Below are 57671 nucleotides of genomic sequence, written 5' to 3' on the forward strand. Positions count from 1 at the left end.
TCCTCGATGCTGTTCGGCGACCCCGACAAGATCGACCAGGTCATGCTCGATGCCCACGCCAAGGGCTATGCCGCAATCAAGGCGGCGCGCCCCGACCTGCCGGTCGGCGTGACGCTGTCGATGCAGGAGATACAAGGCGTCGGCGAGGGCAATCTCGCGGCGCAGGCCGAACAAACCATGTATGGCGGCTGGATCGATGCGGCGCGCCAGTCCGATTTCATCGGCGTCCAGACCTATTCGCGGCTGCGCATCGGGGCGAAAGGGCTGTTGCCGCCGACGCCCGGCGCGCCGCTCACCGACATGGGTTATGAAAATTATCCGCCCGCGGTCGGCCACACGATCCGCTATGCCGCCAAACATATCGGCAAGCCGCTCTACCTGACCGAAACCGGGATCGGCACCACCGACGACGCCGCGCGCGTCGCCTTCATCAAGGCGACGCTGGATGAAGTCAGCAAGTGCATCGACGAGGGGATCGATGTGAAGGGCTATCTCTATTGGTCGCTGCTCGACAATTTCGAATGGACGTCGGGCTATGCCAAGAAATTCGGGCTGGTCGAGGTCGACCGCAAGACCTTCAAACGGACGCTGAAACCGAGCGCGCGTTATCTGGGCATGCGCGCCAAGGCCAACCGGATATGATGGATATCCTCCGCATCGGCGCCGTGCGGTGCGGGGCTTTGGGGGCGGCCGCATTACTGTCGCTCGTTGCCACGGGGGCGAGCGCCGAAGAGGTGGCCGAGCCGCCGGTGGGTATCGTCGAAAACCCCTGCATCGGTGCGCCCGTGCTGCCCGTGGTGGTTCGCGATTATTTCAGGGGCATCATGGATCCCGCGCTGTCGACGGGCGCGGCGATGCCCGCCGCCGAATATGCTGGCTACCGCACCGCCGCCGACGAGCACAAGAAGCGCGACTGGGCCGCCCTCTGCTATTACCGCGCCGACAATGCGCGCGTCGCGGCGTTGCCGCAGGACGAGCGCCGCGTCGTCTATATCGGCGATTCGATCACCGAATTATGGGGCGTCGCGGCCGGGGATTTCTTCCGCGATGGACGGATCAATCGCGGCATCAGCGGTCAGACTGGGGAGGGGATGGTTGTCCGGTTCGTGGCCGACGTTGTCGCATTGAAGCCGCGCATGGTGCATATTCTGGCGGGGACGAACGACATCGCGGGCAATGACGGGGCGCGTTCGGAGCAGGATTTGCGCAATAATATCATAGCGATGGCGAGCATCGCGCGCGCCAATGGCATCGCCGTCGTGCTCGCGTCGCTGCCCCCGGCGGCAGCATTCCCGTGGCGGCCGGGAATCAAGCCGGCGGCGCAGATTCGCGCTCATAATCGCTGGCTTGCCGATTATGCGCGGCAAACGGGCGCCGTTTTCGTCGATTATTACAGCCTGCTCGCGACCGAAGAGGGCGCGATGCAGCCGGCGCTGACCTTTGACGGCGTCCATCTGAACGCCGCCGGCTATCGCAAGATCGAGGCGCTCAGCCGCGCGGCGACGCGCTGAGGCCCGCCGCTAGGGTCAGGACCCATTAATGGCGCGATCGAGGTTTGAAGCGATTTTGCTCAGGGCTAGGAGGCAAGGCGCAGGCATATGTCGATATGTCCAGACTTGCCGACGATGCCATGGGCAAAATCGGTCAAATCCCGCAGGGACGTGCCATTAATGGGTCCTGACCCTAGGCGGGCCGCGTGAGTTCGTCGTAGAGGAAGGTCAGTTCCTCGATATCGCGCTGGATCAGCAGTTCGCTCGTCATCTGGTTGTGACCGGCGCCGTGGCGAACGCGCAGCCGCACGCGCCGCCCCGATGTGCTCGCACCCTCGACCGCGGCGACCATCTTGCGGCTGTGCCACGGCGGGCAGAGATTGTCGTCGGCCCCCGCATCGCAAAGCAGCGCCGGATAGGCGGTGCCGGGCCTGACGTTATGATAGGGCGAATAGGCGTGCATCACCGGCGCGTCGGCGGGATCGTCCGGATTGCCGTAGTCGGCCATGGCGATGCCGAGCGTGGCGGGATCCTTGCGCATCTGCATCAGGTCGAGAATGGGCACCTGCGCGACCGCGGCGCCGAGCAGGTCGGGGCGCTGCGACACCGCGGCGCCGACGAGCAGGCCGCCGTTCGACGTTCCCCAGGCCCCGGTGCGTCCGGGAACCGCGAAGCCGCGTGCGTGCAGATCCTCGATCACCGCATAGAGATCGTCGAACGTCCCCTGTTTGCGGTGCATGCGCCCGGCCTCCCAAAAAGCCTTGTCGCGGTCGCCGCCGCCGCGCAGCTGGGTGTGGACCCAGATGCCGCCCAGTTCGGTCCACGCCGCCGCCATCGCGGTGTAATGCGGGATTTCGGGGACGTTGAACCCGCCATAGCCCATCGCGATCACCGGCGCCGACCCGTCGAGCGGGGTCGAAGCCTTGCGCATCAGCCAATAGGATACCGATCCGTTCGGTCCTGCGGCGTCGAAACGCCGTACGTCGCGGTCGGCCAGCACATGCGCCGGGGCCTCGATCTCTTCGATCGACAGCGTCGCGAGGTCGGCGCGATAGACCGCGGGCCCCTGGTCGAGCCGGCTGTGGACGAAAGTGCAGCCATTGCCGTCGGGCGCGACGATCGGCGCCAGCAGCGCGAGAATATAGCCAAGGCCGAACAGTCCGAAGGCGCCGTCGCCGGGCAGCGGGACATTGCCGACGTCGCGACCCGTGAGGTCGAGCGAACGGAGCCGCATGACGCCATATTCGATCGTCGAGAGCGCAATATAGTCGCCGCACTGGGTGATCGACAGCAGTTTATGGTCTTCGCGTGCGGGAACAAGCTCGCGCCAGCTCGCTTCGTCGGCGAAGCTGTCCAGCGGGATCGCGACAAGCCGGCACCAGCCCGACACATCGTCGGTGATCGCCCAATATTCGTCGCCGACGAAGATGCCCCGGTACATCGCCGTGGCGTCGGGGAGGAAACGGATCCATTCACCGCCGTCCACCCGCCGGATCCAGCGCGGCCGCACCGCGACCTGGCTTGCGTTGATCGCCGCCCAGCGCCCGTCGGCCGACACCACGGGGATGACCATGGGATGATCGAATTCGAGGTTTTGCTGTTCGGCATCGCCCGCCAGCGGTTGCCACCAGATCTGGTTCTGGCCGATGACCTGGCCATCGGCATTTTGGGTGACCGCCATCGTCATGAAATAGAAGCCGCTGTTGTCGGGCATCCAGGCGGCGAAGGGCATGTTGGTGAAGGGGGCGAAATCGTCGCGGACGGTCATGCCGTCGGCGACATTGACGATGCGGTAACTGTGCTCGCCATCCTTGACGATGCCGGCAAAGACCAGCGTGCCATCGGGCGAGGGGTAGGTGCCGGTGATGGTGGCATTGGCGCCGACACCGGCCGGATCGACGATCACGCGGCCCTTGCCGGCCGGACTGTCCGAAACGGTGAGCACGACGCCGGTGCCGCCGGGGGGCAGGATCTTGCGGAACCAGTTGTTGCCGAAGCGTTCGGGCGCGGTGCTCATCATGATGTCTTCGAAGGTCGCGCGCACCGCCGCCGCGACGGCGCCGGCATGGGGCGACGCGGCAAGTTCCTCGACGGTCTGCGCGTTCGCCCGGTTCTGCCACTCGGCGACCTTCGGATCGGCATCGTCCTCGAGCCAGCGGAACGGGTCCCGAACGGGTACGCCGCCAATCACTTCGGTCACGGTCATGACATCATTCTCCTTGCGGGCGAACGGGCCCGGTCAATCAAAACTTGCAAGATCAGCCGCGGATCGCGGCGATCGTGGCGAGGAAGGGGCGGCGCGCCATCGACATCAGGATCGCCGCCAGAATCCATGCCGGCAGGCCGACGATGACCATCGCGGTCAACAATCCGCGCTGCGGGTCGAGCAGCCCCGACATCGCGCCGACCATCATCGGCGCCAGTCCGCCGGCGATGGCGCCGGCGATGCCGAGCAGCGACAACAGGCGCGAGCGCAGATGCGGCGGCGACAATTGCTGCAACACGCCCGGCATCAGCGCGCCGGTGGCGAGCAACAGGGCGACCTGCACGCCGACCGCGGCATAGATCTGCCACGGCTGCCACGCGAACAGCATGACCATCACCGGCAAGGCGGCAATGGACAGCGAGAAGCGTGCCAGGCGCAAGGGTTTGAGGTCGGCATCGCCGCGCAGGACCTTCATGCCGACCGGCGCCATGATCAGGCCGGTGATCGAACCGATTCCCATCGCGATCCCAAGCTGGACCCCGACCGACGAGACGTCGACGCCTGCAAAAGCCCGCGGCATGGCGACGGGAAGCCACGCGCTCACCGCACCGAGCGGGAGGCTGTAGGCAAATATGGCGCCATAGATGCATGCGATCGCCCGCCAATGTTCGCGCAGGAACGGCACGATCTTGTCGAAATCGGCGGCGCGTTCGGACGTGCCGGTGCCGGCCGGATGCCCGCTGTTGCCGGTCATGCGGATCGTCGTGAGCAGGATGACGAACAGGGGGCCGGGTGCTGCGACAAGGATCAGCGCGACGCGCCAGCTGTCCATCCGGGAAAAGATTGCGGGCAGGGCGTCATGATTGCTGGCGAGCAGGTCCAGTGTGAAACCGCCCAGCGCCAGGCCCAGCGCGGCGCCGAGCAGCGCGACCGCGAAAAAGATGAAGTTTGCGGTGTTGCGCTGGCGTTCGGGAAACAGGTCGGGCAGCATCGAGAAAATAACCGGCGTGAGCGCCGCCTCGCCGATCGCGATCCCCGCAGCCGCCGCGAAGATGCCCGAAAAGCTGGTCTGGAAGGCGCAGGCTGCGGTGGAAATCGACCAGACCATGATGCAGCAGCCGAGCACGAGGCGGCGGCCGAAGCGATCCGAAAGCCAGCCGATCGGATAGGCGGCGAGGCTGGCGAACAAGGCGAAGCCAAGCCCCTGCAACAGGCCGAGCTGCAGATCGCTGATGCCAAGGTCGCGTTGCAGCGACGGCGCGATCAGGTTGATGATCTGCCGGTCGACAAAGGCGAACAGGGTGGTGCCGATGAGGATCGCCAGCGCATACCAGGCCGACGCGGGAGCCTTTTCGATGGCGCCCGCGTCCATTTGGTTCGTGCCTGCCGGTAATTCGATGTCGGCGAGGCCCGTCATGACCGGGAGCTCCATATTGCCATTGTCATGCCTTGGCCTTCCTCAAACATCGCCTGTCGTCATCGCTTTAGCAGTTGCAGCGGCCCCGAGGGACCGGGAACAGCTGCAATGCGCCGTGCTGTTGTTCAGGTTGTACCGACATTCAGCCCATGGCGGCCTGCAATGGCGATTTTCCGTGCTTCCGGTGCTCACGTACTGAAGTACGCTGCGCTCCGGGTCGCGAAAAATCACCATTTTCGGCTCACCCTGAACGGACTGTCGATACAAGCTAGAACCGACCGCTGGCGCTGATCCCGATCACGCGCGGGCGCTGTTCGATATCATCGGGAAAGAGCGAAAAGGGCCCAATGATGACCGGCGCATCCTCGTCGAACAGGTTGTTCGCGAACAGCGCGACTTCGACCGGCCCCACACCCACGCCGACGCGCAGGTTGACGAGATCGCGTTTCGGGCGCTCGATGACCTGGACGGGCTGGTTGCGCAGGGTGAACTGCCCCTTGCCCGCGTGCTGATAATCGATGCGGAAGATGCCGGTGACGCTGTCCGAAAGCTGCGGACGATAGTCGAACGAGGCAGACCAGCTGTTGCGCACCGCGGCATCGACCGGATCGCCCACCGCCTTGTCGGCGGACGCTTCGTCGAACTTCAGATTATTCCAGCCATAGGTCGCGGTCAGCGTCAGGTCGCGGACCGGACGCATCGTCGCCGACAGGTCGACGCCCCAGCCCGAGACATGGCCCGAATTATTGATAATCGTGACCACGCCGCCGGGCGCGAAATTGTTCGACTGAACGTCCGACCACTCGCTGCGATAGACGCTGGCGTCGAGGATCAGCTTGTTGCCGAACAGCTGATGCTTGGTCCCCAGTTCATAGGTCCAGATCTTGTCGGGATCATAGGTCAGGGGGACATCGATGATGCCGCCGCCGGCCGAGGTCTGGTTGAAGCCGCCGCTGCGGAAGCCCTTGGCGACATTGGCATAGACCATGGAATCGGGCGTGAATTCATAGCTCAGATTGACCCGCGGGTTGACCGTCTCGAACGTCGCATCGCCGGTATCGGGCGAGGTGAGGCCGAAGTTGGTGCTGAGCACATCGCGCCTTTTCCGCTCGCGATAATAGCGCACGCCGACGATCGCCCTGAGCTGGGGGGTGAAGGCATAATTGGCCTCGCCATAGAGGGTGAAGGCTTTATTCTTGCGAACGTCATCGCTGGCGATGATCGCAAAGGGGAGGGTGCCCGGCGCGGTGAATGTTCCGCCATATTGGTGGATGTTCAGACTATTATAGGACGCGCCGACCTGCCAGCCGAACGGACCCTCGCTTTGCGATGCCAGCCGGATTTCGCTGTTGAATATTTCATAGTCGGTCGTCGCGACGATTCCGATCCGGTCGATGAAGCCGGCGGGGAAGCCGAAACCGTCCACGAGGACCGGCACAAAGGCATCCGACAGGTCGAATTGCGTCACATTGCGGCGATCGATCCAGCTGGCCGACGTGCTGAGTTCGGCGAAATCAAGGTCATAGCCGATCTTTCCCTGAACCAGCGTATAGCGATCCCGGAGCGGGGAAGGGAGGATGGAATTCGTCTGACGATGGGTGCCGCTGTCCTGATTGGCCTGGTCGGTTTTCTGGTAGAGGCCGAGGAGCGACAGCGAAAAACGGTCGGTCGGCTGTAACAGGAAGCTGCCGCGCACCGTATAGATGTCGGCCGAGTTGATATTGTTTTCGCCGGTCGTGACATTGTCGATGAAGCCGCCGACGCGTTCATAGCCGGCGACAAGGCGGATGCCCGCGACGCCGGTGGTCAGCGGCAGGTTCAGAACGCCCACCGCCTTGTAATTGCTCGCGCCATATCGCGTGGTCGAATATTCGCCGTCGAACGACCCGCTCACGTCGTCGAGCCGGGGCGCGGCGGGAATATAGCGGATGGTGCCGCCCATCGATCCCTGCCCATAAAGCGTTGCCTGCGGCCCGCGCAGGACCTCGACCCGTTCGAGGTCGAGCAGGCGAACGTTGAAACCCTCGGTCGAGGCGTCGAGCGAGAGCGGGGTTTCGTCGAAATAGACACCCACCGTCGACGAGCCGATGGTGGTCGAGATGCCGCGCAGCTGGACGGTCGATCGGCCGACGCCGGTTTCATACATGGAAAAGCCCGGGACCGAATATTGCAGATCCTTCAGGTCTGTCGCGCCGCGTGAGGCGAGTTCGTCGCCGCTCACCGCGCTGACCGACAAGGGAACGTCCTGCAGCCGCTGCTTGTAACGTTGTGCGGTGACGATGATGTCACCGCTCTGGCTTTCCGCACCTTCGCCGGCGCCGGCGCGCGCCGCATCCTGCGCATAGGCCGCCGCCGGAAGCATTGCCGTGCCGGCCATCAATGCCACGATCCATCTGTTCATACTGCAACTCCCACCCTGTTTCGTATAAAAATACATATATGTATAAATCACTTGCCTGCGGCCAACCGTTCGGCGGCCCATTGGTCGAGGCTTTGTTCGAGCACCGTTATCGGCAGCGCGCCCTGATCGAGAATCGCTTCATGGAAGTCGGCGAGGTCGAACTTCGGCCCCAGCGCGGCTTCGGCCCTGGCGCGCAATTCGCGGAATTTCAGGCAGCCCCAGCGATAGCAGAGCGCCTGCCCGGGAAGGTCGGTCGCATAGCGCAAGATGTCGCTGGTCACCTGTTCGGGCTTTTCGAGCGTGTTGGCGCTCATATAGGCGTGGGCTTCCTCCAGCGTCCAGCCGAGCGCATTGAGCCCGGTGTCGACCACCAGCCGCTGCGCGACGAAGCGCTGGTGCGACAGGAAGCCGTAATAATCATACGGATCGTCGAACAGCCCGGCCTCTTCGCCCAGCCCCGACGCATATTCGGCCCAGCCTTCGTTGAAGGCGGTCGAAATGGGGAGGTTGCGGCGAATTTCGGGAAGCGCCGCATTTTCCTGCTGGCGCGAAAGATGGACATGATGGCCCGGGACCAGCTCATGGAAAATCAGCGCGGCGGCGTTCATCTGCATCCGGTCGGGAATGCCGTTGCCGCTGTAATAATAGATGCCGTCGGCGCCATCCTCGGGCGGCGCGGCATAATAGCCGAACGTCATTCCGGCTTCGAGTTCGAGCGGCAGGCGCTTCACGACCCCTCTGGCGCGCGGCGCCTTGCGGAACATCCGCGCAAAGACCGGTTTCATGCGGTCGAGGTGGCGGTTGTAGGTCGCCTCGAGCGCCTCGGGGCTCGATGCCATCGCCTTGGGATCGTGCCGCAATTGCTCGTGGAACGCGGCTTCGTCGCCGTCATGGCCGAACCGCTCGCTCCGGACGCGCGCCATCTCGGCCGCGAGCATCGCGACCTCGTTAAGACCGGTCCGGTGAATATCGGCGGGATCGCCGTCGAAGCCGAGGTGATAGCGCAGCCACAGCCGGTAGGCGTCCGCCCCGCCGGGCTGGTGCATCAGGCCGGCGGCTTCGGGCGCCGCCGCCTCATAATCGGGGCCGATCGCGGCGAGCAGGCGGCCGAAGGCGGGTTTCAGCCGCTCCTCGACGATCGCCGTCACCGCCGCCCGCGTTTCGCCGCCGGCGGTCCGGTCGTCGGCCAGCAGCACCGCCGCAACCGCCATCGATGCATTGCCTTCGAGCGCCCGGCGGGCGCCGGGCAGCGCCGGCCTGGGCAGCCGCCAGCCGCGCCCCGCCTGCGCCTCGACCCGCTCGCGCAGCGCGTCGACCGAAGCGCTGAAACCGGCGGCGAGCCGCAGATAGCGCGCGGCCTCGTCCGGATCTGCAAGGTCGATGGGCGGGAACAGCATTTTCGGGATCATCGACAGGAAAAGACCCGAATAGGGCGCGATGCCGAAACTGGTCCACCAGCGCTGCGGCGCGTCGATTTCGGTGTCGAGCAGATTGCCCAGAAACGCGGCGGTCATCCGGTCGGTGCGGTCCAGCCCCGACACGTCGATGGCGTCGAGCCGATCGCGCCGGGCGCGGGCATCGGCCGCCGCCGCCTCCGCTTCGGCCAGGTCGCCGCATCCGAATGCCGCGACCTTCCGGCCCGCAGCGAGGGCGATATAGGGGTCGCGATCGAGAAGCGCTTCCCAGCTTTCGTCGACGAGCGCGTCGAGCGCCCTTTTTTGCTCGCAGTCGTTCTGCACGTCCTATCCTCTCCGGTCGTTATGGCGCCAATCTAACTGGCGACTGGACCGGCGGCTTAGCTTATCGTACAAAACTGTTTGGTAATCGTCGGAATCAGGCCTGCCGAGGAGGATGTCATGCGATCGCGTCATGCCCATGCCAGCGGTGCGCCCCGCGAACCGGCGCTGGCGGCCACCGGTCGCGCGCTTCGCGAAGCCGCGCCGGCCGCGGGGACCGTATCGGCGCCGCAGGCCGGTAGCGTGACTCAATTCCGCCGCTATGCGATCCCCGGCGACCTGCCGCCGCTGGCGCTTCGATATTCGATGCAGGAGTGGGCGGCCGCATGGGTAGGGGATGAGGAGCGTTCGGAGGTCGACGTGATCGAACCCATGGGCGATCCCGACCATTACCGGGCCTATCCGGCAGAAAATGTCGCCGCCGGATATTTCGAGTATTGCGGATTATCCGACGGATTCCTGATCCATTTCAATGATATCACCCATAGCCGGCCTTATCCGATGACGGTGTCGGCCCCGGAGCTGCTCCGCGTCCGCATCGCCAGCGACGACGATGCCGAATATATCTCCGCGCGCGGCGACCGGCTCGACCTCAAGGGCGCCGGCTGCTCGATCATCGTCGAGCCGGCGGGCATGCCGCCCGCCAAGGCGGTGCTGGCCGGCCATTGCCGCGCCGCCAATGTCTATATTCACCGCAGCGCGCTCCAGCGCCTGTACAGCCAGCGCGAACATGAATTGCCCGTCGTGCTGCAAGCCTTCATCGCGGGCAATCTGCGGCAGACGGTCGCGCGGCGGCTGCCGCTCGCGGCGGGCCTGCTGCGCTGCCTCGACGATCTGCACGGCTGCGACCTCCACGAACATAGCCGCCGGCTGTTCATCCGTTCGAAGGCGATCGAGATCCTCTGCCACGCCTTCAAGGCGATGGCGCAGGAGGAGGATTTCGGGTCGTCCGAGGCGTCGGCGCTGATGACGCGCGGCGTGCTGCGGGCGCAGCGGGTGCTGATCGACAATTTCGTCACGCCGCCATCGCTCGACGATCTCGCCCGGCAGGCGGGGCTCAGCCGCAGCAGCCTGTGCGCCGGTTTCCGGCAGATCGTCGGCCAGACGGTGTTCGACTATATCGCCGACCTCAGGATGCAACAGGCGCTCGCCTTGCTGAACCAGCGCGACGCATCGATCACCGAGATCGCCTATGCGGTGGGATACAGCCATCCGTCGAGTTTCTCGCTCGCCGTCCAGCGCCGCTTCGGAACGTCGCCGAGCGAATTGAGGCGACGCGGGCTGCCTGCGCTCTGATCCTTTGGGGCGTTGCAAATATGGGCGGGAGTGGCTGGTTTCGGCCGATTGCAGCCATTACCCTTATCGTCACCCCGGACTTGATCCGGGGTCCCGCTGGACGTCGAAACCTGCGCTACCTTCAAAAAAGCGGGATCCCGGGTCAAGCCCGGGATGACGAAGGTGAGTAGAGCTCATGGCAGCTCTCCACCCCAAGGCAGCCATTCTTCCGCACCGCTACCCGCCAAACCGGGTTCGCCGCGTTTCCGCCGTCCGCTGCTCCCTTCGCGCTTTCAGCAGGTCCTGGCGCGAGAGGATGCCCACGACCTTGTGCGTTTCGCGATCGACGATCGGGACGCGGGCGACCCCCGTTTCGACGATCATGTCGGCGATGAGGCCGCACGGAGTTTCGGGATAGGCGATGGTTTGCGAGGCGTCCGACAGCGTGTCGGCCAGCGTCACCATTTCGTCGAACGCGCCGACCTTCCAGCGCAGCGCGTCCGATCGCGACGCGAGCCCGACCAGCCGTCCGTCGGGGTCGACGACCGGATAGCTGCGATTCGTCGCCTCTTCGGTAAAGAAACGCAGTGCCGCATCGATCGTCATGCCGGCGGGCAGGGTCGCCGGATCGGGCGTCATGAGCTGGCCCGCTTGCTGCAGGTCGAGCGGATCGACGGTATATTCCTGCAGGATGTGCCGGCCGCGGCGCGCGATCTTTTCGGTCAGGATCGAACGCCGCATGCACAGCACGCTGACCGCATAGGCAAATCCCGATGCCGCGATCACCGCGGGGAGGGCGTCGAACCGGCTGGTCAGTTCGGCCGCGAACAGGGCCCCGGTGAGCGGCGCGCGCATCGCGCCGCTCATGATGCCCGCCATGCCGATCATCGCCCAGAAACCCGGGGTGCCGGGAAGCCACAGCCCCGCGATATAACCTGCCGCCCCGCCGAGGATGAGGAGCGGCGCCAGCACCCCGCCCGAGGTTCCCGACCCCAGTGCGACGAGCCAGACGATCGCTTTTGTGACGAGCAACACGATCGCTGCACGCAAGACCATCGATCCATCGACCAGTGCCTCGATATTGCCATAGCCGGCGCCGAGGACGCGGGCATCGACGAGCCCGCCGATGCCGACGACGACCGCACCGATCGCGGGCCACCACATCCAGTGGACGGGAAGGCGATGGAACAGATCCTCGACCCGGTAGAGGAGGCTGGAGAGCAAGGCCGCCAGCAGCCCCACGATCACGCCGACCCCAGCTGCAGCAGCGACGGTCCAGCCGGTTTCGGGGAGCGGCCAGGTGGCGGGAAACATCGGCCCGGCGCCGATCAGTCCGGGCCGCCACGCCGCGGCGACCAGCACCGCGATGACCACCGGTACGAAGCTTCGCGGTTTCCATTCGAACAGCAGGATTTCGACCGCCAGCAGGATCGCGGCCATCGGCGTGCCGAAGATCGCGGTCATCCCCGCCGCGGCCCCGGCGACGAGCAAGGTCTTGCGTTCGGCGGCGCTCAGCCGGAAACATTGGGCGAAGAGCGACCCGATGGCGCCGCCGGTCATGATGATCGGCCCCTCGGCCCCGAACGGCCCGCCGCTGCCGATCGAGATCGCCGCCGAAATCGGCTTGAGGATCGCGACCTTCAGCGACAGCCGGCTTTCGCCGAACAGGATCGTCTCGATCGCTTCGGGAATGCCGTGGCCGCGGATCTTCTCCGACCCGAAGCGCGCCATGACGCCGATGATCAGGCTGCCGATCACCGGGATCGCGACGATCGCCAGCCCGACGGCGGAATCGGAGATTTCGGCGGTCTCGGCGGACAGGCGGCCGAACCAGAACAGGTTGGTGGCGATCGCGATCGATTTCAGCAGAATCCACGCGCCGAACGCGCCGCCCGTCCCGACAACCGGCGCCATGCAGGACAAAAGGATCATTCGGCGATCGACGCTATGGTCGCCCAGTTGATGCCCGTGGGCCGCTCGTGCAGGATGGTGGCTCACAAAATACCTCTTTTGGCGGGGACGGCCAACTATATCGTGATACGATATAATTCAACCCGAGGATTTCATGACTGCGAACTTGACCGATGATGATTATGCCGCGCTCGCCGAATTCCGCTTTGCGCTGCGGCAATTCCAGGTTTTCAGCGAAGAAAGGGCGGCGGAGGCGGGGCTGAAACCGCAGCAGCATCAAGCATTGCTGGCGATCCGCGCCGCCGGTCCCGACGATGCGACGGTGGGCTATGTCGCGCAGCGGCTGATCGTCAAACCGCATAGCGCGTCCGAACTGATCGACCGGCTGGAGGTGCAGGGGCTGGTACGGCGCGAGCCGACGCAATCGGATCGCCGCCGCGCACTGATCCGGCTCACCCCCCAGGCAAGCCGGATCCTTTCTGATCTGTCATCGGTGCACCGCGAAGAAATCCGCCGATTGCAGCCGTCGCTCGTCGCGCATCTGAGCCGGCTGACGTAGCGCGTCAGGAGCGGGGCCGTTCGATGACCATCACATGCGTTTATGGGCCCCTGCGAAGGCAGGGGCCCATCTCCCATGCCATGAATATCCGCGCCCTTCGCTGAAGAACGGAACGGCGGGAGATGGACCCCTGCCTTCGCAGGGGTACAGGCTCGTCTGAAATCATCTCGTGCACGATGAAAGCGACGCACGTTGAATACGCGTGGCTCTACGATCCGAGGCGCGAGCTTTCATCGGCTTGACGGCAGACCGTTTGCCCTATTGCGCGACGTAGGTGAGGGTCGATACATGGACCGCGCTGGCGACCGCTTTGCCGGCCAGCGTGCGTTCGCCGGCAACCTCGTGGCTCGTCGACAGCAGGTAGCGCCCGTTGCCGCGTGCGGGCGCGGTGATCACGCCCTTGTCGTCGGCGACATAGGATTTCGACCAGCGATCGGGATCGATGACGGTCAATTTCGCGCCGGGCAGCGGCTTGCCCTGCCAGAGCACCGCGAAGCTGTCGCCGCCCGCCGCCACCGGCACGATTTCCAGTTCGAGTGCGTGGCGCGTTTCGCTGCGGCCAGCACGGGCGTGATAGACGACGCCCTGCAGCTTGCCGTCTTCGCCGGCCCAGGGCTCGAACACATTGTCGTCGACCAGCCGGACGTCGCCCGCCGCGGACACCGCGGCTTCGATATGGTTCGCGCGGCGCACCAGCGGGGCGGGGCGGTCGCGGCTTTCGACGAACAAGGTCGGCGCCTTGAGCTTGGCAAATTCGGGATCACCGCTTTCGGGAACGACGTCGGCCGGTTCGCCCAGATAGATGCGCGCGGGCGCGTTGGCGTCGCGTTCGATCCACACCTCATGCGCCGTGGCGGGCGATACGAAAAAACTGAAGGCGAGAAGGGCGCTGAAAAGCTTTTTCATGAGGTGTCCTTGTTCCGAAAAGGTCCGAAAATCGGGTGTGGCCGACGGCCGCGGTCGTGACACCGCCGCTGCGGTTCGGCGCCTGTGTGGCAATCTGCCGGGATTATTGCAAACGATTATTACTAGCTGAAGGCTTGCTACTGCGACTTAACCACCTTAACGGCGGGCGCCAGTTGAGATTGATTCGCAAAAGGGGAATGTCATGAAGTTCGTCCGGACCGCCGCGCTGAGCGGAGCTGCCGCCATCGTCCTGTCTGCCGGAATTGCGCATGCGGCCGAGGCAGCGGACGCCGGGTCGGCGGCGGCATCGACCGACACGATGGACGGCGAGCAGATCGTCGTCACGGGCTATGCCGGAACCAAGACCGACACGGCGCTCACCGAATTGCCGCAGCCGGTCAAGGTCATCACCGCCGAGCAATATGAGGCGCAGGGCGCGATCAGCATCAGCGACACGGTGAAATATGCCGCCGGCGTCCTCGCCAACCCCTATGGCCGCGACACCCGCGTCGACGGCTTCAACGTGCGCGGTCTCGACGCGCTGCAGTTCCGCGACGGCATGCGCGACATTTTCTCCTATTATGCCTCGATCACGTCCGACCCGTATAATTTCTCGCGCGTCGAAATCGTGCGCGGCCCCGCCTCGGTGCTGTTCGGCCAGGGGTCGATCGGCGGCATCGTCAACCTTGTCAGCAAGACCCCCGACTTCACCACGCGCGGCGAATTGAGCCTTGTCTATGGCAGCGATGATCGCAAGGAAGTGCTGGGCGACGTCAATGTCGCGCTCGCCGGCAATCTCGCGGTCCGGTTCGTCGGCCGCGCGCGCGATGCCGACACCTATGTCGATCATGTCCCCGACGACCGCGTCATGTTCGCGCCCTCGATCCGCTGGCAGCCGACCCCCGACACCGACGTCGTGCTGACCGGCCTGTATCAGGAGGATGATACCGGCTCGACCTCGCAATTCCTGCCGATCGTCGGCACTTTTCTTCCGAATCCGGCCAATCCGTCGGGTCAGCTCGACAAATATACCTTCGTCGGCAAGGCGGGGTGGGACCGCTATGCCGGCCGCTCGCTGCAGGGCGGCGCCGCGATCACGCATAATTTCTCCGACGCGATCAAGCTCAGCTTCAAGGCCCGCTACATCGACAGCGATCTGGAATATAACACCCACTATGCCGACAGCTATTCCAACCCGCAGGATCCTTTTTCGGTCTATGGCACCGACGGGCGCACCATCGGTCTGTTCGCGGGTGCCAACGATGCGCGGATGAATGTCTTTTCGACCGACAATAATCTCCAGTTCAATTTCAACACCGGCGCGAATATCGAGCATAAGCTGCTGGTCGGTATCGATTATAGCTGGAACAAGGTCGCCAAACGCGCTGCCGACCGTTTCAACATCGTCGACCTTTATGACATCGACTATGACGCGCTGCCGACCTTCGAAGCCACGGGTCCGTTCATCACCGACAGCCAGAAGCAGCTCGGTATCTACGTCCAGGACCAGATCCGCTTCTGGGACCGCGTCTCGGTCGTGCTGGGTGCGCGTCGCGACCGGGTCACCGGCTCGTCGGGGCAGAAGGACAACGCCACGACCTTCCGCGCCGGGATCATCGGCGAGATCGGTGCGGGCATCTCGCCTTTCGTCAGTTACACCGAAAGCTTCCTGCCGGTCGCGGGCCGGATCGAAAATGTCGACGGCAGCTTCGGCGATCCCTACCGCCCCCAGACCGGCACCCAATATGAAGCTGGCATGAAGTGGCAGCCGGACGTCAACACGCTGGTCACCGCCACCGTCTTCAAGATCAAGGAACGCAACCGCATCCTCTATCTCGCGGCCGGCGGCACGGCCCAGTCGGGCGTGCTCAACACCAAGGGTTTCGAAATCGAGGCGAGCCACACGCTGCCCGGCAATTTCGAGCTGCTGGCCAACTATGGCTATTCGAAGCTGAAGTCGGAAAGCAACACCAGCCTCGACTATATGCCGCGCCACATCGCGTCGCTGTGGTCGACCAAGACCTTCGGCCTTCCCGAGGAAGCGCAGCTCCGTTTGGGCGCCGGCGTCGTCTATAGCGGCAAGAGCGTCTCGACGAGCGACATCTGGTCGATCGTCACGCCATCGCGCACCACGGTCGACGCGCTGGCGGAAATCAACTGGAACAATTGGCGCTTCGCGGTGAACGCGACGAACCTCCTCAACAACAAATATTTCGCCTCGTGCCTTGCGCGCGGCGACTGCTTCATCGGGGCGCCGCGCAACGTGATGGGGACGGTCGGCTACCGCTTCTGACCGGCGGCGCGCCGGGGCGGAGAGAGCCCCCGGCGCGCCGGCCGGTCAGGCCTGGCTGTTGGCGTAACCGATCACCACCGTCGACAGCATCAGCACCGCGATGCCGAACCAGACGAGGGTGCGGGTGCGCTTGCCCGCGGGCGCCCATTCCCGGAGCGCAAAGCCCCAGAGCGTCGAGAAGAGGATGATGCTCGCCATGTGCAAGGTCCAGCTCGAAAAGCCGAAGCGCCCCATCTGGCTTTCGCCCATCGTGTAGAAGAAGAATTGGAAATACCAGAGCGTCCCGCCGAGCGCGGCGAGGCCGTAGTTGAGCGCGAGCGGCGGCCGTCCGGTCGCGCCGGGCGCCGCCGCGCCGACGAACTGCCGCGCGCTGCGGTTGCGCGCGATCAACAGGCCGCACCAGATGAGGTTGGTGGTGAGGCCGCCGAGCAGCACGACGCACAGCACCGGCAGCCCCTGCCACAGCGGCGCGGTTCCCGCCTTCAGCGTCAGGTCGCGGATCGGCTGGCCGGCGTCGAGGCCCCAGGCGAAACAGCCCGACATGATGCCCGAGAAGACGGCGATCGCCAGCCCCTTGCGCAGGTTGAATTCGGAGCCGGCGGGTGTGGTGCCGCCGCTCATCTCGCGCTCCTTGCGGCGCCCCGCCTGCGCGACGAGGAGGATGCCGGCGAGGGTGATCGCGATGCCGAGAAAGATGATCTGCCCGCTGGCGGTCGCCGCGAGGTCACCCAATGTGCCGCGAAAGATCGGCGGCCCCATCGTCCCGATCACCGTGGTCAGCCCGAGCGCGACCGCCATGCCGAGCGACAGGCCGAGGTAACGCATGGTGAGCCCGAAGGTCAGTCCGCCAAGCCCCCACATCGCGCCCCAGAACCAGCACCAGAACCAGATATTGCCGGGGGTCGCCGAAAGGACGCCGATCAGGTCGTGGGTCTGGATCGATGCGAGCAGCCAGGGGGCGATCAGCCACGAGAAGATGCCGCCGGTGATCCAGAAAATCTCCCACGACCAGCCGCGAATCCGCTTGTACGGGACATAGAAGCTCGCCGACGACAGCCCGCCCAGCCAGTGAAAGAACACGCCAAGCAGCGGGTTCGCGTCCATATTTCTCTCCCCTCGTTCGGATCAGGCGGCCAGCGTTTCCTGGCCGATTTGGTTGACTGCGGTCACGCCGGTCAGCGCCATCGCGACGCGCATTTCGGCTTCGATCAGTTCAAGCACATGACGCACCCCGCGTTCGCCATCCGCAGCCAGCGCGAACGCCCAGGCGCGGCCGAGCATGACGCCTTTCGCCCCGAGCGCGAGCATGCGGACGACGTCGAGCCCCGACCGTACGCCGCCGTCGGCCAGAACGGTGAGCCGGTCGCCGACCGCATCGGCGATCGCGGGCAGCGCGCGCGCCACCGACGGCACGCCGTCGAGCTGGCGTCCGCCATGGTTCGACACGATGATCCCGTCGGCCCCCGCCGCCGCCGCGTGCCGCGCATCCTCGGCGTCCAATATGCCCTTGATGACGATCGGCCCCTGCCAGTGTGCGCGCACGAAATCGAGATCGGCCCAGGTCACGCTGGCGTCGAAATTATCCTTCATCCAGCCGAGGAAATCCTCGAGCCCCGATTTGGGCCCCAGCAGCGGCGCGACATTGCCGAGCTGGTGCGGGCGGCCATGGATGCCGACGTCCCACGCCCAGCCGGGACGCCGCATCGCCTGGCCGACCCGGCGCAATTGCCCGGCGAGGCCCGGCGCGCCCGACAGTCCCGAGCGGACGTCGCGATAGCGCGCGCCGGGCAACGGCATGTCGACGGTGAAGACGAGCACGGGGCAAGCGGCGGCGCTTGCTTCTTCGAGCAGCGCGCGCAGAAAGCCGCGGTCGCGCACCATATAGAGCTGAAACCAGAAGGGGGTGGGGCATCCCTGCGCAACTTCGGAAAGCGAGCAGGCCGAAACGGTGGAGAGGGTGAAGGGCACGTCCTTCGCCGCCGCGGCGCGCGCCGCCTGCACCTCGCCGCGCCGCGCCGCCATGCCGGCCAGCCCGATCGGACCGAGGGCGACGGGCATCGACAGCGACTGGCCGAACAGCGTCGTCGACAGGTCGATCGCCGACACGTCGTTCAGCACCCGCTGGCGCAGTGCGATATGCTGCAGATCGTCGATATTGGCGCGCAGCGTCCGTTCGGCGTAGGAGCCGCCGTCGAAATATTCGAAGAGGAAGTGGGGAAGGCGGCGGCGGGCGGCTTCGCGATAATCGCCGATCGATGCGGCCCTCATGCGGCGTCTTCCATCTGCTGGGTTTCCTGCCGCCACCGGTCGCGATAGGGCGCGAGGTCGGCGCCCAGCGGCTCGACCAGTTCCAGTGCCTCGGCGGGCGGCAGCGCCGCGTCGAGCAGGCGCAGCGCGCCATAGGACACATCATTATGCGCCTTGCCGATATAGATGCGGAGGTCGGGGCGTAGCGCCGCGAGCGCGCGTACAAACACCTGCCCCTCGGCAAAGCGGCCTTCGATGAGCAATCTTTCCTGCGTGCCGACGAGTTCCAGCGACGCATCGGCGACGAGCGCGGCATAAAGCGACACCGCGGCGCGGCGCTGGACCGGGTCGGCGGGTTCGGCGGTCCATCGCCCGCGCGCTTTGGGAAACGGTCCGAACCCCGGGGCAAAGCTCGGCAGCGCCATCGCGCCGCTGGCAAGCACCTTGGGGAGCGCGGCGAGCAGGGCGGGCTGGTCGGGACCGATCGCGATCCGCCGCGTGTCGAGCCCGATCAGCGTCTCGATCTCGCGCCCGCCCATGAAGCGCGCCGACGGGATCGGCTTGCCCCAGGCGTCGACGTTGATCAGGCAGTCGCGCGCTTCGTCGAGGCGGCTGCGGTCCAGCGACGCCGCATCGCGGGGCGAGCGCATCGCGACGAACCAGGTGCCCGTCGACAGTATGGTCGATTCCTGCCCGGCGATTTCGGCGAAGCCGCGCGCCGCAAGCAAAGCCGCGTTCGAATCGTGGAGGCCGCAATGCACTTCGGTATCGGCGGGCAGGCCGGTGCGCGCCGCCCAGGCCGGGGTCAGCGTCCCGAGGACCTCGCCCGCCCGGCGCAGCGGCGCCAGCCGCTTCGCCCAGCCGCGCCGCTCGGCCAGCCGCGATGGCGTTCCGGCGACCGGATGCCAGAGGTCGGTATGGCAGCCGAGGCTCGTCACTTCCGACGCCGCGACGCCGCAGAGCCGCCAGCTCCAATATTGCGCCCACGGCAAGATCTGCGTGCCCTGCGCAAGGCTGGGATCGAGCGCTTCGAGCCGGAAAAGCTGTGCGCCGAGGTTGAGTCCATCGGGAAGGCAGGGTGAGCCGGTTTCGGCGAAATCGTCGCGCAGGCTCTCGTAAGCGGCCCGCAGTTCGGGCGGCAGCGCGTCTTCATAGTCGAGCGGCGGGCAGGCGAGCCGGTCGCCGCGGATGATCGCCGCTGCCGCGCCATGGCCGACCGGGACGATCGCGCCGACATCGGCGCGCCGCGCGAAGTCGCGCAGCGTTTCGCCGACCCACGCCTCGATACCCGCCGCGTCGAGCGCGGCATAGGTCCCCGCCGCAACGCGGAGATTGGCGCGGGTGCAGCGTTCGATCAGTGCCCCGCCGGGCGACCAAAGGCTGAGTTTCGCCAAGCTTTTCCCGACATCGAGAATGATGGTGGCGCGACCTTTCATCCGTCTCCCTTTTGCTTCTTTGCGACTGAATTTGATTGAACTTTATCGAAACTGATTGCAACATGCCAGTGAATTCGATACAGGCCGTCAAACACCGAAACAACGAGTTTCCTACATGCCCGATCTTCTGGACGTTACGCCCTCATCCGATGCCGCCGCGCTGCGTTTCGCGGTTCCGCCGAATCGCTGGTCGGACGATGTGGCGGCGGGGAAGGCGCCCGAAGACCTGCTGCTCTATCGCTCGAACCTGCTCGGTTCGGACCTGACCGTGACCAATTTCGGCGGCGGCAATACCTCGGCGAAAATCGACGGGCGCGATCCGCTCACCGGCGAAACCGTGCCCGTGCTGTGGGTGAAGGGGTCGGGCGGCGACATCGGATCGATGAAGCTCGACGGCTTTTCGACGCTGTATCAGGGCAAGCTGCTCGGCCTCGAAAAACTCTATCGCGGCCTTGCGCATGAGGATGAGATGGTCGGCTATCTGCCGCATTGCACCTTTGCGCTCAACCCGCGCGCCGCGTCGATCGACACGCCGCTCCACGCCTATCTGCCCTTCGCGCATGTCGACCATGTCCACCCCGACGCGATCATCGCGCTTGCGGCATCGAGCGAGGGGGAGGCCGCGACGCAGGCGATCTGGGGCGGCGCGATCGGCTGGCTGCCCTGGCAACGCCCGGGGTTCGACCTGGGGCTGCGGCTGCGCGATCATGTCGCCGCCCACCCGGGGCTGCGCGGCGTGATGCTCGCCGGGCACGGCATCATCTGCTGGGGCGACAGCGCCAGGGCCTGTTACGACAACAGTATCGCGCTGATCGCCGATGCCGCCGATTATCTGAACGACAAGCTTGCGAGCGGCCCGGCCTTTGGCGGGCAGGCGGTCGCGGCGCGCCCTGCCGCCGATCGCGCCGCCGCCGCCGCGGCGTTGATGCCGGCGCTGCGCGGTCTGATGGGCGGGCGGCGCGTCGGCCATTTCGCCGACGATGCCGAAACGCTCGAATTCACCGGCAGCCGCGATTTCGCCAAGCTCGCCGCGATCGGCACCTCGTGCCCCGACCATTTCCTGCGCACCAAGATCGCGCCGCTGGTGCTCGATCCCGCGCGGATCGGCGACGCCGCCTATCTCGGCGAGCGGATCGAGGCTTATCGCGCCGATTATGCGGCCTATTATCAGCGCTGCGCGCGGCCCCATTCGCCTGCGATGCGCGACCCCAACCCGGTCGTCGTGCTCGTTCCCGGCATCGGCCGCATGACTTTCGCGGGTGACAAGACGACGGCGCGGCTCGCGGGCGAATTCTACGCCAATGCGATCAATGTCATGCGCGGGGCCGAGGCGATCGGCGCTTATGTCGGGCTCGACGAGCAGGAATCGTTCGATATCGAATATTGGCTGCTGGAGGAAGCGAAGCTCCAGCGCATGCCCAAACCCAAGCCGCTCGCGGGGCGCATCGCGCTCGTCACCGGCGGCGCGGGCGGGATCGGCGCGGCGACCGCCGAGCGCCTTGCCGCCGACGATGCGTGCGTGCTGCTCGTCGACCGCGACGCCGATGCGCTGAGCAAGGCGGCGCAGGAACTCGAAGGCCGGTTCGGCCGCGACCGCGTCCGGTCGGCGATGTGCGACGTCACCGACGAGGCACAGGTCGCTGCGGCCTTTGCAACCTGCGCGCGCGAATTTGGCGGGCTCGACATCCTCGTTGCCAATGCCGGCATCGCCTCGTCGGCGCCGATCGAGGAGACGACGCTCGACCTGTGGCAGCGCAATTATGACGTGCTCGCGCAAGGCTATTTCCTGACCGCGCGCGCGGCTTTTCCGCTGATGAAGGCGCAAGAGGGCGGTTCGATCGTCTTCATCGGGTCGAAGAATGGCATCGCCGCCGCGACCAATGCCTCCGCCTATGCGTCGGCGAAGGCGGCGGCGCTGCACCTCGCGCGCTGCCTCGCGCTCGAAGGGGCGCCGTTCGGCATCCGCGTCAACACGGTCAACCCCGACGCGGTGATCAAGGGGTCGCGCATCTGGGACGGCGACTGGCGCCGCGAGCGAGCGGGCGCGCATGGTATCGATGCGGGCAGCGAGCTTGAAGAACATTATCGCCAGCGTTCGATGCTCAAGCGCGACGTGCTGCCCGAGGATGTCGCCGAGGCGGTCTATTTCCTCAGCTGCGATATGTCGGCAAAGTCGACCGGCAACATGATCAACGTCGACGCGGGCAACGCGCAGGCGTTCACGCGCTAAGATACGGAATCAGGAGAGAGTTATGGCTGGCGATCTGCCGCTCGCACAGGATGATATCGAGCGGCTGAACGCCGGTCTGACCGACGCGCTCGACGATGATTATGGCAGCCTTGGCCGCCAGCTTGATCGCCGCGGCATCAATATCGGGGCGATCAAGGCGAAGGTCGCGGGCTTTTCGGTCGCGGTGCCGAGCTGGGGCGCGGGACGCGGGGGGACGCGCTTCGCCAAATTCCCGATCGCGGGCGAGCCGACCAGCATCCACGAAAAGCTGGAGGATTGCGCGGTCATCCAGCAGCTCGGCCGCGTCACCCCGCGCGTCAGCCCGCATTTCCCGTGGGACAAGGTCAGCGATTACCGGGCGCTGCGCGACGAAGCTGCGGGGCTCGGGCTTGGCTTCGATGCGATCAACAGCAACACCTTCCAGGATCAGCCGGGGCAGGCGGTGAGCTATGCGACGGGCTCGCTGTCGTCGACGCACGCCGAGGTGCGCGAACAGGCGGTCGCGCATAACATCGAATGCATCGAGATCGGCCGGCAACTCGGGGTTACCGACCTGACGGTGTGGGTCGGCGACGGCACCAATTTCCCGGGGCAGCAGGATCTTGGCCGCTCGCTCGATCGCTATCTTGATGCCGCGTCGCAAGTCTATGCCGCGCTGCCGGGCGACTGGCGGATGCTGATCGAGCACAAGATGTTCGAGCCGGCTTTCTATTCGACCGTCATTTCGGACTGGGGCAGCTCGATCCTCGTCGCGCAGGAGCTCGGCGACAAGGCGAAATGTCTTGTCGACCTGGGCCATCATGCGCCGAACGTGAACATCGAACAGATCGTTGCGCGGCTCCATCGCTTTGGAAAGCTGGGCGGTTTCCATTTCAACGACAGCAAATATGGCGACGACGATCTCGATTCGGGGTCGATCAATCCGCACCAGCTTTTCCTCGTCTTCAACGAGCTGATCGAGGCCGAACTGAATCCGCGCGGCGATTTTCGCCCCGCCTATATGATCGACCAGTCGCACAATGTGACCGACCCGATCGAGAGCATGCTGTCGTCGGCCGAGGCGATCGCCGCGGCCTATGTCAAGGCGTTGCTGGTCGACCGCGACGCGTTGCGCGCGGCGCAGGACGCCAATGACACGATGATGGCGTTCCAGGCGCTGCGCGCCGCGTACCGCACCGACGTCACCCCGATCCTTGCGATGGCGCGCGCCGATGCGGGCGGGGCGATCGACACGATCGCCGCCTATCGCGCCAGCGGCTGGCGGACGCGCAAGGCGCAGGAACGCAAGGCGGCGGGGACCACGGCGGGGATCGTTTAGATGCTGACCCCGATCATTCGATTGCAACTCGGCGCAGCTCCCGTCAAATAGGCGCAATCAGACAGGGGCCGACATGCACGCAGCCGAACGCGAAAAAATGATCCTCGACAGCATGGGCGAGAGCGGTTTCGTCTCGTTCCGCGATCTTGAGGCACGCGTCGCGGCGTCGCCCGCGACGATCCGCCGCGATCTCGACCGGCTCGAGGCAACGGGCGTCATCACGCGCGTGCGCGGCGGGGCGAAGCGCGCGGGACAGGGGGCCGGCACCGCCGCGACTTCCGAAGAAGGCCTGACGGGCATTCCGTTTCACGAAAATATCGGCCGCAACCGCAGCGCCAAGGAAGCGATCGGGCGCGCGGCGGCGCAGTTTTGCGTGGCGGGCGAAGGCGTGATGATCGACGGCGGGTCGACGACGCTCCAGATGTGCCCGCACCTCGACGGCCTTGCGCTCCAGGTGCTCACCAACTCGCTCCATATCGTCAGTGCCTTATTGCCGCAGCCGACGACGCGCATCCTTTTGCCATCGGGGCAGGTGTTCCGCGAACAGAATATCGTCCTGTCGGCGGCCGGCGACGACGGCATGCCGCGCTTTCATGCGCCGAAACTGTTCATGGGCGCCGCCTCGATGGGCCCGGCGGGGCTGATGCAGGCCGACGTCATCCTCGTCGCCGCCGAACGCCGGCTGATCGAACGCGCCGACGAGATCATCGTGCTCGTCGACAGCTCCAAATTCTCGGGTCCGTCGGGCAATGTCGTCTGCTCGCTCGACGAGATCGACGTCGTCGTCACCGACTCCGCGATCGATCCGCGCCATGTCGCGATGATGGAGGCGGCCGGCATCCGCGTCGTCATCGCCTGATTTCTCTTTTCATCCAAAAACCTGCGATCTGCGGCTTTGCTTGCCTTGAAATGAGTGAATTTGATCGTTGACGTGATTGGTAAAGACAAATAATGACCAATGATGCAAAAACGCTCTGGCGAGGCGTTGCATCGGAGGGGTATCGGTCGCTCGCGACTTCCTCCGTGGAAATATGGGTCCCGCAAAGCGGGAACGCAGGGAGGAATGCGATGAAGGCGATGATGGCAGCGGGTCCGGTTTTTCTTGCGCGGCGCGAAACATGGCGGCGCGGTGTCTCGGCGCTGGCCTGTGCCGGCGCGCTGCTCGGCGCGAGCGGCGCCCGGGCGCAGGAGGCCGATAGCGATCCGGCGGGCGCCGCGGGCGATGCCGACATCGTCGTGACCGGAACATTGCTGCGCGGCGCTGCGCCGACGGGGACCAATGTGGTCGGGGTCAGCCGCGATGATGTGACCGTTTCGGGCGCCGCGAACGCGAACGAGCTTCTTGCCGCGATTCCCCAGGTTGGCAATTTCATGACCCAGCCCGTCGGCACCGGCCAATTCGGTGCCCCAACCGTTCGGCCCAATATCCGCAATCTCGGCTCGTCGGGCGGCGCGACCACGCTGGTGCTGATGAACGGCCACCGGCTCGTCGGCGCAGGCATCCTCCAGACCACCGTCGACCCTTCGATCATTCCGCCCGACGTTATCGAGCGGGTCGAGATCGTGCCCGATGGCGGTTCGGCGATCTATGGTTCGGATGCGATTGGCGGCGTGATCAACTTCATCACGCGCAAGCGCTTCGACGGGATCGGCGCCAATGCCCGCTATGGCTTCGCCGACAATTACCAGAGCTTCGACGGCAATGTGACGGCGGGCAAGGATTGGGGCAGCGGTTCGCTGTTCGTGTCTTACGCTTATGCCTGGCACGACAATATCCAGGGCATCGACCGCGATTATTCGACGGCGGACAATAGCGCGCGCGGCGGCACGGATTTTCGCCAGACGACCTGCGCGCCGGGTAACGTCACCGATCTGCAGTCGCTTCTGTCGCCCTTGCTGCCCAATATCAATTATGCGCTGCCCGGCTTTACCCCCGGTGTGGTCAACAAATGCGATCAGACCGATTTTGCGGACATCTATCCGCGCGAGACGCGGCATTCGGTGTTCGCCGGGCTCAACCAGCAGCTGAGCGACGATATCGAATTCAACATGACCGCATACTGGTCGCGGCGCGACACGCAAATTCGCCAGGCGCAGGCCGGATTCACCGGCACGATCACGGCGCTCAATCCCTATTTCCGACCCCTCAGCTTTTCTCCGGCGCAGAATATCGCGATCTCGTTCGCCGATGTGTTCGGCGACAGCCTGATCAGCAACCAGCGCTTCGATTCCTGGGGCGTGACCCCCAGCTTTGCGATCAAGCTGGGCGGCGGCTGGCAGCTTCGCGCCGAGGGCAATTACGGGCGCAGCTATAACCTCGTCCGCGAAGGCGCGATCAACGCCAGCGCCGCGACGCTGGCGCTCGCCGGCACGACGCTGGCGACCGCGCTCAATCCCTATAACCCCTCGGCCTCCAATCCCGCGGTCCTCGCAGCGATCCGGGATTTCGAGAATTATGGCGAAGCCAAGCAGCAACTGGCCGAAGCGCGGCTGGTGCTCGACGGGTCGCTCGTGACGATCGCCGGCGGGGACGTCCGCGTCGCGATCGGCGCCGAATATCATTATGAAGACCTCGCCTCGCGTATTTCGCTCGACCGCCGCAACGTTTTCACCAACGCGATCAACTCGAAGGTCTCGCGCAATGTGAAGTCGGTTTATGGCGAATTGCTGGTGCCGATTATCGGCGAGGGCAACGGTTCGCCGGGGCTGCGCGGGCTGCAATTCTCGGGCTCGATCCGTCTCGACGACTATAATGACGTCGGCAGCACGACCAATCCGAAGATCGGTTTCAACTACAAGCCGTTCAACGACCTGACGATCCGCGGCAACTGGGGCACGTCGTTCCATGCGCCAAGCCTCGCCGATACGACGAGCACCGCCGATGCGCGCGCGCAGATCCTGCTCAACAGCCCGTTCATCCGGCCTGGCGACAGCCTGCTTAACTTCCTGCGGCCGACGATCGTCCTCGCGGGCGGCAATCCGAATCTGAAGCCCGAAAGGGCCGATACCTGGTCGCTGGGTTTCGACTGGAAACCCGATGCGGTTCCGGGTTTGCGCGCCAGCGCCACCTATTGGAACGTCAAGTTCAAGGACGCGATCGGGCTGGCCCCGTTCCTGTCTCCGACACTCTATACCGACCAGAATTTCGCGAGCTTCTATATATTGAATCCGACGCTCGCGCAGGCCCAGGCCGCGGTCGGCAACCTGCTGCTCAACGGCGCACCGAGCCTTGCCAGCCTCTATCCCGGGCTCCCCGGCGCCGGCCCCTATGTGCTGATCGACGCGCGGCGCAACAATCTGGGGCGGGTGAATAGCGATGGCTTGGACTTTGATGTGGCCTATGTTCGTCCGACGGGCTTTGGTTCGATCAACGCGAGCTTTGCCGGGACCTATACGCTGAATCGCGAGACGCAGGCGATCGCCGGCGGCGCGACCACCGACAATCTGAAGAACGGCACCGGTCGCTTCTTCTTCGTGGCCGGGCTGGGCGGCACCGTCGGCGATTTCACCGCGCACGCCTCGCTCAACCATCGCGGCGGCTTTCCGATCGTCGCCACGACGCAGGATCATATTTCTTCGTTCAACACGGTCGATCTGTTTTTCAGCTATGATTTGAAGGCTTTGTTGCCCGACACGTCGCTGACGGTGAATATCGACAATGTGTTCGATCAGGATCCGCCCTTCTTCGATAGCCAGACAGGCTATACCAATGGCGGTACGCTGGGCCGGATGATCTCTTTTGGTATCCGCACCAAATTCTGAGGAAGAATATGTTGTTGCGGTTGTGGCGGAACGCGGTGCGAATGAGGGGAGGTCCGGTATCGGGCCTCCTTTTCATGCTGGCGCTGGCGCTCGGTCCCGGCGCCGCCAGTGCCGCCGAAAATGCGGCGGGCAACGCCGTCCCGACCGGCCTGCGCGTCGAATATAGCGCTGCGCCGCTGGGGCTCGATATGCCGGCGCCGCGGCTTGGCTGGCAGGCGCCGGTGGTCAGGCAGGCCGCCTATCGGTTGAAGGTTGCGACATCGCGTGAGGCGTTGGCACGGGGCGAATTATTCTGGGACAGCGGCCGGGTTGACTCGGCGGACAATGTCCAGATCGCTTATGCCGGGCCGGCGCTCGCGTCGCGCCAGCGCTATTGGTGGCAGGTGCAGGTCTGGGACGCCGATGGCACGGCGACCGGCTGGAGCACGCCTGCCTGGTGGGAGATGGGACTGCTCGCTCCCGCTGACTGGCAGGCGAAGTGGATTGCGGGGCCGGTCCGCCGCGACCATGACTGGGGCGACCTGACGCTGGATGCCGATCTGACGCTGACCGGCAAGAGCGTCGATATATTGTTCCGCGCGCTGCCGAACGGCAAGACCTATGGCGACGCCTATGTCTGGACGCTCGCCGACGACAAGAACGGTCCCGAACTGATCCAGACCGTCCGCCGCTATCCCGGCGGCACCAGTTCGGCAGTCAAGATGGAGCGGCTGGCGCAGGTGAAGCTCGGCGCGCCGCTGAAGGGGCGGCGCATCGCGCTGTCGATCCGGGCCGAGGGCGGCCGTATCGTCACCCGCATCGACGGCGTCGTCGTCGCGACGCTCGATGATGACGCGCACCGCCACGGCACGATCGGCTTTGCGGGCAAGGAAGCCGCGGCGGCGATCGTCCACAAGCTCCGCGTCGCGGGCACGCAAAGCCCGGCGGTCGCTTATGATTTCGCGGGCGGTGACAATCCGTTCACCGGCGGCAGCGTGTCGAAGGACGGACTGGTCGTGGCCAGCGGCGTCCCCGGCGTCGACATCGTTTTGCCGATCGAGGCGCCGGCGCCGCTTGTTCGCCATGCTTTCCGTCTGGCGAAGCCGGTCGCGAGCGCGCGGCTCTATCATGCCGGCGCGGGCATGCCGCGGCTATCGGTCAACGGCACGGTCGTCGGCTCGGCGCTCGGCGCTGGGTTCACCGCTTATGACAAGCGCGTCCTCGGCTACACCCATGACGTGACCGCGCTGCTGCGCCGGGGCGACAATGTGATCGGCGCCGAACTGGGGCGCGGCTGGTACGGGCTGACCGATCCCAATGAATGGTATTTCCACGCCGCGCCCTGGCACGGCGAACCCGCGCTCAAGGCACAGCTCGAAATCACTTACGCCGACGGCACGCGCGAAACGGTTGCGACCGACGGCCGCTGGCGGACCATCTCGGGTCCGACGCTGGGCGATTCGGTGCATCGCGGCGAACGTTTCGACGCGCGGCTCGCGCCCATGGGCTGGGACCGGGCGGGGTTCGCCGACCGCAAATGGTCGCTGGCACCGGTCGTGACCGGACCCGCCGGGCGGATCGCCGCCGTCAATTCGGAAGCGATCGAGCCGGTCGAGGATATCGTGCCGGTCGCGATGACGACGGTTGCCCCCGGCATCCAGGTCTATGACTTCGGCCGTATCGTCGCGGGCTGGCCGGTGCTGAAGCTCAGCGGTCCGCGCGGGACCACCGTATCGATGGTCGCGAGCGAACGTATCGCCGACGACGGCCGGGTCGTTCCCGCTGCGGGGCTGATCGATGCGCAGCTTCAGACCGACCGCTACACGCTCGCGGGCAAGGGCGACGAACAATGGGAACCGCGCTTTGGCTATCGCGGCTTCCGCTATGTTCAGGTCGAAGGCTTTCCGGGTGATCCGCCCGCAGGCGCGGTGACCGCACGGATCGTCCATTCGGCGGTCGCGCGGACGGGAAGCTTCACGAGCGCCGATCCGCTGCTCAACCAGATCGACTTCGCGGCGATCGCCTCGATCCTCAACAATCTCCATGGCTTCCAGACCGACACGCCGACCTATGAAAAGAATGGCTGGACCGGCGATGCGCAGGCGTCGGCGGGGGCGGCGGCGCGCAGCCTCGACATCGCGCGCGTCTGGACCAAATGGCTCGCCGACTTTCGCGACGGGCAGTCGGACAAGGGCGAAGTGCCCGAAATCGCGCCGACGACGCCCTTCTACGGCTATGAAAATACCCCCGGCTGGAACGTGATCTGGGGCCCGACGACGCCGTGGGACGCCGCGGCGATGATCCTGCCGTGGGAGCTTTACACGACCTATGGCGACACGCGCATCCTCGCCGACAATCAGGACATGCAGCGGCGGCTGGTCGATTATACCGCGACCTTCATCAAAGCGCCCGATTATCAGCGGTCGGCGGGACTGTCCGAATGGGCGTCGGCGGGAGGCATGGATTACAGCAATGCGCGCGGCGGCGGCATCGACGCGGTGACGACGGCCTATTTCTTTCATGAGGCGGATCTGCTGGCCAAATCGTCGGCGATCGTCGGCAAGGCGGAGGATGCAGCGCGTTATGCCAAGCTCGCCGTCGACATCCGTGCCGCCTATAATGCGCGTTATTGGAATGGCGCGATGGGCTGGTACCGCACGATTGACAGCAAGGGCGCGGTCGGCCGGCCGACGCAAGTGCAGAATATCCTGCCGCTCGCCTTTGGCATGGTCCCTCCGGGCCGCGAGCAGGATGTGGCCAATGCGATCGCGAACGACGTCGATCAACAAGGGCTGCGCACCGGCGTTTATGGCGCGCGTTACCTGCTCGACATATTGAGCGACTATGGCCATGCCAACCTCGCCTACCGTGTCGCGACGCGCACCGACGAGCCGGGCTGGGGCTGGTGGATCAGGAACGGCCACAAGACGATGTTCGAGACGTGGAGCCTGAACAGCCGCTCGCGCGACCATCATTATTTCGCCTCGATCGCCGACTGGCTGCGCCAGCGGCTGGCCGGGCTGCGCCCCGGTGCGCCGGGATATAAGGTCGTGCTGGTCAAGCCCGCGATCCCCGACGGCCTCGCCAGCGCCGAAGCGGCGATGGACACGATCCACGGCCGCGCGTTCTCCGGCTGGCAGGTCGGCTCGCACCGCAAGCTGACGCTCACCGTCGAGGTGCCGCCGAACACGACCGGCGAGATCTGGGTGCCGACGCGCTTCGGCGGGATCGCCGCGCCGTCGGGCGCCGAGGCCATGCGGCGCGAGGCGGATTATGCCGTCTATCGGACCGGACCCGGCCGCTTTATCTTCAACACTGGAGGCACGCCATGATCCGCGGTTTATTCCTTTCGGCCGCGGTCGTGGCGTCACCCGTTGCCGCGCAGCAGGTGACGGTCGACAGCGGCGCGGTGACCGGGGCGAGTGCCGACGGCGTGGCGTCGTTCAAGGGCATAGCTTATGCCGCCCCGCCGGTCGGCGCGGGCCGCTGGCGCGCCCCGGCGCTGGTCGCCGATTGGAACGCCCCGCGCGACGCGACGTCTTACGGCCCCGACTGCATGCAGAACCCGCTGCCGGGTATCCAGCCCGGGTCGCGGCCGATGAGCGAGGATTGCCTGACGCTCAACGTCTGGACGCCGAAGCCCGCCAAGGGCGCGAAGCTGCCGGTGATGGTCTGGATCCACGGCGGCGGCTTTGTCGGCGGATCGGGCACGCTGCCCGAAACCGACGGCGGCCTGCTGGCGAAGCGCGACGTCGTCATCGTCAGCTTCAACTATCGCCTCGGCCGCTTCGGCTTTTTTGCGCACCCGGCCCTGGGCAAGGATGGCAATTGGGGGCTGATGGACCAGATCGCGGCGCTGAAATGGGTCCAGCGCAACATTGCGGCCTTCGGCGGCGATCCGGCGAAGGTTACGGTCTTTGGCGAGAGCGCGGGCGGGGAATCGGTGTCGCGGCTGATGGCGTCTCCCCTGGCGAAGGGGTTGTTCGCGCGTGCCATCGTCGCCTCGGGCGGCGGCCGCGACGACTGGCCGACGCTGGCCGAAGCGCAGGTGAAGGGGCAAGCGTTTGCCGCGCGGGCAGGGGCGGCCGATGCGGCGGCGCTGCGCGCGCTTCCCGCCGATGCGGTGCTGGGCAGCATCGCGCTGATGAGCAAGGAAGAGGATCGCTATTCGGGGCCGATGACCGACGGGACGATCGTTCCGTCGGGTGCCGAGACCATCTTTGCCGCGGGCAAGCAGGCGCGCATTCCTTACATCATCGGCAGCAATGACGATGAACTCGGCTTCATTCCGGCGCCGTTCCGCGCGATGGTCAACGGCCCGGTCGAAAAGGGGCTGGGGGCGTCCGCAGCGACCGTGAAGGCGGCTTATGCGAGCGAGGACGAAGCGAACCGGCGGCTTGGCGGCGACGCGATCTTTGCCGAACCGGCGCTGGCGTTCGGCCTGTGGCAGGCGCGATCGGGCGCCACGGCCTGGCTCTATCGCTTCGGCTATGTTGCCGAGGCTCAGCGCAAGCCTGATGTCGGCGCGGTGCATGCCTCTGACGTCGCGTTCCAGTTCGGCAACCTTGGCGCCGACGCCACGCCCGCCGACCGTGCGGCGGCGAAGCTGATCGGCGATTACTGGACCAATTTCGCCAAGACGGGCGATCCGAACGGCAGCGGACTGCCCGCCTGGTCGCGCCTCGACCCCGCCGCGCCGCAACTGCTTTCGATCGGCATCGCCGCGACCGCGATGGCGCCCGCGAGCACGCCCGCGCTCACGGCGATCGCTGCTGCACGGGACGGAAAATGATGAAGGATATGACCATGCGCCTCTCCGTCCTGATCGCCGGTGCGCTGGCCATCGTCGCAATCCCCGCCTGCGCGTGGGAAGTCGTTCGCCTGTCGAGCGATCCCGTGCCCGCGACGTCGAAGGAAGTGCGCGAAACCGGTCCCTTCGGCACGATCGTGCGCGACGTGTCCGATGCGACGCTGACCCCCTATGTGGCGGACAAGCCGAACGGTACGGCGGTGATCGTCGCGCCGGGCGGCGGCTTTCACATGCTGTCGATCGACAATGAGGGGGAGGCGGTCGCGAAGTGGCTGAACAGTCAGGGCGTCACCGCTTTCGTGCTCAAATATCGCCTGCTCGAAACCGGCGCCGATTTTCCGATCCAGATGATGCGCTATCTGGCCGATCTTCCCGCGCTGCGCACCGCGGTCGAGCCGCTGCGCCCGCTCGCGACCGCCGATGGCGAGAATGCGGTGGCGTGGGTGCGGGGGAATGCGAAGCGCTTTGGCATCAAGCCGGACCGCGTCGGGCTGATGGGCTTTTCGGCCGGCGGCGCGGTGACGGTGTGGACGCTGATGGCGGACAAGCCCGCCGGTCGCCCCGATTTCGCCATCGCCATCTATCCCGGCCTGTTACCCGACACGATCGCGGTGCCGAACAAGGCGCCGCCGCTGTTCGTCGCCGCGGCGAAGGACGACAAGCTCGCCTATGACGACAGCGTCCGCCTCGCCGATGCGTGGCAGAAGGCGGGGATGAGCAGCACGATCGTCACCTACGAAAACGGAGGACATGGTTTCGGCATGAAGAAGAGCGGCAAAGCGAGCGATGCGTGGACCGATGCGATGGCGGCGTGGATGCGCAATCAGGGACTGGTCGGCCAATGAGGGGGGCATCGATCCTGCTGCTCGCCGGCGGCTCATTGCTTGCGGCGTGCACCGCGAACGAACCCGCCCCGGCGCCGACGCCGGTCGCCCAAAAGGCCGGGAGCTGCGAAGCGCTGGCCGGTATGGCGCTGAAGAACGGCAAGATCGACGCCGCGGCCCCGCTTGCGGGCGGTGCGATGGTCGATCTCGAAGCGGGCAAGCCGGGGCTTCCCGCCCCCGCCGCCTTCTGCCGCGTCCAGGCGACGTTGTCGCCGGTGCCGGGATCGTCGATCAAGGTCGAGGTGTGGCTGCCCGAGCGTGCCGGCTGGAATGGCAAGCTGCTCGGCGCAGGCAATGGCGGCTTTGGCGCGAACATGCTGCTGCCGTCGCTGTTGATGCGCGGCGCGGTGCAAAAGGGCTATGCCGCGGTCGGCACCGACATGGGGCATTTCGGCGAAGCCGATGTCGATGCGAGCTGGGCGCTGAACGCGCCCGAAAAGATCCGCGACTATGGCTGGCGCGCCAATCATGTCGGCGCCGAGACCGCGAAACAGGTCATTGCGGCCTATTATGACGGCGCGCTCGGCGCGAGCTATTTCCACGGCTGCTCCGACGGCGGGCGCCAGGCGCTGACCCTCGCGCAGCGCTATCCTGCCGATTATGACGCGATCATCGCCGGCGCCCCCGCCATGCCCTGGACGCGCATGGCGAGCGCCTTTGCGAACAACGCCGCCCAAGCAGGCAAGCCCGGCGGCGACCTGTCGATGGCGAAATTGAAGCTGCTCCAAACCGCGTCGCTCGGCCAGTGCGATGCGCTCGACGGCGTCAAGGACGGCGTGATCGACGATCCGCGCGCCTGCCGTTTCGATCCGGCCAAGCTCGCGTGCAAAGGCGGCGACGGCGCCGATTGCCTGACGGCGGGCGAGGTCGCGACCGCGAAGCTGTTCTACGACGGTGCGAAGAGTGCCGACGGCAAAAGCTTCTATCCCGGCTTTGCACCCGGTGCCGAAGCCGAAGCTGGGACCTGGTCTATGTGGCTGACGGGCAAGACTTCGCAGCATGTGAAGTTCGGCACCGCCTTCTTCCGCTATTTCGTCCACGCCGATCCCGACTGGCAGCTTGCGGACTTCAATCTCGAGCGCGACTATGCGCTGGCCAAGGCGCGCGTCGGCGGCGACCTCGACGCCGACCGCACCGATCTCGGCGCCTTCTTCAAGCGCGGCGGCAAGCTGATCCTCTATCATGGCTGGAACGACGCGGGCATTCCGGCCGAGAATACGCTGGATTATTATCAGCGCCTTGTCGCCGCGAACCCGCGTGCGGCGGCGACCTCGGTTCGCTTGTTCATGGTACCCGGCATGTCGCATTGCCTGGCCGGACCCGGACCCAATATCTTCGATCCGCTCACCCCGCTCGACGGCTGGCGGCAGGGCGGGCCCGCGCCCGAACGGATCGTCGCGACCAAATATGACAACGACCTGTTCGCCTATATCGGGCTGCCCGCCAAGGCCGGGCGGACGCGGCCGCTCTGCCCGTTCCCGAAGGTCGCGAAATGGGATGGCAGGGGTTCGACCGACGACGCGGCAAGCTTTGCCTGCGAGGCGCCCGGGAAATGACGAGTCACGTCCAGGGCGCGACCGAGCCGCCGTTGATCGACCACACGATCGGCGACGCGCTGGCGCTGGCCGCCGCACGCTGGGGCGATCGCGATGCGCTCGTCTCGGTCGGGCAGGGGATCGGCTGGAGCTTCGCCGAACTGCTCGAACGATCCGACGCCTTCGCCGCGGGCTTGCTCGCGCTGGGGCTGAACCCCGGCGACCGGATCGGCATCTGGGCCCCCAATTGCGCCGAATGGGCGCTGACCCAGTTCGCCGCCGCGCGCGCCGGGCTGATCCTCGTCACGATCAATCCCGCCTACCGGCTGTCCGAGGTCGAATATACGATCAACAAGGTCGGGCTGGCGGCGCTGGTCGCGGCGACGCGCTTCAAGGCCAGCGACTATCCGGCGATGATCGAGGAGCTCGCGCCCGAGGCGGCGGCGAGCGTGTCCGGCCAGCTTGCCGCCGCGCGCTTGCCGACACTGCGGTCGCTGATCCTGATCGGTGCCGACGCGCGCCCCGGCTGGCTGCGTTTCGATGATGTGGCAGGGCTGGGGGGCGATAGCGATCGCCAACGCCTGGCCGCGATCGGGCCGACGCTGAACCCGGGTGATGCGATCAATATCCAGTTCACCAGCGGCACCACCGGCCTGCCGAAGGGCGCGACGCTCAGCCACCGTAATATCCTCAACAACGGCTATTTCGTCGGCCGGACGCAGGGGCTGGAGGAAGGCGACCGCATCTGCATTCCGGTGCCGCTCTATCATTGTTTCGGCATGGTGATGGGCAATCTGGCCGCGATCACCCATGGCGCGGCGATGGTCTATCCGTCCGAGGGCTTCGACCCCGAAGCGGTGCTGCACGCGGTGGCGGCCGAGCGCTGCACCGCGCTCTACGGCGTGCCGACGATGTTCATCGCGCTCCTCGCGCATCCCGATTTCGACCGCTTCGACGTCTCGTCGCTGCGCACCGGCTGCATGGCGGGGGCGATCTGCCCCGAGCCGCTGATGCGGCAGGTGGTCGAGCGGCTGAACATGCGCGACGTGACGATCGCTTATGGGATGACCGAAACCAGTCCGGTGAGCTTCCAGACCGCGCCCGACGATCCGTTCGAACGGCGCGTCGGTTCGATCGGCCGCGTCCAGCCGCATCTTGAATGCAAGATCGTCGACGCGGGCGGCAACATCGTGCCGTCCGGCGCGCCGGGCGAGCTTTGCACCCGCGGTTATTCGGTGATGATCGGTTATTGGGACGAGGCCGAACGCACCGCGGATTCGATCGATGCCGATGGCTGGATGCATTCGGGCGACCTCGCGACGATCGATGCGCAGGGCTATGGCAATATCGTCGGCCGCCTCAAGGATATGGTGATCCGCGGCGGCGAGAATATCTACCCGCGCGAGATCGAGGATTTTCTCTATCGCCACCCCGCGGTCGAGGATGTCGCGGTGGTCGGCATTCCCGATGAGCGCATGGGCGAGGAGCTTTGCGCCTGGGTGCGGCTGAAGCCCGGGGCCGATGTCACCACCGACGCGATCCGCGATTTCTGCCGCGGCCAGATCGCCCACTATAAAATCCCGCGATATCTGCGCATTGTCGACGCATTCCCCACGACGGTGACGGGGAAGATCCAGAAATATATGATCAGAGAAACGATGGTCGCCGAATTTGGAAAGGAAGACGCATAATGAAATATCTCCTGCTTGGGGCCGCCCTGCTGGCTGCCTCTCCCGCCTTCGCGCAGGATGCGAGCGCGCCTGCGGATGCGGCAAAGCCCGCCGATGCGGCGCCCGCCGCGACGGCGCCGGCAACCGACGCCAAGTTCAACCTCGACACCCCGCTCCAGGACATCGTCGCCGACGAAAAGGGCAAGGCGGTGATCGAAAAGCATTTCCCCGGCATGATCGCGCTGCCCGAATATGAGATGTTCAAGGCGATCAGCCTGACCCAGCTGCAGCCCTATTCGAACGGCAAGATCACCGACGAGATGCTGGCCGCGACGGCCAAGGATCTGGCGGAGGTCAAGTAATGATGCGCCGGACAGCCTATCTGGCAGCGAGTTTGCTGTCTTCCACGGTGGCGCTGTCCGGCGCCCACGCACAGGATATGGTCTATAAGGACAAGGCGGCGCCGCTCGAAGCGCGCGTCGATGATCTGATGGGCCGGCTGACGCTCGACGAGAAGATCCTGCTGCTCGCGGGCGAAACGTCGATGACGCTGAATCCGATCGAGCGGCTTGGCATCCCGTCGATCCGCATGACCGACGGGCCGACCGGCGTCCGCTCGCCTGACGGCAAGCCGGCGACGGTATTCCCTGTCGGTGTCGCGCTGGCGGCGACGTGGAACCCCGATCTCACCGCCAAAGTCGGCGCGGCGATCGGCAAGGAAACGCTGGCGCATGGTGCCGACGCACTGCTCGCGCCGACGGTCAATATCGTCCGCACCCCGCGCTGGGGCCGCAATTTCGAAACCTATTCCGAAGACCCGTATCTGGCCGGCCAGATCGGGCTGGGCTATGTGACGGGCGCGCAGGGCGCGGGCATTGGCGTCTCGCTCAAGCATTTCGCGGCGAACAACCAGGAAACCAACCGTTTCATCGTCGATTCGGTGGTCGACCAGCGGGCGCTGCACGAAATCTATCTCCCGGCGTTCGAAACGGTGATCAAGCAGGGCGACCCCTGGTCGGTGATGGCGTCGTACAACAAGATCAACGGGACGCATGCCGCCGAGAACCGCTGGCTGCTGACCGACCTTTTGAAGACCGAATGGGGTTACAAGGGCTTCGTCGTGTCCGACTGGGGCGCGGTCCATTCGACGGTGACCACCGCCAATGCCGGCATGGACCTCGAAATGCCGGGACCGCCGAACCATTTCGGCGCCAAGTTGCGGAAAGCGGTCGACGAGGGCAAGGTCACGGCCGCGCAGATCGATGACAATGCGCGCCGCATGGTGCGGCTGATCGTGCGCAGCGGCGCGATCGAACGCGGCGTGGCGCGCCCGATCGCCGAGGTGACCCCGCGCAACGCGGCGCTGGCGCAGAGCGCGGCGGAAGAGGCGATCGTGCTGCTCAAGAACAGCGGCGTCCTGCCGCTGCCGTCGTCGATCAGGTCGCTGGCGGTGATCGGCCCGAACGCCGACGTCGTGCGTATCCAGGGCGGCGGCAGTTCGGCGGTGGTGCCGTTCGAGACGAGCACGCCGCTCGCCGCGCTCAGGGCGGCGTTGCCGGGGGTGAAGATCAGCTTCGCCAAGGGTGTCGACAATGACGAGACGCCGCCGGCCGCGAATGCCAGGCTGTTCAGCCCCGGCACCGACCGCGGCATCGCCGGGCTTGCGGCGACCTATTATGCCCATGCCGACATGAGCGGCGAGCCCGTGAAGCGCGAAACCGCGACCAGCTTCCTGAAGCGGATCAGCGGCAATATCGCGGGGCCGCAAGTCACGGGCTATGCGGCGTTCCGCTGGGAAGGGCTGTTCTGGCCCGAGCAGAGCGGCACCTATGAGTTCAGCACCCGCGGCACCGGCAATGCGACGATCACGCTCGACGGCAAGACATTGCTGTCGAAGGACAGCGCGTCGAAGCCCGACATCCGCGACGTGCTCGGCTTTCCGATCCCGCGGCGCACCGTCGCGGTCGACCTCGAAGCGGGGCGCGGCTATCCGATCCGCATCGACTATGTGACCGGGCAGACCCCCTATGAATATCTGAGCTTCGGGGTGCGCGAGCCGCTGCCTTCGTTCGACGAAGCGGTTGCGGCGGCGCGCGGCGCCGATGCGGCGCTGGTGTTCGTCGGCTCGTCGTCGACGACCGAGGGCGAGGGTTATGACCGCACCTCGCTCGACCTGCCCGGCGATCAGGACCGGCTGGTCGACGCGATCATCGCCGTCAACCCGAAAACCGCGGTGGTCGTCAACGCCGGGGCGGCGATGACGATGCCCTGGGCCGAAAGGGCGCCGGCGATCGTCGACATGTGGCTGCCGGGCGAGGGCGGGGCGGCGGCGCTCGCCAATGTTCTGACCGGCAAGGTCAACCCGTCGGGGAAGCTGCCTGTCACCTTCCCGATGCGTACCGAGGACGATATGGTCAATCTGAAGGGCGCCAAGACGCCCTATTCGGAAGGCCTGCTCGTCGGCTATCGCGGCTATGTGGCGAAGGGCGTCAAGCCGCTGTTCGCGTTCGGCCATGGCCTCAGCTACACCAGCTTCGCCTATTCGGGGCTTATTGTCCCCGCGCGGATCCGCGGCGGCGATGCCGTCCCGGTGCGCGTGACGCTGCGCAACGACGGCCAGCGCGCGGGCAAGGAAGTGGTGCAATTCTACGTCGCGGCGGTCGCGCCCGGCGAGGGCGATGCGCCGATCGCGCTGCGCGGTTTCGCGAAAGTCGACCTTGGGCCCAAAGCGCGCCGGACGGTGGCCGTCACGCTCGACCCGCGCGCCTTTTCGCGCTTCGACGCGGCGGCCGGGCAGTGGCGCGTGGTGCCGGGCCGCTACCGGATCATGGCCGGGGCGTCATCGGACGATCTTCGCGAAACGCGCGAGGTCGAGGTCGTCGCCGAGTGATGGCCGGCGCGGTCCGGCCGCAATAATCGCTACGGCTTGTCGGCAAACGCCAGCCGGAGCGCGTCGCGAAGCGCCGGCCAATTGCCCGATCCGTGGGTCTCGCCCGGCGCGACGTGAAATTCGACGTCGATGGGCGCGGGCCGGAGACGATCGGCCAGTTCGCGCGCGTTGTCGACCATCCTCGCACGCCGGCTGAGATCGGCGATGCGCAGCCATTCCGGATCCTGCTCCGTTCCGGGGGCGGGCGACTGTTCATATTGCCCGGCGCTCAGCAACAATGTGCGGCGGGACGGCAAGGCGGTCAGCCGATCGGCCAGGCCCGGCAGCAGCTTCAGGACCTGCTGGTCGCCGTACCAGATCGAGGGGCTGGAGGCGGCATAAGCGCGGAACAGGCCGGGGCGCTTGAACAGGGCCTGCAAGGTGAAGAGGCCGCCAAGGCTATACCCCGCCAAGGTTCGCCGTTCGGGATTGACGGGATATTCCGCCTCGACGGCGGGAATCACCTTTTCGGCCAGAAAGTCGAGAAATTGGTCGGCGCCGCCGGCCGGGCCCGCGCTGGGCATCAGCTTGTCGCCGCCGGGGACGGCGGGCGTATAATCGAAACCGCGGCGCGATGCGCCCGGATAGCCGATGCCGACGACGATGCCCGGTTCCAGACCCGCATAGCCGCCCAGCCGGTTCTGATATTCGGCCGCGATCGCGAAGCTTTCGGTGCCGTCGAGCAGATAGAGGATGGGATATCCTTCGGGGGGCGGCGGTTGCTGGGGCCAGGCGATGAAGATGAGATAGTCGCCGCCCGCGTCGGAGCTCATGCGCCGCACGTCCGAGCGCGGCATGACATAGGGCTCGCCCTGCGCGGCGGCCGGTGCCGCGACCGGCGCCGGGTTCGCGTGGAGGAGCGATGGCTGCATCGCGGCGATCGTCGCGGCGAGCGCCAGCGGGAAATGCGCGCGAATGGATTTTCCGGTCATCGATATCTCCCGTTCATTCCTGCCGTCACGAGCGAGCGACTGCTGCAACTTTGCGAACTTCGACGTTGTTTCGTCGCAAACCCTATTGACTGCCGACGAGAAAAATACAAGATGTATACAATAATTATCAGTAGCATCCGTAGGCAGGGGTTTTCATGCAAGAAGGTTTTGAACGGCGCGCGCGGACGGGAAGCGCGCGGCGGTCTTTCGCGTCGCCGGCGGCGCCGCGGGCACAGGGGCGCGGCCGATGACCGGTGCGCCGCGGAGCGACGACAATCTGGCGCCCGCGCTCGCGGCGTCGGCAATCGAGATTCTCGCGCGCCTGATCGCGTTCGACACGACGTCGAGCGCATCGAACCTGGCGCTGATCGATTATGTCGAGGCGTATCTGGCGGAGCATGGCGTCGCCGCGCGGCGGATCGCCAACGCCGACGGCAGCAAGGCCAACCTGCTCGCCACGATCGGCCCTGCCGAAGCGCGCGGGCTGGTGTTGTCGGGGCATACCGACGTCGTCCCCGTCGCGGGCCAGCCGTGGAGCCGCGACCCGTTCACGCTCGCCGAGCATGAAGGGCGGCTCTACGGGCGCGGCACCGCCGACATGAAGAGCTTCATCGCGCTGGCGCTTGCCGCGGTGCCCTATCTGACGCCGCGCGCGATGACGCGCCCGGTCCATCTCGCCTTTTCCTACGACGAGGAAATCGGCTGCCTCGGTGCGCCCGACCTGATCGACGCGCTGGTCGCCGAGGGGCATCGCCCGGTCGCCGCGATCATCGGCGAACCGACCGAGATGGCGATCATCAACAGCCACAAGGGCATCCACCTGTACGAAGTCGTCGTCACCGGGCGCGAGGCGCATTCGAGCCTGGTGCACGAGGGTGTGTCGGCGAACATGATCGCGATCGGGATTTTGAGCGTGCTGGGCCGGATTGCCGAAAGCGAGCGGGCCGACCATCGCGATGCGCGCTTCGATCCGCCGTGGTCGACGCTGACGGTGGGGACGATCCACGGCGGCACGGCGGCGAATATTCTCGCGCGCGAATGCCGCTTCACCTTCGACCTGCGCACGGTGCCCGACCGCGACGTCGATGCGGTGCTCGCGCCCTTCTGGGCGGCGGTCGAGGATGCGCGAACCCGGCTGAAGGACGAGGGCGAGGAAACCGGGGTCGCGGTGCAGGTGATTGCCGAGGTCCCGCCACTGCGGCGCGAGGAGGAAGGCGCGGCCGAACGGCTGGCCGCGATGCTGAGCGAAGTCGCGGCGCCCGCGGGCGCGGTATCCTATGGTGCCGAGGCGGGGCAGTTCCAGACGGCGGGCATGTCGACGGTGATCTGCGGCCCGGGCTCGATCGTCCAGGCGCACCGCCCCGACGAATATATCGAGGTGGCGCAGATCGAGGCGGGCGCGCGGTTCATGTCGAGGTTGATTGCGATGACCCATGCGGAGTAGAGATCGGCGATGCGCGCCGCCCGAACCAGATCCGATAAATCCGCCGAGCCGGCGGAGGTCCTCGACATAAGCGACGAGGTCGCCCGCCAGTCCTCGGGACAGAAGGTCTATGCCTTGCTGCGCGAGCAGATCCTGAATCTCGACCTGCCGCCGAATACCGAGCTCGACGAGGTTCAGTTCAGCCGCGAGCTGGGCTTTTCGCGCACCCCGATCCGCGAGGCGCTGATCCGGCTCGCGTCGGACAGCCTGGTCGTGCTGGCGCCGAACCGCGGCGCGCGCGTCGCACCGCTCGACCTCGATCAGGTGCCGCAGGTTCTGGAGGCGCTCGAGCTGTATGAGCGCGCGACGACGCGCTGGGCGGCGCTGCGCCGGCAGCCGCACCACCTCGACCTGCTCGAACAGCGCAACCGCGAGTTCGCCGTCGCGAGCGAAACGCGCGATCCGCGCCTGATCGTCGAGGCCAACTGGGCCTTTCACGACGCGATCAACCAGGCGTGCGGGAACAAGTTTTTGGCCGCGGACTGCTCGAAAATGCTGCGCGGGGTGATGCGCTTGTCGCTGCTGGCCTTTCGCCAGAATGGCGCGGCGCTGCTGAGCTATTCGGACGTCATCGAACAGCATGATCAGATGATCGACGCGATCCGCCGTGGCGACGCCGCCGAGGCCGAACGGCTGGTCTATGAGCATTCGGACGAATTCCGCGAGCGGATGAAGACCTTTGTCGCCGGTGCGAGCACCGCCGATTTCTCGCTGAACGGTCGCGGCTGAACCGCGGCCGCCCGCTTCAATCCTCCAGATCGTCCGCGACCTTGGCACTTGCGCGGTAGAAGAAGAAGGCGGTCGGCACGGTCAGCGCCATGACGATGATCAGCGCGTAGCGCAGCCCTGCGGGGCCGTGGATCGCGCTGAAATGATCGCTGAGCGCGCCGGTGATCACCGGCCCGAGGCCGAAGCCCAGGAGATTGCCGAAGAAGAGCACGACCGCGATCGCCGTCGCCCGCCGCGCGCTGCCGCACACCGCGTGGATCGCGGCGAAGGCCGCAGGTAGCGCGGCGTAGAGCAGGATGCCGCCGATCGTGCTGACGACGAGGAAGGTCGGCAGGTCGTCGATCAGGAACATCGCGCAATTGGGCACCGCCGCGAGGCCGAAGGCGATGGCGGGGAAACGGACGATCCAGCGCGGATCGCGCCGCGACAGCGCATCCTGGATCGCGCCGCCGGCGAGGCTGCCGATCAGCACCCCGAGCGCCGAAGTGGCGCCGTAATAGAGCCCGGCCTGCTCGATCGGGCTTTCGATCACGCGCACGAGATAGGAGGGGACGAAGACGAGCGAGCCATAGGCGGCGAAATGATAGAGGGTGAAGCCCGCGAGCATCAGCACGAACGAGCGTTTTCCGGCGAGGCGGCTGACCGACGTGCGAAAATCCTCGGCACTGCCGCGCGACACCGCGGCATCGACGCGCGAGCGTGGTTCGTCGAGCACCCAATAGACGAGCGCGGCGATCAGGAGGCCGGGCAGACCGAAAGCGATGAGCGTGGTGCGCCAGCCATAGGCGGCGACGAGCTGCGATCCCGCCGACAGGCCGATCAGATAACCGACGGTCCCCGATGTCGCGAAGATGCCGATCGCGCGGGCGCGTTGCGCGGTCGGGAAATAATCGACGATCAGCGACTGGGCGGGCGGCGTCGCGCCGGCTTCGCCGACCCCGACCCCGATGCGCGCGAGCAGCAGCTGCCAGAAGCTGGCCGCGGCGGCGCACAGCATTGTCATGACGCTCCACACCGAGATCGCGACCGCGATCAGCTTCTTGCGATTGCCGCGATCGGCAAAGCGCGCGATCGGCAGGCCAAAGGCCGAATAGAGCAAGGCGAAGGAAAGACCGCTGAGCAGGCCGAGCTGGGTGTCGGAGACCTGGAATTCATGCTTGATCGGTTCGAGCAGCACCGAAATGACGACACGGTCGATCGAACTCGACGCGCCGACGAGGAACAGGATCGCGAGGAACAGCCAGCGGCGCGAGGGGGTATAGAGATGCGCCGCGCCGCCGCCCGCTGCGGCGGCGGGGGGTGGGTTAGCGGCCGCCATTGCGGCCTTCCCACTGTGCGAACCAGCGCAGCACGCGCGTTCCCTGATCGATCTGTGCTTCGTAGCGCGCCGCGGCATGGCCTTCCTCGGGATAGAGGACCAGTTCGGTCGGCACGTCGGCGAGGACGAGGGCGTGGTGAAACTGCACCGCCTGCGCCGGCGGCGTGGTCTTGTCCATCTCGCCCGCGATCAGCAATGTCGGGGTCGTCACCTTGTTGGCATGGGCGAGCGGGCTGCGCTGGTCGAAGGTGCCGCCGACGTCATAGGGATCGCCGCCCGAATATATCGAAAGGAATTCGGGATGGTGCGCGGTGAAATATTGGCTGCGCATGTCGGTCAGCGGTGCGATCGCGCAGGCGGCCTGGAAGCGCTGCGTCTGGCCGACGAGCCAGGTCGTCATGAAGCCGCCATAGCTGCCGCCGGTGACGAACAGCCGGCTGCCGTCCACCGAATGGTGGGCGATCACATGGTCGATGCCCGCCAGAATGTCGTGCATATCCTCGCCCGCCATGTCGCCGATCACGCGCGACGCGAAATCGAGCCCGCGCCCCGAACTGCCGCGCGGGTTGGGGAAGAGCACGGCATAACCCGAACTGACGAGCAGCGCCGCGAGCGGGTTGTCGAACGTCCAGCTATCGCGGAACAGGTGCGAGGGGCCGCCGTGGATGAAGGCGACGAGCGGCGGGCGTTCGACCCCCTCGGGCATTGCGAGATAGCCAAGAATGTCGAGCCCGTCGCGACCCTGCCAGCGTACGACTTCGGCGGGCTTCATCCTTGCCTGGACGGTCGCGAGGCCGGGCGGGGTGAGGTCGAGCAACATCCGTTCGCCCGCTGCGTCCGAGCGCGCGAGATAGGGATAGCGGTCGAAGGCATGGCCGGGGACAAGCACGGTATCGTGCTCTGCGGGGACCGCATAGGGCACCTTGCGGCCCGCCGTGCCCGATGCCTGCCATTCGATGGTGACGGTGCCGCTTGCGACGTCGAGCGTTCCCGCAACCGACCCCGGCGCGGCGAAGCCCGTGAAGAAGAGGCGGTTCGCGTCGCGCCAGGCGAGCGCCGAGACCTGCGCGCCGATATCGGGTTCGCGCGCCGCGCCGGTCGCGCGGTCGTAGAGGGTCAGCGAGCCGAGCTGGACGGTGCGGTGGAAGCGGCCTTCGATCACCGCAATCGTCCGGCCATCGGGTGACGCGGTCACGCCCGCGAGTTCAACCTGGGGGGCGGCGAAGCGTTCGAAGGCGCCGCCCGCCGCCGGGGCGATCGCAATTTCGGTCTGGTACCAGCCGCCTTCGGTCGGGCTGGCCGAGGTGATCGCGACGACCGCGCCGGGGCCGCACCAGTCGGCTTCCCACACATTCTGGCCGTCGGCGCCGACGCGGGTCAAGGCGCCGGTCCCGATGTCGAGGATGCGCGCGTGGCGCCACAGCCCGTCATGGCTGCCGGTTTCGACCGTCGGCATCCACGAGGGGCGTTCGCCGCCGTCACCGCCGCCGATCCGCGCCGTCGCCGCCGACCCCGCGGCATCGGCGCCCGCGTCGGCGCTCTGGATCAGAATCTGGCGGCTATCCGCCGCCCAGACGAAAGCTTCCACCGCCTCGCCGGCGATCGGCGCGGGCGCCACGGCGCGGCCGGGGGTGTCGGCCGATGCGATCATCAACTGGAAATTGCCCGCGCCATGGTTGCGGTCGGACAGGAAGGCGAGCCAGCGGCCGTCGGGCGACCATTTCGGCTGGCTGTCGTTTGCGTCGTCGCTGCCGAGCAGGGTCACCCCGCCGCCGGGCGCAAGCAAGCCGATCCGCGTGACCGGGAAGCCGCCGCCTTCGCGCATCATCGGGCCCGAAAAGGCGATGACGCCGCTGACCGGGTTCGCCGCGACATGGACGATGCCGTGAAATTGCGCTGCGCCGGGGCGATAGAGCCGCTCGAAATAATCGCGCACCTGCGCTTCGATGGAGTCGGCGGAAGAGGGGAGATCGCTATCGGGGGAGGCCACGGGCAAACCTTTAAAAAGCAGGGGCCGGATCGCTCCGGCCCCCAGGAGACTCAATAACGGAATTCGAACTGCAGGCCCACGGTGCGTGGACGCACGCGATATTCCTGGCTGATGTCCGTCGGCGGCTGGGTGATGCCGTTCCAGTTGCCGATATTTTCGACATAGAGCGAGGCGGTCCAGTTGTCGGGCGATTCGAGCCCGATGCTGCCGCGCGCCAGCAGCGGTTCGTCGCTGAGGAAATAGCGCGCGGCGCCCGACGCGAGCAGGCGTGCGGGGATCTTCGACCGATAGGTCAGCGATCCCGACAGCACGCCCTTCAGCCCCGCCTTGCCGACCGGGAAGCGATAATCGAGGAAGCCGCTCGCCGTATATTCGGGCGAGAAGGCGAGCCGGTCGCCCTTTTGGTAGAGGGTGACGGGGCCGCCCGCGGTCTGGGTGATGATCGGACCCGACAGGTCGAGGCCGTTCCAGCTGAAGGTGCCGCCGATGTCGAGCCCTTCGATCGGGTGCGCGGTCAGCGCGAGGTCGGCGCCGAAGCCGCTCGCCTTCGGCCCGTTGACCGACGCCGCGAAGACGACGCCGTCGATATCGACGTTCAGATTCTGCTGAATATCCTTCCAGTCGATATAATAGACGGCGGCATCGAAGGTCAGCGCGCCGTCGAGCAGGCTGCCCTTGGCGCCGACTTCATAGTTGGACAGGCGGTCGGCCTTGACCGGCGGGATGCCGGGGGCGGTGCGGATGATCGTCGGGCTCTGGTTGAAACCGCTGCGGAAGCCCTGCGAATAGGAGGCATAGGCGGTGAACTTGCGGCTCGGCAGCCAGGTGATCACCGCGCGCGGGGTGATCGCGTCGAAGGTGTCGGTGCGGCGCGCGAGCGGCTGGTCCGGGTTGCCGGTCGTCGGCGTCAGTTCGATCTGCGTCACGCGATCCTTGAAATAGCGCAGCCCGCCGGTGACTTCGAGCGTGCCGTCCATGAAGCGCCGGGTGACTTCGCCGAACGCCGCGAACGAGCGCGACTTGTCGCGGAAGTTGATCGGCGCGGGGAGGACGAACAGCGTCTGGTGGAGGAGATCGGACGCGTCGCGATAAAAGCCGCCGACCGACCAGCGCCAGTCGCCGCTGCCGGTCGAATTGATCAGCACTTCCTCGGTGAAGATCTTTGATTCGATTTCGGTGTGCAGCGTCTGGTTGGCGCCGAGGTTGGTATAATCGCGCTCGCTCAAATTGGAGAATTTGAGGTAGCTTGTGGCGCTCGACACTTCGAAGCTGCCGAAATCATAGCCAAACTTGCCGCTGAACGCGTCATAGTTGAGCTTTTGCGGCAGCGCGACGGTCGTCGTCTGGAGGCCGGCATCGTTCGCATAATTGGGCGAATCCTGGTCGATGCGCGAAATCCACGCCGACAGGCCGAAGCTGAAATTGTCGGTCGGCTGGCCGTTGAGCTTGATGCGGATGTTGCGCGACTGGCTGTCGTTCGCATTCTTCACCCCGCGCGCCGGCTGTTCGATCCAGCCGCCCGAATTTTCGAAGCCGCCGACGACGCGAAGGCCAAGCTTGCCTTCGACGAGCGGGATGTTGACCGCCATGTCGCCGCGATAGCTGGGGTCGCCATTCTGGGTCGCCGCGACGCCGGCGCGCGTCTTGATTTCGAAGCGGTCGAGGTTGGCGTCGTTGGTGAGGACGCGCACGACGCCGTTCAGCGCGTTGGCGCCGTAAAGCGTGCCCTGCGGCCCGCGCAGCACTTCGATCCGCGACATGTCATAGGCGTTGGTGTCGGGCAGGATCGCCGACTTGACGAGGCCGAACGGGACCGAATCGATATAGAAGGCCGAGGTGCTCGACCCCGCGAGCGTCGCACCGTTCGCGGCGACGCCGCGGATCGTCAGCTGGGTCGCGCCGCCCTGCGGCGAATTGGTGATCGAGATGCCGGCGACCGAACGCAGCGCTTCCGAAACGCCGCCGCTGGCCTGCGCGTCGAGATCCTTGCCGCCGAGCGAGGTGATCGAGATCGGCACGTCCTGGAGCCGTTCCTCGCGCTTTTGCGCGGTCACGACGATCTCGTCCGCACCCGCGCCATCTTCGGCGGTCTGCGCCGCCGCGGGCATCGCCCAGAGCAGCGCGCCCACGACGCAAAGGCCCGTTCCGGTCTTCAACTTGTTACGCATGATGTCCCCTTTTGCATGTTTTCATGATTGTGACGAGAGTGCGGATAATCAATGAACACATTGTGTATAATCTGTGTAGACAAGTCAAGCGGGGGGGATTAATTCGGTCGGCACCGGCCGGCAAAGGCCCGGAACATGGCTGGCAAGCGGCCGGCAAAAGGCTGACGAAAGGGATGATATGGAGCCGGAAACGGTCATCGAAACAGTGGGAAGCGTGCCCGTCGCGACCTTTCGCGGAGTCGTTTTTCCGTGGCACTGCGATGCGATGGGCCATATGTCGGTGCAGCATCAGATGCCGCTGCTCGACAATGCGGTCTATCATCTGCTCGCCTATTTCGGTCCCGTGGCGGGGATTGCCGATGGGCGCCGCGCCGGCTGGGCCGACGTGTCGCACGAGATTCGCTATCTGCACGAGCTGGTGGCGGGCGATCTGCTGATCCTTGCCAGCGGCATCGTGTCGGTGGGGCGCACGTCGATCCGCCATCGCACGATCATGACGCGGCGGCCCGATGCGACCGCCTGCACGATATTGGAGGGCGTCACCGTCCGCTTCGACCTTGATGAACGCAAGGCGACGCCGCTGTCCGAGCGCGAGCGCGCCATCGCCGCGCGGCTGATGCTGCCCGCCGGGCAAGCCGACTGAACACAGGAGATATTATGGAACGAGTGCTGGTTACGGGCGCGGGAGACAGCGTCGGACGCGCGATCGCCGAACGCTTTCTGAAAAAGGGCGCCAAGGTGCACATCTGCGACGTGCGCGGCGATGCCGTCGCTGCGACGCTGGCGGCCAATCCGGGAATGAGCGGCAGCGTCACCGACGTCGGGGTGCGCGCCGAGGTCGACGCCTTGTTCGCCGACGTCCGCGCGCATGTCGGCGAACTGACGATCCTGGTCAATGTCGTCGGCATGGCGGGTCCGCGCGCGCCGATCGAGGACATCGACGAGGACGAATGGGACAAGACGATCGCGGTCAACCTGTCGGGCATGTTCTACACGATGAAGCGCGCCGTCCCGATGCTGAAAGCGAATGGCGGCGGGTCGATCGTCAATTTCTCGACCTGTTCGACGCGCACCGGCATTCCGTTCCGCGCCCCCTATATCGCGTCGAAGGCGGGGGTCGAGGGGCTGACGAAGAACAGCGCGCGTGAGCTGGGCCCGTCGGGCATTCGCGTCAACGCGATCCTGCCCGGGATCATCAACAACGACCGCTTCCGCTTCATCGTCCAGCGCAACGTCGATGCGACGGGGCGCAGCTTCGAAGACATTGAGAACGACTATCTCAAATATGTGTCGCTGCGCTGCAAGGTCGAACTCGAGGAGTTCGCCGACATGGTCGAATTCATCACCTCGGACGCCGGCAAGAAGATCACCGGCGAGGTCATCGCGGTGAGCGGCAATATGGAATGGGAAGAATGACGATGAGCAAGAAGACGATCCTGACCTGCGCGGTCACCGGCGGCGCGCCCTATAACAAGAAGCATCCGTCGATGCCGGTCACGCCGAAGCAGATCGCCGATGCCTGTATCGAAGCGGCATCGGCGGGGGCGAGCATCGTCCATATCCACGTCCGCGATCCCGAAACGGGCGAGGGTAATCGCGACCGCGCGCATTTCCGCGAAGTCGTCGACCGCGTCCGCCAGACGGGGACCGACACCGTGCTCAACCTGACCTGCGGCATGGGCGCCTATTTCCTGCCCGATCCCGAAAATGAGGGGCATATGCTGCCCGGCAGCGACGTTGTCGGCGTCGACGAACGCGTTGCGCATGTCGAGGAATTGCTGCCCGAGATCGCAACGCTCGATATCGTCACCAACAACCAGGTCGAAGGGCCGACCGAATATATATATTTCAGCCCGACGCACACGCTGCGCGCGATGGCGAAGCGGTTCCAGGCGGCGGGGGTGAAGCCCGAACTCGAAGTCTTCGGCCCCGGCGACATATTGTTCGGCAACAAGCTGGTCGAGGAAGGGCTGATCGACGGCCCGGCGATGATGCAGATGGTGCTGGGCGTGCAATGGGCGGCGCCGCACGGGGTCGAAACGATCCTCTATCAGAAAAGCCTGATGGCACCCGGCACGATCTGGGGCGCGTTCGGCATCGGCCGCGAACAGATGCCGATGCTGGCGCATACGCTGCTGCTCGGCGGCAACATCCGCGTCGGGCTGGAGGATAATCTTTATATGTCGCGCGGCGTGTGGGCGACCAACGGCCAGCTGGTCGAGCGTGCCTATACGCTCGTCAACGCGGTCGGCGGTTACGAGGTCGCGACGCCCGCCGAGACGCGCGAGATATTGAAGCTGCGAACGCCGGGCGCATGACCGGCGGCGCCGCGACGATCCCCTATCATGACGCCGATGCGGTCGCGCGGGCAACGCCGATGCCCGCGCTGATCGCGGCGTTGCGCCAGGCGTTTGCGTCCGGCGCATATCGGGCGCCGCCGCGGCTCGCCGCCGATATGGAGGGCGCATCGCTGCTGGTCATGCCGGCGTGGAAGGCCGGCGCGCGGCTGGGCACGAAAATCGTCACCATCGATCCGCATGTGCGCCCGTCGGTGCGCTCGGCCTATATCCTGATTGACGCCGCTTCGGGTCTGCCGGTCGCGGCGATGGACGGCGCGGCGCTGACCCGCCGGCGGACCGCGGCGGCTTCGGTTCTCGCGGCATCGCGGCTGGCGCGGCGCGATGCCGTGACCTTGCTTGTTCTCGGGACCGGCGCGCTCAATGCGCCGATCATCGAAGCCTATGCCTCGGCCTTTGCGCTCGAGCGGATCCTGATCTGGGGACGCGATGCGGCGAAGGCGGAGGGGGCGGCCGCCGCGGCGCAAATGCTGGGTTATCCCGCCGTGACGGTGGCCACGGTCGGCGACGGTTTGGCCGCGGCCGACATCGTTTCCGCCGCAACGCTCGCAACGGCGCCGTTGATCGCAGGGACGGCGCTGCGTCCCGGGATGCACGTCGACCTCATCGGCGCCTTTCGGCCTGACATGGGCGAGGCCGACGCCGGCAGCTTCGCCCGTGCGCGCGTCTTCGTCGATACTCGCGAAGGCACGCTGGAGGAGGCGGGCGACCTGTTGCAGGCGATCGCCGCGGGGGCGATCACCGCCGACGCGATCGAAGCCGATCTCGCCGCCCTCTGCGCCGGTGCTCATCCGGGACGCGGCGGCGATGATGCGGCGATCACCCTGTTCAAATCGGTCGGCACCGCGATCGAGGACCTCGCGGCGGCCGAACTGGTCGCGGGGTCGATCGCGCGGTGAAGCTCGAAGCGATCGACCGCGCGCTGCTGGCCGGCGAACAGGGAGCGGCGGCGCGGCGTGCGATGACGCTGCTCGTCCGCTATGGCGAGGCTTGCGGCGCCGAGCGCTTCATTTCCATTCAATCGGCGCACATCGACGGCTGCCTTTATCATGGTCCGTCGAGCATCGATTTCGTCCGGCGCTTCGTTGACCTGAAGGGCAAGGTACGCGTTCCGACCACGCTCAACGTCGCGGCGGTCGATGTCACCCATCCCGGCTGGCATTGCGGCGCGCGCGGCCTCATTGCGCAGCAGAAGAAGCTGACGCGGCTGCACGAGAAACTCGGCTGCCTGCCGACGCTGACCTGCGCCCCCTATCAGCGCATGGTCCGCCCGCTGCGCGGCGAACATGTCGCCTGGGCCGAATCGAACGCGATCGTCTTCATCAACTCGGTGCTCGGCGCGCGCACCGACCGCTATGGCGATTTCACCGACCTGTGCGCGGCGTTGACCGGGCGGGTGCCGCTGGCGGGTTTTCACTGCGACGAGGCGCGGCGGCCGGCGATCGTGCTGATGCTGCCTTCGCCCGAAGCGGCAGGCCTGCCGCGTGACCTGTATTTCGCCGCGATCGGCTATGTCGTCGGCCGCCGGTCGCGGGGCGCCGTGCCCTATTTGCGCGGGGTGCCGCAGGGCGCGAGCGAAGACGAACTGAAGGCGCTCGGCGCCACCGGCGCGTCGTCGGGCGCGCTGGCGCTGTTCCATGCCGAACATATCACGCCCGAGGCGGCGGACATGCCGACCGCCGGGGTGCCGGTCGAGACGGTGACGCCCGACGAGGTTCGCGCCGCGATCGACCGCCTGTGCGCCGCGGCGGAGGGCGAAGCGGTGGCGGCGATCTGTCTGGGCACGCCGCATTATTCGCTGGCCGAATTCGCCGCGTTGAACCGCGCGGTGGACGGACGCCGCCGCGCGGATGCGACCGAAATCTATGTCTCGACCTCGCGCGAGATCGCGGCCGAGGTCGAAAGCGATGCGTCGTTCGATGGCTTGCGCGCCTTTGGTATCCGTATCGTCGTCGACACCTGTACCTATCTGGCGCCGGTGGTACGCCAGACAAGCGGTTTGATCCTGACGACATCGGGCAAGTTCGCGCATTATGGCCCCGGAAATCTGGGGCGGCGCGTCGCGTTGATGACCCTCGAACGCTGCATCCGCTCGGCCGAGGCGGGGAAGGTGGTCGAAGCATGCTGATCCGTGGCCGCGCGCTGATCGAGGGCATGGCGAGCGGCGCCGTGCTGCGGCTGACCGAGCCGCTGAGCCTGTGGGGCGGGGTCGATCTGTCGACCAGCCGCATCGTCGACGCATCGCATCCGCAGCAGGGAGCGACGCTGGCGGGAAGGTTGCTCGCGATGCCGGGCAGCCGGGGCTCCTCCTCTTCGTCGAGCGCGCTGGTCGAACTCGCCCGGTCGAAGCGCGCGCCCGCCGGGATCGTGACGACGCGCGGTGACCCCATCCTGACCATCGGCGCGCTCGTCGCCGAAGATTTGTATGGCGCGGCGATCCCGATCCTGATCGTGGCGGACGAGGATCTTGCCATACTGCCCGACGGGGCGTCCGCGCATCTCTGGTGCGAAGCGGGCCAGGCGGTGCTGAATTTTCCGGGGGATGCGCTGCTCGGGTTCGGCATGCCCCATTTGCCCTAGCAGGGTGGCGACCGGGCGCCGCCGTCAATTCGCCGCGTCCGTTGCACGGCCGGGCAGCATGGCATTTGGCGCGACACCGCGCGATGCGGCACGGGCGGAGATGCCGTTCGACAGGAGCTTTTCATGCCCAAGCCTTTCCGTTTGCTCGCCGCTCTTTGCCTTGCCGGCGCGGGGCTGTCCGCCGTTCCCGGGGCGCTGGCGCAGGAAAAGGCGCCCGCTGCGTCGCTAACCCCCGGCGCCAAAGTCTATGACCAGAATGGCGAAGAGGTCGGGCAGATCGGCAAGGTGGCGGCTGACAGGGTCGCGGTGGTCATCGACGGCAACGGGCTGGTGGTGCCCAAGGACGCTTTCGTGAAGGGCGCCAAGGGGCCTGCGCTGCAGGCGCCGAAGGCCAAGATTCTGGCGGTGCTGAAGGAAGCCGAGAGTGACGCGGCGGCGGTCGACGGGGCGCTGAAGCCGGGCGCCGATGTCTACAGCGCCGATGGCGCCGCAGTGCTCGGCAAGGTCAAGACGATCGCGCCGCAGGGCGCGGTGCTGACCACCAGCGAAGGCAATATCACCATGCCGCGCGCCGCCTTTTTCCTGTCGAAAAAGGGGCTCGCGGTGAAGGTAAATCAAAAGCAATTCGTCGAAGGCGTCCGCTCGGCACGGGGGCAGAAGAAAGGCGGCTGAGCGCCAAGCGCGCCCGGTCGGATGGCGCGGTTTACCATTTCGCCACCCTTTGGGTGACGATCATGCTGTTGCCCGCCCGGCGAAACGGAATGACGTGGGGCGGGAAGGGGATCGCGCGAGCGGTCGCGGGCCAGCCGTCGCGAACCTCGGCCATCCGGACCTCGACTTGGCCGGGTGCGGCCGCCTGCAGGCTTATATCGACCGTTTCGCTGCCGCTGGCATGGAAGATCAGCTGCGACCAGGATCCGGCCTGCAATGTCCCGGCGACCGGCGTCCCCGCCAGCCGCAGCCCCGTCAGGTCGACCGAGGGCTTCAGATAGAGCCGCATATAGCGTCCGCCATTGCTGTTGCCCGCGCGGATGTCGATGCGATGCGCCGTGCCGTTGGCGGTCGCCGCGACTTCGAGCGCGGGTTTGCGGAAGGCGGCGGGCTTCGCCGGCGCGACCCAATGCTCTTCCTTGGCGAGCGGGGCGATCGACTGCAGCTTTGGCGTGCCGCCGTCCTGCGTCAGCGCGGTCTTCACCCAGCCGCTCGTATCGAACTTGCCGCTCACCCAGCGGGCGCTGCCGTCGTCGGCATCCGCAACCAGGAAGGCTTCGACCATTTCGGGGCTGGCAGCCGATGGCGTCCGGCCCGCGATCCCGGCGGCGGTGCAGAGGACGAGGCCTGCAATAGTGAAGAGCGCTCCCACGCGCGGAAGATGGCGCGATGTCCAGAGGAGGGGAGCCAGCGCCAGCAGCAAAAGCAGGATGAAGGGCGTCAGGACCGCGGGCAATGTCGCGCCGATGAGGACAAAGAAGTCATAGCCGGTTCGCGCCATGAGCCCGGCGAGGAGCGCCGCGGACAAGGCTAGCGCGATCAGGCCGGCGGGGCGGGCCGCGCGGCCGGGGGCGAACAGAAGCAACGCCAGTGCGGGCAATAGCAAGATGAGCGGCCAGAGGAGCGCGTGCGCGCCGGTGGGCAGAAATATCTGGAGCAACAGTGCGAGCAGGCCGATCAGGGCCGCCGCGCCCGCGAACCAGCCGGGCAGCGCGGTGCGCGGCCCGAAGCTGGCAAAAGCGAACAGCGCGGCGGCGAGGCCCAGCCCGAGCGGCACGACGCTGAAGTCACCGAGCAGCGCGGCAACCACGCCTGCAGCGGCGAGCGACAGCGCTGCCTGCCACCGGCGGCCGCTGGCGGCGCAAGCGAGGAGGAGCGCGCCACCGCCGAGGCCGAGCAGGATCGAGGCCGACAGCACCGACCCGAACTGGCCGACCACCGCATAGGGCGAGGCGATATCGCGCAGCAGCAGGGTGACGAGGCGCAGCGCCAGCATCAGGATCGTTGCGACGCCAAGCAGCAGCGTCACCACGCCGCCCGCGCCCCTCATCGTGTCGCGCCAGCCGATCGTCCGGCGCGTGAGGCTGACGGCGACCATCGTAAAAGCGGCGACGGCCCCGACGATCGCCAGAAGCCAGCCGACCGCGACGGGATAGGTGATGAAAAACCGGCCGAACAGATCGGCGAACACCATATCGCCGCCGTCCTTGTCGAGGCTTTTGGCCTGCGCGAAATCGCGCGCGATCGGCAATATCTGGTCGCCCATATGCTGGACGCTGCCCGGATTAAGGCCTTCGGGCGTCGACAGCGGCGTATGATAGGCCATCTGGTGCCCGACGAAGGCGAAGTTCATGCCGGTGTGGCCGCGTTCCAGCGCCGCGGTCAGGTCGGTATCGTTGGGCATGCGCTTGTAGATGGTGACCATCAACGAGTCCGAGGCGGGCCGGTCGACATTGCGCCGGTACGCTGCGATCAGCGCGCGGTTGCCGCCGCTGGTCTGGAACATCAGCGCCTTGCCGCTGTCGCCGCGGGCTTCGAGATTGATGACCAGCCCGGCGCGCTGGCGCAGTTCATCCTGTTCGAAAAAGGCATTGGCGCCCAGCAGCCCGGCCTCTTCGCCGTCGGTCATGAGGAAGATCACCGACCGGCGCAGCGGTCCGCCGGCTTTGAGTGCGCGAGCCACTTCCAGCGCGGCCGCGACGCCCGCGGTATCGTCGCCGGCGCCTGGCGACAGCGGCGCGGTGTCGTAATGCGCCATCAGCAACAGCGCGGGCAAGGCGGGGTCGCTGCCCTTTAGTTCGCCGACGATGTTGCGGACGCGCCCGCCGATCGCCGCGTCGGCGGAATTGCGGCGGGTCACGACGATCGTCTGGTCGCGCATCTGCGGCGCCAGCCCCAGCACGGTCATGCGGGATAGCAGATAGGTTCGGGTCGCTTCGATTTCGGGCGATCCGATCGGGTGCGGCCTGATTGCAATCGCGCGCACGTCGGCCATCGCGCGATCGGCTGAAAAATGCGTGGCGGGAGACGTCGTCGCCGCCGGTTCGGGCAGCCGGTTGGCAAGGAAAGCGAGCGATATCGCGGCGACCAGCACGAACAGCGCCAGCAACCAGCGGAGCTTTTCCGGAACGAAAACAGGGGCCTCGGCGTCGCGGCGATCGGCTTGCATGAACATGTCGCTCCTTGAAATGCGGGGTGCGCGTCGCGTCGTCCGAGACACCCTCTCTGGTCGCTACATTTTCAGAATTTTCTGATTTGTCAAATAATGACCTGTATAGGACCGTTTGTGGCCGCATTCTTGTGCGGTCTGGCGCGCCGTCGCGCGCGGAATCATGCGGTGGCATGGGCTTTTTCTTGATCGAAGTGCAAAAATGCAAATATGTGCTAAATGAGAAAATCGATTGAAAGGAAGCGAATGCCGTCAGCGCGGGGAAATGGAACGTCGACCATCGAGAAGCGCGGGACGGCGACGAATAATCCAGGCCTGTTTCTGAGGGAGTTTCGAACCGAGAACGGCTGGACGCTGGCCGAGGTGAGCGAGCGGACCGGGATTCCGGTTTCGACCTTGTCGAAAGTCGAAACGGGCAAAATGTCGCTGAGCTACGAAAAGCTAGTGCGGCTCAGCCGCGGGCTGGAAATCGATATCACCCGCCTGTTCGCGGCGCCCGCCGCCCAGCCGGCGGCGGCGCCCGCGACGACCGCGCGGCGGAGCATCACGCCGGCGGGTGCGGGACCGTCGATCAAGACGACCACCTATAATTATACCTATCCGTCGGCTGACCTGCTGAACAAGGTGCTGAACCCGATGATCATCGAGATCAAGGTACGGTCGATCGATGATTTCGGCGAATTAATGCGCCATACAGGCGAGGAATATGTGCTGGTGCTGGAAGGCCAGTGCGAATTCCACAGCGACATGTACGCACCTTCGCTGCTCAAAACGGGCGATTCGGCCTATTTCGACGCCTCGATGGGACATGGCTATGTCGCGGTGGGCGAGGGGCCCTGCCGCATTCTCTCGGTCTGCTCGGCGGCCGACGCCGATCTGAAATCCTCGCTGCGGCCGATCGATTAGGGTGGGGTAACGGCCGTTTGCGGACGTCCCACCGCCTCGTCACCCCGGACTTGATCCGGGGTCCCGCTTGATGCCGAAACTGCCTCTGCTCCAAAACAAAGCGGGATCCCGGGTCAAGGCGGAAGAGCCACGGGTCTCCTCCGCGGATGACGGTTATCGGAACGTCCGCTCCCCACCCCAAATCCGCCCGTCGGTATCGCCCGTTGCGAAATGGGCTGGCGGTAGTGGCGGATGTTTTGTCAGCGCTCAGCCAGGCCATTGACAAATTTCCATTCCGGATGCTTTATCTCGATATTGAAAAAAATTTCAATTTAAGAAATTTCCGGTAAGCCATCCTTGGGAGAAGCGCTGCCGGCCGGGAGCGAGGGTAGCATGCGTTTTTTCAGATTCTGCAAGATGGTCGGCGCGGCTGCGCTGGCGATGCTGGCGGCCCCGGCGGTGTCGGGCCCGGTATCGCAGGCTCCGGCGGCAAAGGTAGCGGCGCCGCCGTTGGCGTGGCCGCTGGTCAAGGCCGATGTCGACGCGTGGCTCGACGGTTTCATGCCCTATGCGCTCGAGCGGGGCAGGGCGGCAGGCGCGGTTGTCGTCGTCGTCAAGGATGGCGCGATCCTGACCCAGCGCGGTTTCGGTTTCGCCGATGTCGCGAAGCGCCGCCCGGTCGACCCCGAAACGACGCTCTTCAAACAGGCGTCGGTTTCGAAAACGATCACCTGGACCGCGGTGATGCAGATGGTCGAGGCAGGGAAGATCGATCTCGACAAGGACATCAACGCCTATCTCGATTTCAAGATTCCGCCCTTTGACGGCAAGCCGGTCACGATGCGGAACCTGATGACGCATACCGGGGGGTTCGACGAGGTGCAGCGCGGCCTCAACAGCTATGATATCAAGGATATTCCGTCGCTCGGCACCGCGGTAAAGCGGCAGGTTCCGCCGCGCATCTATGCGCCGGGGACGACGCCCGCCTATTCGAATTACGGCACGACGCTGGCCGCTTATATCGTCGAGCGCGTGTCGGGCATGCCGTTCAACGATTATGCCGAACAGCGCATCT

At 66.2% G+C, this 57671-nt stretch carries 41 protein-coding genes (2 of these 41 running past the window's edge); 27 read left to right on the top strand and 14 right to left on the bottom strand.

Going from position 1 to position 57671, the window contains the following annotated elements; all coding sequences use genetic code 11:
- Nucleotides 1-642, top strand: partial view of a glycoside hydrolase family 1 protein gene (locus FHR22_RS02555; protein ID WP_166938588.1) — the end only. It extends 705 nt beyond the left edge of the window; the window shows 642 of its 1347 coding nt (coding positions 706-1347); its start codon lies off the left edge, out of view; the stop codon is at nt 640-642.
- Nucleotides 639-1511 (top strand): GDSL-type esterase/lipase family protein, encoded by an 873-nt coding sequence (locus FHR22_RS02560; protein WP_166938590.1) that lies wholly within the window; start codon nt 639-641, stop codon nt 1509-1511. The genes FHR22_RS02555 and FHR22_RS02560 overlap by 4 nt, the downstream gene beginning before the upstream one ends.
- Before the next feature lie 172 nt (nt 1512-1683).
- Here FHR22_RS02560 and FHR22_RS02565 read toward each other — a convergent pair whose 3' ends face one another.
- From FHR22_RS02565 to FHR22_RS02580, 4 genes are all read right to left on the bottom strand, one after another.
- On the bottom strand, nt 1684-3696 hold the full coding sequence (locus FHR22_RS02565; protein WP_166938593.1) for a prolyl oligopeptidase family serine peptidase: 2013 nt from the start codon (nt 3694-3696) through the stop codon (nt 1684-1686).
- Nucleotides 3697-3748: 52 nt separating this feature from the next.
- Nucleotides 3749-5113, bottom strand: coding sequence for an MFS transporter (locus FHR22_RS02570; protein ID WP_166938595.1), 1365 nt, complete (start codon nt 5111-5113; stop codon nt 3749-3751).
- Nucleotides 5114-5381: 268 nt separating this feature from the next.
- Nucleotides 5382-7514 carry a TonB-dependent receptor gene (locus tag FHR22_RS02575; protein WP_166938598.1) on the bottom strand — a complete coding sequence of 711 codons (2133 nt, stop codon included), beginning with the start codon at nt 7512-7514 and terminating at the stop codon, nt 5382-5384.
- A gap of 47 nt (nt 7515-7561) precedes the next feature.
- On the bottom strand, nt 7562-9253 hold the full coding sequence (locus FHR22_RS02580) for a DUF885 family protein (RefSeq protein ID WP_166938600.1): 1692 nt from the start codon (nt 9251-9253) through the stop codon (nt 7562-7564).
- 117 nt (nt 9254-9370) lie between these two features.
- Between FHR22_RS02580 and FHR22_RS02585 the strand changes: the two genes are divergently transcribed.
- Complete coding sequence (locus FHR22_RS02585; RefSeq protein ID WP_166938603.1) at nt 9371-10546, top strand: helix-turn-helix transcriptional regulator; 1176 nt, start codon at nt 9371-9373, stop codon at nt 10544-10546.
- Nucleotides 10547-10762: 216 nt separating this feature from the next.
- Here FHR22_RS02585 and FHR22_RS02590 read toward each other — a convergent pair whose 3' ends face one another.
- A complete protein-coding gene (locus tag FHR22_RS02590) occupies nt 10763-12523 on the bottom strand; it encodes a chloride channel protein (protein WP_166938605.1) in 1761 nt (586 codons plus the stop codon).
- 67 nt (nt 12524-12590) lie between these two features.
- Here FHR22_RS02590 and FHR22_RS02595 point away from each other — a divergent pair, with 67 nt between their 5' ends.
- The gene (locus FHR22_RS02595; RefSeq protein WP_166938608.1) at nt 12591-12995 is read left to right on the top strand and encodes a MarR family winged helix-turn-helix transcriptional regulator; all 405 of its coding nucleotides are present in this window, start codon (nt 12591-12593) and stop codon (nt 12993-12995) included.
- A 258-nt stretch (nt 12996-13253) separates the two neighbouring features.
- On the opposite strand, the gene FHR22_RS02600 is transcribed toward FHR22_RS02595, so the two are convergent.
- Nucleotides 13254-13901 carry a DUF4198 domain-containing protein gene (locus tag FHR22_RS02600; RefSeq protein ID WP_166938610.1) on the bottom strand — a complete coding sequence of 216 codons (648 nt, stop codon included), beginning with the start codon at nt 13899-13901 and terminating at the stop codon, nt 13254-13256.
- Nucleotides 13902-14103: 202 nt separating this feature from the next.
- On the opposite strand from FHR22_RS02600, the gene FHR22_RS02605 reads away from it, so the two are divergent.
- A complete protein-coding gene (locus tag FHR22_RS02605; protein WP_166938612.1) occupies nt 14104-16194 on the top strand; it encodes a TonB-dependent siderophore receptor in 2091 nt (696 codons plus the stop codon).
- Between the two features lie 45 nt (nt 16195-16239).
- On the opposite strand, the gene rhaT is transcribed toward FHR22_RS02605, so the two are convergent.
- From rhaT to FHR22_RS02620, 3 genes are read right to left on the bottom strand one after another with little or no spacing between them, the layout of a single operon-like run.
- The gene (gene rhaT, locus FHR22_RS02610) at nt 16240-17298 is read right to left on the bottom strand and encodes an L-rhamnose/proton symporter RhaT (protein ID WP_166938615.1); all 1059 of its coding nucleotides are present in this window, start codon (nt 17296-17298) and stop codon (nt 16240-16242) included.
- Between the two features lie 21 nt (nt 17299-17319).
- The gene (gene lldD, locus FHR22_RS02615) at nt 17320-18462 is read right to left on the bottom strand and encodes an FMN-dependent L-lactate dehydrogenase LldD (RefSeq protein ID WP_166938617.1); all 1143 of its coding nucleotides are present in this window, start codon (nt 18460-18462) and stop codon (nt 17320-17322) included.
- Entirely contained in the window at nt 18459-19877 is a 1419-nt protein-coding gene (locus FHR22_RS02620) for an FGGY-family carbohydrate kinase (protein ID WP_166938620.1), read from the bottom strand. The genes lldD and FHR22_RS02620 overlap by 4 nt, the downstream gene beginning before the upstream one ends.
- Before the next feature lie 115 nt (nt 19878-19992).
- Here FHR22_RS02620 and FHR22_RS02625 point away from each other — a divergent pair, with 115 nt between their 5' ends.
- From FHR22_RS02625 to FHR22_RS02675, 11 genes are all read left to right on the top strand, one after another.
- Nucleotides 19993-22107: a bifunctional rhamnulose-1-phosphate aldolase/short-chain dehydrogenase gene (locus FHR22_RS02625; RefSeq protein WP_166938622.1), complete on the top strand. Its 2115-nt coding sequence runs from the start codon at nt 19993-19995 to the stop codon at nt 22105-22107.
- Nucleotides 22108-22129: 22 nt separating this feature from the next.
- Complete coding sequence (rhaI, locus tag FHR22_RS02630) at nt 22130-23425, top strand: L-rhamnose catabolism isomerase (protein ID WP_166938624.1); 1296 nt, start codon at nt 22130-22132, stop codon at nt 23423-23425.
- A gap of 73 nt (nt 23426-23498) precedes the next feature.
- Nucleotides 23499-24284 carry a DeoR/GlpR family DNA-binding transcription regulator gene (locus FHR22_RS02635; RefSeq protein ID WP_166938626.1) on the top strand — a complete coding sequence of 262 codons (786 nt, stop codon included), beginning with the start codon at nt 23499-23501 and terminating at the stop codon, nt 24282-24284.
- Nucleotides 24285-24493: 209 nt separating this feature from the next.
- On the top strand, nt 24494-27187 hold the full coding sequence (locus tag FHR22_RS02640) for a TonB-dependent receptor domain-containing protein (RefSeq protein ID WP_166938637.1): 2694 nt from the start codon (nt 24494-24496) through the stop codon (nt 27185-27187).
- 41 nt (nt 27188-27228) lie between these two features.
- Nucleotides 27229-30498 (top strand): alpha-L-rhamnosidase, encoded by a 3270-nt coding sequence (locus FHR22_RS02645; protein WP_166938639.1) that lies wholly within the window; start codon nt 27229-27231, stop codon nt 30496-30498.
- Nucleotides 30495-31958, top strand: a complete 1464-nt coding sequence (locus tag FHR22_RS02650; protein ID WP_166938642.1) for a carboxylesterase/lipase family protein — start codon at nt 30495-30497, stop codon at nt 31956-31958. Before FHR22_RS02645 ends, FHR22_RS02650 begins: the two co-directional genes overlap by 4 nt.
- A gap of 14 nt (nt 31959-31972) precedes the next feature.
- Entirely contained in the window at nt 31973-32821 is an 849-nt protein-coding gene (locus tag FHR22_RS02655; protein ID WP_166938644.1) for an alpha/beta hydrolase, read from the top strand.
- Complete coding sequence (locus tag FHR22_RS02660; protein WP_166938646.1) at nt 32818-34416, top strand: tannase/feruloyl esterase family alpha/beta hydrolase; 1599 nt, start codon at nt 32818-32820, stop codon at nt 34414-34416. The genes FHR22_RS02655 and FHR22_RS02660 overlap by 4 nt, the downstream gene beginning before the upstream one ends.
- A complete protein-coding gene (locus FHR22_RS02665; RefSeq protein WP_166938649.1) occupies nt 34413-36086 on the top strand; it encodes an AMP-binding protein in 1674 nt (557 codons plus the stop codon). The genes FHR22_RS02660 and FHR22_RS02665 overlap by 4 nt, the downstream gene beginning before the upstream one ends.
- A complete protein-coding gene (locus tag FHR22_RS02670) occupies nt 36086-36427 on the top strand; it encodes a hypothetical protein (protein ID WP_166938651.1) in 342 nt (113 codons plus the stop codon). Before FHR22_RS02665 ends, FHR22_RS02670 begins: the two co-directional genes overlap by 1 nt.
- Nucleotides 36427-38955, top strand: a complete 2529-nt coding sequence (locus FHR22_RS02675) for a beta-glucosidase (protein WP_166938653.1) — start codon at nt 36427-36429, stop codon at nt 38953-38955. The genes FHR22_RS02670 and FHR22_RS02675 overlap by 1 nt, the downstream gene beginning before the upstream one ends.
- A gap of 29 nt (nt 38956-38984) precedes the next feature.
- Here the strand turns inward: FHR22_RS02675 and FHR22_RS02680 are convergent, their stop codons facing one another.
- The gene (locus tag FHR22_RS02680) at nt 38985-39926 is read right to left on the bottom strand and encodes an alpha/beta hydrolase (RefSeq protein WP_166938656.1); all 942 of its coding nucleotides are present in this window, start codon (nt 39924-39926) and stop codon (nt 38985-38987) included.
- A 247-nt stretch (nt 39927-40173) separates the two neighbouring features.
- Between FHR22_RS02680 and argE the strand changes: the two genes are divergently transcribed.
- Both argE and FHR22_RS02690 read left to right on the top strand, forming a co-directional pair.
- The gene (gene argE, locus FHR22_RS02685) at nt 40174-41370 is read left to right on the top strand and encodes an acetylornithine deacetylase (protein ID WP_166938658.1); all 1197 of its coding nucleotides are present in this window, start codon (nt 40174-40176) and stop codon (nt 41368-41370) included.
- A gap of 9 nt (nt 41371-41379) precedes the next feature.
- Nucleotides 41380-42138 (top strand): GntR family transcriptional regulator, encoded by a 759-nt coding sequence (locus tag FHR22_RS02690; RefSeq protein WP_166938660.1) that lies wholly within the window; start codon nt 41380-41382, stop codon nt 42136-42138.
- Nucleotides 42139-42154: 16 nt separating this feature from the next.
- Here the strand turns inward: FHR22_RS02690 and FHR22_RS02695 are convergent, their stop codons facing one another.
- From FHR22_RS02695 to FHR22_RS02705, 3 genes are read right to left on the bottom strand one after another with little or no spacing between them, the layout of a single operon-like run.
- Nucleotides 42155-43456: a spinster family MFS transporter gene (locus tag FHR22_RS02695; RefSeq protein WP_166938662.1), complete on the bottom strand. Its 1302-nt coding sequence runs from the start codon at nt 43454-43456 to the stop codon at nt 42155-42157.
- The gene (locus FHR22_RS22630) at nt 43443-45446 is read right to left on the bottom strand and encodes a prolyl oligopeptidase family serine peptidase (protein WP_166938664.1); all 2004 of its coding nucleotides are present in this window, start codon (nt 45444-45446) and stop codon (nt 43443-43445) included. Before FHR22_RS22630 ends, FHR22_RS02695 begins: the two co-directional genes overlap by 14 nt.
- A gap of 50 nt (nt 45447-45496) precedes the next feature.
- Nucleotides 45497-47614 carry a TonB-dependent receptor gene (locus tag FHR22_RS02705; protein WP_166938667.1) on the bottom strand — a complete coding sequence of 706 codons (2118 nt, stop codon included), beginning with the start codon at nt 47612-47614 and terminating at the stop codon, nt 45497-45499.
- Between the two features lie 178 nt (nt 47615-47792).
- Between FHR22_RS02705 and FHR22_RS02710 the strand changes: the two genes are divergently transcribed.
- The 7 genes from FHR22_RS02710 (at nt 47793) to FHR22_RS02740 (ending at nt 53223) form a co-directional block, all read left to right on the top strand.
- A complete protein-coding gene (locus FHR22_RS02710; protein WP_166938668.1) occupies nt 47793-48257 on the top strand; it encodes an acyl-CoA thioesterase in 465 nt (154 codons plus the stop codon).
- A 14-nt stretch (nt 48258-48271) separates the two neighbouring features.
- Complete coding sequence (locus FHR22_RS02715; RefSeq protein WP_208417457.1) at nt 48272-49030, top strand: SDR family oxidoreductase; 759 nt, start codon at nt 48272-48274, stop codon at nt 49028-49030.
- Nucleotides 49027-49932 (top strand): beta-keto acid cleavage family enzyme, encoded by a 906-nt coding sequence (locus tag FHR22_RS02720; RefSeq protein ID WP_208417458.1) that lies wholly within the window; start codon nt 49027-49029, stop codon nt 49930-49932. Before FHR22_RS02715 ends, FHR22_RS02720 begins: the two co-directional genes overlap by 4 nt.
- Nucleotides 49929-50870, top strand: coding sequence for an ornithine cyclodeaminase family protein (locus FHR22_RS02725; RefSeq protein ID WP_166938670.1), 942 nt, complete (start codon nt 49929-49931; stop codon nt 50868-50870). The genes FHR22_RS02720 and FHR22_RS02725 overlap by 4 nt, the downstream gene beginning before the upstream one ends.
- Nucleotides 50867-52099 carry an aconitase X gene (locus FHR22_RS02730; protein WP_166938672.1) on the top strand — a complete coding sequence of 411 codons (1233 nt, stop codon included), beginning with the start codon at nt 50867-50869 and terminating at the stop codon, nt 52097-52099. Before FHR22_RS02725 ends, FHR22_RS02730 begins: the two co-directional genes overlap by 4 nt.
- Nucleotides 52093-52551 carry an aconitase X swivel domain-containing protein gene (locus tag FHR22_RS02735; protein WP_166938675.1) on the top strand — a complete coding sequence of 153 codons (459 nt, stop codon included), beginning with the start codon at nt 52093-52095 and terminating at the stop codon, nt 52549-52551. Before FHR22_RS02730 ends, FHR22_RS02735 begins: the two co-directional genes overlap by 7 nt.
- 123 nt (nt 52552-52674) lie before the next feature.
- Entirely contained in the window at nt 52675-53223 is a 549-nt protein-coding gene (locus tag FHR22_RS02740) for a hypothetical protein (protein WP_166938677.1), read from the top strand.
- 31 nt (nt 53224-53254) lie between these two features.
- On the opposite strand, the gene FHR22_RS02745 is transcribed toward FHR22_RS02740, so the two are convergent.
- Nucleotides 53255-55711 (bottom strand): M20/M25/M40 family metallo-hydrolase, encoded by a 2457-nt coding sequence (locus FHR22_RS02745; RefSeq protein WP_166938679.1) that lies wholly within the window; start codon nt 55709-55711, stop codon nt 53255-53257.
- Nucleotides 55712-55957: 246 nt separating this feature from the next.
- On the opposite strand from FHR22_RS02745, the gene FHR22_RS02750 reads away from it, so the two are divergent.
- Together FHR22_RS02750 and FHR22_RS02755 are read left to right on the top strand one after the other, a co-directional pair.
- Nucleotides 55958-56617: a helix-turn-helix domain-containing protein gene (locus FHR22_RS02750; protein WP_166938682.1), complete on the top strand. Its 660-nt coding sequence runs from the start codon at nt 55958-55960 to the stop codon at nt 56615-56617.
- A 372-nt stretch (nt 56618-56989) separates the two neighbouring features.
- On the top strand, nt 56990-57671 hold the start of the coding sequence (locus FHR22_RS02755) for a serine hydrolase domain-containing protein (protein ID WP_166938684.1). The gene runs 1280 nt beyond the window's last position; 682 of the gene's 1962 nt are visible here — the first part of the coding sequence; its start codon is at nt 56990-56992; its stop codon lies off the right edge, out of view.

This window comes from Sphingopyxis panaciterrae, assembly GCF_011762125.1.
Taxonomy (GTDB): Bacteria; Pseudomonadota; Alphaproteobacteria; order Sphingomonadales; family Sphingomonadaceae; genus Sphingopyxis; species Sphingopyxis panaciterrae.

What these genes read in the sequence shown, in the direction of transcription:
- FHR22_RS02745 (WP_166938679.1), bottom strand. Translation starts at nt 55,711, where the DNA reads ATGCAAGCCGATCGCCGCGACGCCGAGGCCCCTGTTTTCGTTCCGGAA.
- FHR22_RS02705 (WP_166938667.1), bottom strand. Translation starts at nt 47,614, where the DNA reads ATGCGTAACAAGTTGAAGACCGGAACGGGCCTTTGCGTCGTGGGCGCG.
- rhaI (WP_166938624.1), top strand. Translation starts at nt 22,130, where the DNA reads ATGGCTGGCGATCTGCCGCTCGCACAGGATGATATCGAGCGGCTGAAC.
- FHR22_RS02660 (WP_166938646.1), top strand. Translation starts at nt 32,818, where the DNA reads ATGAGGGGGGCATCGATCCTGCTGCTCGCCGGCGGCTCATTGCTTGCG.
- FHR22_RS02710 (WP_166938668.1), top strand. Translation starts at nt 47,793, where the DNA reads ATGGAGCCGGAAACGGTCATCGAAACAGTGGGAAGCGTGCCCGTCGCG.
- FHR22_RS02585 (WP_166938603.1), top strand. Translation starts at nt 9,371, where the DNA reads ATGCGATCGCGTCATGCCCATGCCAGCGGTGCGCCCCGCGAACCGGCG.
- FHR22_RS02560 (WP_166938590.1), top strand. Translation starts at nt 639, where the DNA reads ATGATGGATATCCTCCGCATCGGCGCCGTGCGGTGCGGGGCTTTGGGG.
- FHR22_RS02715 (WP_208417457.1), top strand. Translation starts at nt 48,272, where the DNA reads ATGGAACGAGTGCTGGTTACGGGCGCGGGAGACAGCGTCGGACGCGCG.
- argE (WP_166938658.1), top strand. Translation starts at nt 40,174, where the DNA reads ATGACCGGTGCGCCGCGGAGCGACGACAATCTGGCGCCCGCGCTCGCG.
- FHR22_RS02570 (WP_166938595.1), bottom strand. Translation starts at nt 5,113, where the DNA reads ATGACGGGCCTCGCCGACATCGAATTACCGGCAGGCACGAACCAAATG.
- FHR22_RS02655 (WP_166938644.1), top strand. Translation starts at nt 31,973, where the DNA reads ATGCGCCTCTCCGTCCTGATCGCCGGTGCGCTGGCCATCGTCGCAATC.
- FHR22_RS02640 (WP_166938637.1), top strand. Translation starts at nt 24,494, where the DNA reads ATGAAGGCGATGATGGCAGCGGGTCCGGTTTTTCTTGCGCGGCGCGAA.
- FHR22_RS02565 (WP_166938593.1), bottom strand. Translation starts at nt 3,696, where the DNA reads ATGACCGTGACCGAAGTGATTGGCGGCGTACCCGTTCGGGACCCGTTC.
- lldD (WP_166938617.1), bottom strand. Translation starts at nt 18,462, where the DNA reads ATGAGGGCCGCATCGATCGGCGATTATCGCGAAGCCGCCCGCCGCCGC.
- rhaT (WP_166938615.1), bottom strand. Translation starts at nt 17,298, where the DNA reads ATGGACGCGAACCCGCTGCTTGGCGTGTTCTTTCACTGGCTGGGCGGG.
- FHR22_RS02665 (WP_166938649.1), top strand. Translation starts at nt 34,413, where the DNA reads ATGACGAGTCACGTCCAGGGCGCGACCGAGCCGCCGTTGATCGACCAC.
- FHR22_RS02735 (WP_166938675.1), top strand. Translation starts at nt 52,093, where the DNA reads ATGCTGATCCGTGGCCGCGCGCTGATCGAGGGCATGGCGAGCGGCGCC.
- FHR22_RS02595 (WP_166938608.1), top strand. Translation starts at nt 12,591, where the DNA reads ATGACTGCGAACTTGACCGATGATGATTATGCCGCGCTCGCCGAATTC.
- FHR22_RS02625 (WP_166938622.1), top strand. Translation starts at nt 19,993, where the DNA reads ATGCCCGATCTTCTGGACGTTACGCCCTCATCCGATGCCGCCGCGCTG.
- FHR22_RS02635 (WP_166938626.1), top strand. Translation starts at nt 23,499, where the DNA reads ATGCACGCAGCCGAACGCGAAAAAATGATCCTCGACAGCATGGGCGAG.
- FHR22_RS02695 (WP_166938662.1), bottom strand. Translation starts at nt 43,456, where the DNA reads ATGGCGGCCGCTAACCCACCCCCCGCCGCCGCAGCGGGCGGCGGCGCG.
- FHR22_RS02675 (WP_166938653.1), top strand. Translation starts at nt 36,427, where the DNA reads ATGATGCGCCGGACAGCCTATCTGGCAGCGAGTTTGCTGTCTTCCACG.
- FHR22_RS02575 (WP_166938598.1), bottom strand. Translation starts at nt 7,514, where the DNA reads ATGAACAGATGGATCGTGGCATTGATGGCCGGCACGGCAATGCTTCCG.
- FHR22_RS02670 (WP_166938651.1), top strand. Translation starts at nt 36,086, where the DNA reads ATGAAATATCTCCTGCTTGGGGCCGCCCTGCTGGCTGCCTCTCCCGCC.
- FHR22_RS02600 (WP_166938610.1), bottom strand. Translation starts at nt 13,901, where the DNA reads ATGAAAAAGCTTTTCAGCGCCCTTCTCGCCTTCAGTTTTTTCGTATCG.
- FHR22_RS02750 (WP_166938682.1), top strand. Translation starts at nt 55,958, where the DNA reads ATGCCGTCAGCGCGGGGAAATGGAACGTCGACCATCGAGAAGCGCGGG.
- FHR22_RS02690 (WP_166938660.1), top strand. Translation starts at nt 41,380, where the DNA reads ATGCGCGCCGCCCGAACCAGATCCGATAAATCCGCCGAGCCGGCGGAG.
- FHR22_RS02680 (WP_166938656.1), bottom strand. Translation starts at nt 39,926, where the DNA reads ATGACCGGAAAATCCATTCGCGCGCATTTCCCGCTGGCGCTCGCCGCG.
- FHR22_RS02605 (WP_166938612.1), top strand. Translation starts at nt 14,104, where the DNA reads ATGAAGTTCGTCCGGACCGCCGCGCTGAGCGGAGCTGCCGCCATCGTC.
- FHR22_RS02650 (WP_166938642.1), top strand. Translation starts at nt 30,495, where the DNA reads ATGATCCGCGGTTTATTCCTTTCGGCCGCGGTCGTGGCGTCACCCGTT.
- FHR22_RS02725 (WP_166938670.1), top strand. Translation starts at nt 49,929, where the DNA reads ATGACCGGCGGCGCCGCGACGATCCCCTATCATGACGCCGATGCGGTC.
- FHR22_RS02740 (WP_166938677.1), top strand. Translation starts at nt 52,675, where the DNA reads ATGCCCAAGCCTTTCCGTTTGCTCGCCGCTCTTTGCCTTGCCGGCGCG.
- FHR22_RS02720 (WP_208417458.1), top strand. Translation starts at nt 49,027, where the DNA reads ATGACGATGAGCAAGAAGACGATCCTGACCTGCGCGGTCACCGGCGGC.
- FHR22_RS02645 (WP_166938639.1), top strand. Translation starts at nt 27,229, where the DNA reads ATGAGGGGAGGTCCGGTATCGGGCCTCCTTTTCATGCTGGCGCTGGCG.
- FHR22_RS02620 (WP_166938620.1), bottom strand. Translation starts at nt 19,877, where the DNA reads ATGAAAGGTCGCGCCACCATCATTCTCGATGTCGGGAAAAGCTTGGCG.